Consider the following 55759-nt stretch of genomic DNA (forward strand, 5'->3'; position numbering starts at 1 on the left):
CTCCTTCAGGCTAGGCTGATTGGCGCGCCATAAAAACAATCACGATCATCGAATATGCGTCAGAGCCAATGTTGGGAGCCGATGGAGAACCACGCGTGAGCGATGCGATGCGCAACTACCGGAACTCGGTAGGCCGAGCGCACTGAAGGCGGCGGGACGGCTATGCGAGCTAGAGATTGTCAGCAGAATCTTGGGCGAGACTGATCTTCCAAATCCGGATCTCTCCATCCGTACGTTCAAAGCGATGCGGGTAGCCCCGCGGGATGAACAGCAAATCGCCGGCCGTGCATTCCATCTCTTTGCCGTCCAAGCGCAACATCCCGTAGCCCGAAACGATAATATAGATGGCATCAGCGGAACCGTCGTCGGCTGCTCCGCTTTCAACGCGGTCAAGAGGCAGTATGCTGAGAGAAGACGCTTCGGATCTGTAACAAACGCGCAAGGTTTCGCACGCTTCCCTCCAGCTCATACCAGACGCGATCTCCGTCAGGTTGATCGGAGTGCCTTTAGCGGGAGACGACCGCGCATCCAGAAAAGTAGACATCAGATTAGCCCACGCATTCGCCTGGCGGGTTCGCTGTCAGGCTCCCGTTTTGCCCGATCGAGGTGCAGATAATTGCTTTCGAAACGTGCCGCATTGCGCAGCCCGGCAGGATCACACACCGTCCAGGTATTTCCCTCAATGCTGATCAGATTCTCCTGACGGAGGCGTCCCAGCATTCGGTTGACATACACTGGTGTGAGACCGGTCGCGTCGGCCAGATCCGTCTGAGTCACGGGAAATTCGAACTTTTGGTCGTCCACCACTCCGAAGGCGCGCATCCGAAGGAATATCTCGTAGGTCAGAAACGCGATCCGCGCATATGCGTCGCGACGGCCCACATCGATGATGCGCTCACGCAGGACGCCTTCGTCCTGCAAGGTGTTCCACCAGAACGCCAGCGCGATGCTCGGTCGATTGAGAAGGAGATCCTTCATGATTTCGCCGGAGATGGATGCGACGAGGCTTGGCGTTAATGTCCCGATGCTGTGATCCATTTCATCAAGGATGAAGATTTCCGAATCGCAGGGATCGCCGGGCACCAGGAACGCCATGATCTGACGGGCGCCATTTTCAAGGTGTTTGTAGCGGCATGCCAGGCCGGTGATGACGAGGTGGATATCAGAAGAGTGCTCCCCCTCCCTTATGATGTCCTGTCCCGGACCATACTGTCGCTGCCGCTCACAGCTGATACGGTTCAGCAATTGACGGTCTTCGTCACTGAACGGCGCGAACTGCTCCAGTTTCCTGATTAGCGGGCTGTCCATGGGTTTCCTCCACGGGGAGAACGCCGGACGACACTTTTGGTGCCTCCTGTACCTCAATTGCACGGTCGTGACCTTGATCTAGTTTAGTGTCGTGCTCGCGCCCTGGTCCGATAGTGCGGGTGATGGCGCCAATGAATCCCACCATTCACGGTCAAGGCAGCCTGATTCAGGCAGAGTTCATCCCAGGATCGGATCAAACTTGCCAAAATAGCGCTTTCTACGCGCGCATGGACCGCCTTAAGCGGGAAATTGTGCGCTGCACGACGAGTACATCCGAACGTATTCAACACACGAAGGAGACGCTTTCGACAACGACCGAACTCGTCGCGTATAGCCAGGAAGCAATCGCACGGTCGTTTCAACTCCTTAAAGTGAATAAGAGGGTTTGAGGACCGCTCGGACCCATTACTCGTTCCTCACTCCGGAGAGATTCAGCTTTTCGTCGTAGCGTCCGATTGCACCTGGCCATGCAACTTGGATCACGTGTTCCTGGCATCTGTGAACCGACCCCAACGGATGGTCTTGCCTTCGGCCATCAGGAGAATCATCATGCATCCCACAGAAATCCTGATCCGACGATTGCGTGCGAACACTCGGCTGTCCGACGAGGACGCCGCCGCAATCAAGACGCTGCTCGTCGATGTAAAGCAGCTTACAGCGGACACTTACGTCGTTCGGGAAGGTGATTGCCCCAAACGTAGCTGTTTGGTCCTGAGTGGCTTCCTCTGCCGGTCGAAGATTGCCGAGAACGGAAAGCGTCAGATCCTGTCCTTCCACATCCCGGGAGACATTCCGGACCTACAGAGTCTTTTTCTCAGTGTCATGGATCATGATCTGGCGACAATATCCAACGCGACACTGGGCTTCGTCGACCATTCCGCTCTTTCGGCACTGATCGAGCAGCGGCCCGCAGTCGCGCGCGCTTTCTGGTGCGAGACGCTGATCGACGCCGCAATCTTCCGAGAGTGGATCGTCAACGTGGCAGTGCGCCAAGCACCGGCCCGTATGGCGCATCTTCTCGCCGAAATGCGCGAGCGTTTGGCTGCGGTCGGACTCGTCGGCGATGACGAGTTTGAGTTTCCTGTTACGCAATCTGAATTGGCCGAGGCGCTTGGGCTAAGCGTCGTACACGTCAATCGCGTTCTTCAGGGCTTCCGCGCGGATGGCGTTCTCGATCTGCAGAAGAAGATGGTCAAGTTGATCGACGTCGAGAGAGTCCTCATTGAGGGCGGATTTGATGCAGCGTACCTGCACCAGAATGGCAACGCTTCTCCATACTGACGGCTCTGCGGTCTGCAATCACCGTGGCGTGCATCACGGCTGTTGCGGGGCGGCGGAAGGTACTCTTCATGGCGGACTACACGCGCAACGCCGTCGTGCACAACGAGGTGGTTGACCCCGGGGTGGAACTGATCGACAAACCGTTCACAATGAACGAACTGCCGCTCGGATTCGCTACATACTCGGCAAAAGCGTGTGACATCTCGCAAGCGGGAGCGATGCCAAGAGCATACCTTCCGAAGGATCCGTCGTGAGCCATCTTACAACGAAAAGCCAATTGACCGCAGCCACCAAAGTCAGGAAGCGCTGCACGCCGTTTCTCGCTGGCCCGTAGGGTTCCCGACCCGCAACATCAGGGTCGATCAACTCCCGCCGGCCTCGGGGCCGCAGCTACCGCTCGACGAGGCGGCGGAGAAGCAGCGGGCAACGCGCGTCGAAGAGCAGTTTGGGCAGATCACACCGAGCCTTGTCCAGTACAGGACCGACGTGCTGTTCCGGGATCTCTGGCTCAGGCCGGTGCTGGCTCCGCCCGACCGAAGCCTGGTAACCGTGAGCGCCCTGATCGCCGCCGGTCAAGTTGCGCAGATCACCTATCATCTGAACCGCGCAATGGACAACGGGTTGACGGGGGAGGAAGCCGGCGAGGTGCTCGGCCATGTCGCCTTTTACGCCGGCAGGCCCAACGCATTCTCGGCGGCGCCGGTCGTCAAGGACGTGATCGAGAAGCGACCGTGATCAAGCGCAGGGCCGTCCTCATTGGCGGCAGCGTCGCTGTCGCCGGAATTCACCACCCGCTGGTTCTCGCGGCTTCAACACGGAAGGAGACCAAAATGGACATCGACATCAAGAGGAACGGATCCCGCCCTTCACAGAAGGGGCCCGAAGACTGGTTCACCGGCTCGGTACGAGTAGATCCGCTATTTCAGGCGCCGGAGCCGGCCCGCGCGAGCGGCGCCTATGTCAGGTTCGAGCCTGGGCGCGGACTGGTTGGCACACGCACCCACTTGGCCAGACGCTGATCGTCACTGCCGGCCTCGGTTGGGTGCAGCGCGAAGGCGGTTCGGTCGAGGAAATTCGCGCAGGCGACGTCGTGTGGTTTCCGCCCGGACTGAAGCACTGGCACGGCGCATCGGCGACGACCGCCATGACGCACATCGCGATCCAGGAAACTCTCAACGGCAAGAACGTTGAATGGATGGAGAAGGTCCGGGACGACCAGTACCGGAAGTGACTGAGTGGCAATCAAAACGCTGGGCTTACCGGCCTCCAGTGGTCGATGCTCTGAAGGATCGACTTGGCGCGCTCATTCTGAGCATCCCGCTTGGCGGCCGCAGCGACCCAGACGGAGCTGTCAACGAACGCACTCATGCGTGTCACTCCTGAATCGGGTACTGCCAAATGTCGCGCTTTGGCTCGTTGCCCTCAAGCCATTTTTGCGCGCGCTCTTTCGAGGCAAAGAGCTTGATCCAATCGGGCTCACCGGTGGCTCTCGACGCCGAATCGGGCAAGCAGAGCCACACCCATCCCTCGACTGGTCCGCCTTCCACTTCGTATTCCCAGGCAACGCCTTCGGGGTCATTGTCCTGGAGCCAGGCGTCGGCGGCACCTCCAGATGCAAATACCTTGACCCAGCCGCGATCGCCCATCGTGCGCGACTCGCCGTTCTCGTAGTCATCAAGGTAGAGCCATACGGTCCTGCCCTCGCGGCGAACTTCATCATGGCTGCGTACCACCTCGTTGACCTTCTGCCGGTCGGATCGATCGGCTTCAGGCAGCGACGTCACCGCGGCGTAGAGTTCGGCCGGAATGCTGCGCCTGTCGCCGGGAGGCTTGTAGCGCCATTCCACCCATCGATCGAATGCGTCCGACATAGGGCTCACCTCCTCGGTTTGGCGCGGAACGGACTGTCGATGGTGAAGGCGTCCGGCGCGATCCCGCTCTCGATGCGCTTCCAGGTCACGGGCGCTGCGATCGGAATTCCCTTTCGGGCTCGCGGGGAATAGGTGCCGATCGCGGTGGTCCCACGGCCGTTGCGCAGATAATCGAGGAAGATGCGATCGCGACGCTTTGCCTGAGCGGACAGGAGATAGCGGTCTGGATGGCGCGCTGCGAGAGCGGAGACCAGCTGATGCGCGACCTGATGCGCCTTATCGTGCAGCACCGGTTGATCCAGTGGCGCCATCAGGTGAATGCCTTTGCCGCCGGTGAGCTTGGGCCAGGTCTCGAACCCTCGCGCTTCATCAGCGTGCGCAGATCGAGCGCGGTCTCCACGACTGCATCCCAATCGACGCCGTCTCCGGGATCGAGGTCGATCACGATGAGGTCGGCATGTTCGAAGTCCTCGACGGTCGCATTCCACGGGTGCAGTTCGACGGCCCCAATCCCGACCAGACCAAGGAAGCCATCCAGGCTGTCGACCCACAGGCGCGTTCCCTGGCCGCCCTCGCGCTTCTGAATACGGAGCTGGTGCACGGCGGCCGGGATGTCCTTCGGCAGCGGCCCCTTGTGATAGAAGGTCGTGCCGTGCACGTGGCGCACGAGCTTCAGCGGACGATGCCCGAGGTGCGGCAGCGCCTTCTTCCAGGCCTTGGTCCAATAGTCTGCGAGTTCTTCTTTCGATGGAGCAACGGCTTCGGGCAGAAGTTGCAGGATGTTCTCTCGGGGGACGCCCAGCTTCGGCCGGCCGGCCACGGAGGGCACCAACCGCGGCGCCTTGACCTTGCGCAATGCGAGATCGTCGCGAAAACCCTTGAACACAGCTTCGCGGAGCAGGCCATCATCGGTCAGCGCGCCATATTGGACCTCGACCTCGAGAGTCGGCTCAACCCAGGTCGCCTTCGGCTTTTTGACCGCCATATCGAGTGGAGAAGTCTTGCGGATGAACGGATCCAGCCGCTCGCGTAATTCGCGCGCCGTCGTCTCGCTGTAGCCGGTACGCAGCTTGCCGGCATAGAGCAGCTTGCCGTTCTGGCGCCGGCCGACGTAGAGCGAGGCGACCTTGCGCGGGCGCGCCCCAAGCTTCTCCACGAAGGCGACGATCGGAAAGGTCTCGCTCTTCATGCACTTGAGCTTGACCCAGCTCTCCTGCCGACCCGAGCGGTACGGGTCGCCCAGCCGCTTGGCGACCAGACCTTCGAGACCCAGTTTGCACCCTTTGTCGAAGATCACGTTGCCGTCGGCCGCAAGCGCCTCGACGTAAATGAAGCTTTCCGGTGCGTTCTTCAGAAGCCGCTGCAGCAGGCGCTTGCGATCCTCATACGCGACGCCCCGCAAGTCATAGCCGTCCAGATACAGGAGATCGAACGCGTGGTAGCGCACACGCTCGCTGCGCTTGGGGCCGAGCTCCCGCCTGAGCTGCTGGAAGTCCGGCAGGCCGCCACTGCCGTACACCACGGCCTCACCGTCGATGATTGCACTGTTTGCCTTGAGCTTGTCTGCGCTCGCGGCGATCGAGGAGAATTGTTCGGTCCAGTCCAGGCCGGTGCGTGAATAGACCTTGGCGTCCGCATCTCGCAGGTGCAGCTGCGCGCGGTAGCCGTCGGCCTTGATCTCGTAGACCCAGTCTTCGCCGCGCGGCGGATTCTCGCGCAACGTGGGATCACACGGCTCGATGTAACCAGGAATAGCAGCTTTGACGGCGCCATGGACACGCGATACTCCCGAACGAGACTGACGCAACGCCACAGCACACATGCCGATTCAACGTCGTCACGCTGATTCGTTCCGTCCACGGAGTCCCCTACCGCGGGCGCGAAGTCCAGTTCCGGCCTCGGCGCTGCGCGCCGAAGCGCTTCAGAGGCAGATGACGGGACGCTGGCTACGGCCGCTGCGCCCTTTCAATCGCTGCCTTTGCTTCTGCCAAGGTGCAGCCGTTCGCGGCACGGAAAAGTGAAACTGCGCGGACCTTCTCGCCGGCTTTGAGCGCGTCCTCTATTTCTGTCGAACCACCCAGCGGCTGATAGCTCAGACCGCCATGTTTCAGTAGCAAGTCGAGCTTTGCTTCGACTCTTTCCAGCGAGACCAGTCGCCGCTGCAGGCCTGTTATTTTCAGGCGAGAATAGAACGCCAGCGCCACGAGCATCGCCAGCACAAGGGCGGTAGATGTGGCAATCGTTTCCATGAAGCACTCAATTTAGCGTCGGGCGATCATCCCTCCGCATACGATTCCAGATAGCCGCAGGCCGAGCACCGATAGGTCGTCACGGTAAGCGCCTTCCTGCCGAACATGAACGACTCGCGGTACGTGGCAGGCGGCACTCCCGCAAACCAAGGCAACTGCCCACGCCCCGGGCTAGGAATGAAGCCCTGCTCCATGGTCCTCTCGCATTTCGGGCAAGCTTTTTGCTCTGTCATTTCGGGATCGTAGACGGACCGCCGAACGTTACAAGCCCTCGCAGGAGCGCCCGTTCGGTCCGGGAGCTGGAGCAGATTCGGTCCCTGCCTCGTCTGCTGCCGGGCGGGTGGCACTCCAGCGGCGCCTTGTCCCTCCGGCGCAAAGCGCAGGAACGTCTCCAGTTTCGTGCGGTTGCCACGCGGGTGCGGAGAGCTCGACCATGCTTGAAACGGATACCTTGCTGGTAAAATGCCCGAACTGCGGGGCATGGCCTATGGCCGCAAACCTTCCCAAAAGCATCCCACGGGAGGTGGAGGTCGAGTTCAGATGCTCCCGGTGCACTCACCATGAGGTGGGACGTTTCCTACGCGCGAGGGCAGTGAAAGGGGACGAGCCTCACCGAGTGGCGTAGGCCGCAGGGACTGGAATGGCTCAGCCTGAATTTCTCGCGGAACGGCGATGCTCGCCCCGACTTGATGATCGGTGCGATTTCATTTCGGAGGAGAACGATCATGAAAACCATCGTCGCCACTGCCTGCCTGCTCGCAATTGCGTTGGCCTCGCCAGTGCAGGCCAAAGGATGCATCAAGGGCGCGATCGTGGGTGGTGTTGCCGGCCACATGGCGGGCCATGGGAAGCTCGGGGCGGTAGCCGGCTGCGCAATCGGACATCATGAGGCCAACAAGCAGAATGCCAATAACCCGAGCAACTCGAACGCCCAGGCGCCGTCCGGGCAGAAGTAGCTGTGCAGGGCGCTGCGGCAGCGCGCCCTGCTCGTCGCGAGCGAGCAAATCGGCACAGATGCTCGGACCTGCCTTAGGCCAATCTGGACGGATTATTGCCCGTTCGATTGATCGGTATGACCGAGCGAGTTCTTTACGAAAGCAGCAATGGTGACGTGTGGGCGCTGCGCGTAGCGGCGGGCGGCCCTGACCGCCAGACTGAAGCTGATCGATACCCTGCTGGACGGCCGAGAGAAGGCGCTCAGGCCGACCACTTGTCCTCCTCGCGGCGCGCTTCGTCGTCGTTGATGCGGTAGGCCAAGTCGGCAGCGATTTCTGGATGATCGGTGCTGGCGATGGGCTCGCCGTCTTGCTTCTTGATCTTTTGTCCTTCGGCGGTCACCGGAAAATCATCGGGTTCCAACGGCTTCTTGGAAGTGGACATGTATCTTCCTCCTGGACCGCGATCATAGCACGCGAGCCCTCGATTTGATTCAGGCGGAAGTAGACCTGACGGCCGCACGAAGGGTTCGTCCCACCCCCAGGAAGTTCGCGAACGGCAGCACATCCGATCCCGAAGCGCAGCGTACCGATGAACGACAATGTACGCGAACTGCGACCCCGAAACCCCGATACCGAGAAGATCACGATCAACCTTGGCTATGTCGACCTCGGCCAGGTCGACCTCATGGTGCAGGAAGGGTTTTATTCGAACCGCACCGATTTCATTCGGACGGCGATCCGCAACCAGCTCGAGCGGCACGCGGATGTGGTCAAGCAATCCACCGCCCGTAAAAGTCTGGACCTGGGGCTGCGTAATTATGCTCGCGTCGATCTCGAGAGGGCGCGGTGCGACGGCGAGATGCTGCACATCAACGTTCTCGGCTTGGCGACCATCGACCAGGACGTCACGCCCGAGCTGGCGCGCGCCACAATTGCCTCGGTCTCAGTGCTCGGAGCCCTTCATGCCAGCCCCGCGGTCAAGGCCGCTCTCGCCGACCGAACGAGGTGAAACGATGCTGAATCCAGACATGGTCCGCGAAGCGACCCGCCTCACACGTGCCGGCCAACTGGTCGAAGCCACTGCACTATTGCAGCGAATGCTGCGCGGCGATGGCGGCCCCGCAGCCTCAAGGGGAGATGCTGTGCCTGTTGAGCGTGCGAGGCTCGAGCCCCCGACACTCGAGCTGAAAGCCAATGTCGTCGAGGAGAAGGAGAGCGGACCGTCCACACAAGCCACGCCTGCCAAACGACACAATCGCCTCGCGCCCTTCGGCGGGATGAAAGATCTTTCCGGTTTCGGCATGCCAAGTCCGGTCGGGCGCACTCCAATGTCCAAAGCGGACATTGCGCCGGGCGGCACAAGGTTCGTCTCTGCCACCTTCACTAACGCGGCGGGAAGTCGGACTTACAAGCTGTTCATCCCCAGCCGCGCTGATGGAGGACCGCGTCCCCTCATCGTCATGCTTCACGGCTGCACCCAGTCGCCGGACGATTTCGCCGCCGGCACCCGGATGAATTTTCTGGCGGACGAGCGGAATTGCTTCGTTGTCTATCCGGAGCAGCCACGCGGAGCCAACCATGCGAAGTGCTGGAACTGGTTTCGCACGGGCGACCAGCAGCGGGATAGCGGCGAGCCTTCGCTGATAGCAGGCATTACCCGCAAGATCATGCGGGAGCACCCTATCGATCCCAAGCGCGTCTACGTCGCAGGCCTCTCGGCCGGAGGCGCCGCCGCCGCCATTATGGGTGCGACGTACCCCGACCTGTACGCCGCCGTCGGCGTCCACTCGGGCCTAGCGTGCGGGGCTGCCAGCGACCTTCCATCCGCGTTGACCGCTATGCGGCAAGGCAACGCTGCAGCAGTCCGGAGAGCTGGCGCCTCGATTCCCACCATCGTCTTCCATGGCGATCGCGATACCACCGTGCATCCGAGCAATGCTGAACTGATTCTCCGTGGGCCGGGCGAAGCTGCAGCAAGCCCGAGGACGAAAACTCTTCGCGGGCGAGTACCTGAGGGACATGCGTATACCCGCACCGTCCTCACCGATGAAGGTGGCTTGGGCACGTCCGAGCACTGGAGCGTCCACGGGGCCGGCCATGCCTGGTCTGGAGGCAGTCCTGCCGGGTCCTACACGGATCCACGCGGGCCGGACGCGACCAGGGAGATGCTGCGCTTCTTCCTCGAGCATTCGCTGGCAAGCTTCACGCGGAGATAGGGCGCGGCCTTGAATTCACATCGCCGGATCTCCAGTTTTCCTGAACGCGACGGAGCAGCCGGCTGGCGGGGAAGGCCTGAGGTCAGGCCTCGCCCGGTTCGGAGAAGATGGAAGCCGGCTGCGTGGTGCGCGGGATCGGCAGTGGTCGTTCAGTTGCTCCAGATTGCCCAGGGCCGCTCTTGGCGTCGTACCGCTTAGCGAGATCCAGCAGACGACGTCGGGTGAACGGATCGGCCCTTTCGGCGATGACACGGACCCGCTGCGCGAGACCCTGATAGAATTCCTGCTCCATGACGCACCCACAACATCACTGCCCCGAGTTGAGTAGCCCGCGGTCGTTGAGTCAAGAAGGCACACGACACGCTCTTGCAACTTTCCGCGACCGTCTTGAGATCGGTATGGCGGCGGACGTAGACTGGCCGTCGCAGGGGAAAATCAGATGCAAGTGTCCTATCCGGTTCGGAAGGCGTGCCCGGCGTGCGGCAAGCCGATGAAGGCTGTGCCTGACGAAATCACCAACGGGAAGCTGCGGTACGTCTGCACCAATTGCGGAGACGACCCGCTGCAGGACCCGACGGCCCGTAAGTGGGCGGACAGCCCGCTACGGCCGCCGGCGAAATAGGAGATTTCCCCGCGACCTCGGCGTTCTTGCGCCGATCGACCCCAGCCGGGATTTGCTCCCATGCGAATATTGACAGCGTCTGTTTCGTCGCCTGCCTGTTCTGCCGGCCTCCGCAGCGACGTGCTCAGAAACGATCGCGCATTCGCGGCCCGCGAGGCGCCCGTGTGGTTGAACGCCTCTCATTCGTGAGGGCAGTGCCCCCTGCGGGCCTAACTTCTCAGAAGGCGAAAGGACGGCCGCTCACCACCGAAGTCCGGTCACGACTAGCTCCGGTTGCTGCACCAGCAACGCAGCGACGCCGACCAGCAGCAGCATCGTCGCTCGGCGCGGATGGCTGAAAAGGTGAACACTTCGCCCTTTGCTATGTTGGAGCGGGTGGCACGTTTGCTTGTGGACGGGTGCCCTTTTTTCGATGAGAGATGCGAGATGCACCTGAGCAACTCCCAAGATCCCGCAGAAAGATCGACAATTCTTCTGGTCGAGGATGAAGATCTCCTGCGGGAGATGCTGGAGGAGACCTTGGCGGAGGCAGGATACGGCGTACTCAGCGCCGCATCTGGCGAGGAGGCAACCAACCTTCTCAGCGGGAGGCCTTTGCCGCGTGCTCTCGTCACGACATCAATTTGGGCCGCGCCAGGATGGATGGGTGGGAGCTCGCCCGTCTCGCGCGGGAGAACGATCCAAGTTGCGCGATCCTGTGCGTGTCCGGCGATAGCGCGCATCGCTGGGCGGCGAATGGCGTTCCCCGAAGCGTCCTCCTGGCCAAACCCTTCGCGGGCGCCCAGTTGGCTGAGGCTATATCGAGACTTCTCCTGCGCTGCGGGTCAGCCCGGCAATAGAAGATGGATACGCCGATCACCGTTTGACCTAAGGTACGGGTGTGAGAACAATGGGCCATGCGCAAGGGGGTGGGTCCCGGTGTCAATCGAATTCCGCAACAACGTGCAGATCCGGGGTCACGGCGAGCGGGCCATGATGTTTGCCCACGGGTTCGGGTGCGACCAGAACATGTGGCGCCTCGTGGCGCCTGCGTTCGAGCGCGATTTCAGCACGGTGCTGTTCGACCACGTGGGAGCTGGCCGTTCGGACCTCACCGCCTACGACCGTCAAAAATATTCGACGCTGTCCGGCTATGCCGACGACGTCGTCGAGATCGGGCGCTCGCTGCGCCTGAAGGACGCCGTATTCGTGGGGCATTCCGTGAGCGCGATGATCGGAGTTCTTGCCGCGATCAAGGATCCGACACTGTTCGAGAGCCTGGTGCTGGTCGGGCCTTCGGCGCGCTACATCGACGATAGCGACTACGTCGGCGGGTTCAGCGCTCAGCAGATCGAAGAGCTTCTTTCGTTTCTGGAGGAGAACCACATGGGATGGTCGGCGCAGATGGCGCCTGCCATCATGGGCAACTCCGACCGTCCCGAACTCGGCAAGGAACTGACCAACAGCTTCTGCCGTACCGACCCAGCCATCGCCAAGGAATTTGCCCGGGTCACCTTTCTCTCAGACAACCGGGCCGATTTGGCCAAGGTCAAAGCGCGCACGCTGATTCTCCAGTGCAGCGAAGACATCATCGCCGGGCAACAAGTGGGTGCGTACGTCCACCGCAACATCCCGAACAGCACAATGGTCGTGCTGAAGGCGACCGGCCATTGTCCCAACCTCAGCGCGCCCGACGAAGTCGTCGCCGCAATTCGAGATTTCGTCTGAGTGAACAACAATCATCCCGCCGACAGCGACTTCGAAGATCTCTACGAGAACGCGCCTTGCGGGTACCTCTCCGTTCGTCCGGACGGTCGCATCGATCGGGCCAATCGGACCCTTGCGGGCTGGATGGGCTACCAGCCCGATGACCTTCCCGGGATGCGGCTTAGCGAGCTGCTCAACATGGCGGGGCGCATATTCCTGGAGACCCATGTCGCGCCGCTGCTGCGCATGCAGGGCTTCTTCGACGAGTTCGCGCTCGATCTCCTGACCAAAACCGGAACGCGGCTGCCGGCAATCGCCAACGCGCGTGAGCGGCGGACCGACGCTGATGCGCTCCTGTTCACGCGCCTGACAATCATGCGGGCCGCAGACCGGCGCCGTTACGAGCGCGGGCTGATCGACGCGCGCAACGAGAGCGACGAGCTCAAGACGGCTCTGGAAGAGCGTCTGCGACAGGAGCGCGAAAATGCCGAACTGCGCGAGCAGTTCATCGCCGTCCTCGGCCATGACCTGCGCAATCCACTCGCATCGATCGCGGCTGGCGCGCGGCTGATGCTCAAGGCCAAGACGCCGGAGGACGCGCTGCGGTTAGAGGCCATGATGCAGAGCAGCGTGGGGCGCATGGCCAAGATGATCGAAAGCGTCATGGATTTGGCTCGAGGTCGGCTTGGCGGAGGCATCTCGCTGTCCAAGGCCATCACCGCCATCGAACCCGTTCTCGACCAGGTGGTCGCGGAATTGAAAGCCGCGCATCCGGAGCGTGACATCGAAACCCATTTTCAACTCGAAACCCCCGTGTTTTGCGATCCAGCCCGCGTCGCGCAGTTGTTCTCCAACCTGCTCGGCAACGCGATCAGCCACGGCGCGCCGGACGAGCCGGTGCGCGTCGAAGCGAGCGCCAAGGCAGAAATGTTCGAACTCTCTGTGGCGAACGCAGGCGCTGCCATTCCGGAGGAAGCTCGCAAACGCCTGTTTCAGCCGTTCTACCGGGGAGAGGCTCACGGACCGGCGCAAGGGCTAGGGCTGGGCCTCTACATCGCTGCGGAGATTGCCAAAGCTCACGGGGGTTCGATTGACGTCGCTTCGTCCGAAGCGGAGACCAGGTTCACCTTCCGTATGCCGCTGCAAGGCGAAGGGGCACTTCGGCCCTAGTGGTCTCGCACCGCAAGAGCGGCCCCTGCAGCGGAGGTGTCATCGTAGGCTGAGCGCCCGGAAAGGTTCTGTTCACGACGGGATACGCAACGCGGTCATCCACTACAGGGGGCTCGACAAGGAAGTGCAGCTGATCGTCGAGCCGTTCGGTTTCAGCGATCTAGGAAGGTGCGTGACCTCCTCGACGGCGCTTCGGAAACGGCGCATGGCGACACCTCAGCGGATTGTTGTAGCGCTCGACTCGAACGAGCTGCTCATCGAAAATCCTGCCGCCAAGTCGCCCGACCGCTCGCGCACGCCCGTCGATTCCTCAATGGTACTGGCCGTGGTCGACGGCGAGTACCGTCAAACGCTACCGGCGGCGACCCCGCAAGCGGGTCTGGCTCCAAGCCGAGAACCCGGCACACGGTATGCTTCGCCACATCAGGCGTGAAACGCGGCTGGGAAGCTGCGGCGGATCACGTTTGCGCTTTTGCACGACCTACTGTCTAGATGACTTCTGACTCAGATAGGCCTACGAGCGGACGCGGTTACCGTCTAAGAGCTGCCGCTCACCCCGTCCGCCTAATCTTTTCTTCCAAGGTGCGGAGTTGTCCGCGAAGCTCTGCTTCGAGGTCGCGTATCATCTCTGCTGTTGGACCACTGGGGAACTCCCGCGCAAGCTGCAGGCATCGCGCCAACTTGTCCTGAGTGACTTCCTTTTCTCTTTCGTGATCCATGCTCTTTATACGTCCGTTAAGGCACTACAGTTCACTCCGACGGCTTTTGGGACCCCACTAGGCTGGTTAGGAAAAGCCGCTTGCCGGCGCTGCTTGGCATCCATAAGCAAGAGCCGCGTGGTTTGACGCGTTTGAATGGCGTCGTCGACGGCCCGCTGAGCCCGAGCGAGTAGTTCTTCTGTTTGTCGGCTAAACGGTCGCCACACGAGGCTCTCCCGGCTCAAAAGGCGGGAGTGCGTTGGCGTCTCTCAGTCACCGACGCCCCGGAATCGTGGACAGTGATGGCAAGGTAACGGACCACGCACGACATGGGTCCTATTTGATTGCGGACATGGCTAGATCAGCTCAGGACTAGAGTTGCACAGTCCAGCGTGGTCTATGCGAACTTCAATGTAGGCAAATCCAGTGCACCAGCCGTGGGTTAGGACCTCTTGGTGGATGTCGCCGGTACGGCGTTAGGCGAAAACCCTCAGGATAGATGGAGTAGCGAATGTCGGAACTTCCGAACTTCACCTAAGTTAAGCAATCAGAGGCTTTTTCAATGAGACATACAGTTTTAGTCGTTGATGATGACACCGCCGTGCTCGACGTGATCGCGTGCATGCTCGAAGACATTGGCTGCCAGGTCGTATGCGCAAACAGCGGCGATGAAGCCCTGGAAAAATTGACGCGTCAGCAGAACATTTCGATCTTGATCACCGACATCAACATGCCCGGCATGGACGGCCATGAACTGGCTGAACGCGCCATGCGCATTCGGCCCTCACTCAAAGTTCTCCAGCTATCGGGCCGCGAGCGAAGGCGTGATGGCTTCCCGATGCTCAGGAAGCCGTTCTCGGAAGAAGACCTCGCGCGCGTGATGGAACAGACTACGGGCGTTTGTTAGGGCAGCAGAGTCGCTAAACAGCGTTCAAGCTCTTTCAGAGGGAATGGCTTTTGAAGGTTTGAAGGCCCGGATGACCCGCAAATCCTTCGGGCACCCCGTCCGCGCCATACCCGCTTTCGAAGGCAAAAGGTATGCCCCTGCTTCGCAGGGCTTCTGCGATGGGTTCAGAACGATCTGTTCCAACTGTACGTCGAGAATGGCGGCGTAAACGCATGGGGCAGAAGCGAGCAGAAGCCCCCTCTGCAGATCGTTAGCCTCTCCAGCAACGCTATGATCCAACTCCGCCAGCATGTCCGCAATCATCATGCGAATGAGCGGTCCATCTTCGACCAAAAGTACAGATACCATATGCGCTGCCCCCAGGGCACTTTACCCAATTACATGCACCTTTAACATTGCTCCGACCTCCATGACTGCTCACCACAATTGTCGCATCTATAAATCCGAAAGAAAGCGGCGTGTTGTCGGCTCAAGAATGGATGTCACGAAGCTGGGCTTTTGACCGCAGCGAGGCACTCCTCTGCGGAGCTCTTGAGCTTTTGCACCAGACCCCTAGGCCGGAAGGCGATTACCATCGGTAACCCCGCGTCATTATTGAGCGGTTCTCATGGAGGCTGCGGATGCTGCTTTAGATTCCCGCAGCAGTTCCGTGTTTTGGAACGTAAGTTCCTGTCGCGCGTTAAACGACTGGAGAATGCGCGTTGCACCCTCCAAAGGATGCTCACGCATGACTCAAAGTCGCCGCCGGATAACTCAAGCGAAGTCATTTCACGAGCGGCTACTTGAAGAGGGGGCCAAGTGCCGGGAAGCGGCCAAGCAGTCGCCGCCGGGTACCCAGCGAGAGAATCTGATCAGGCGAAGCCGGCAAGCTGAGGCGGCAGCCCAGATGGACGATTGGCTGGCTGCGCCAAAACAATCGGCCGCGGCACCGCTGCGTCAGCTCACCAGACCGAACGAAAAAGCACGCGTTTCGTGAAACTATTAACTGAATATCTCGAACGAGCACACCAGCTCGAGCAGTTGGCTTTGGACGAGGCCGATACCAGCTTCAAAGACCAGTTGTTGACCCAGGCACAAGCCTACCGAAAGCTCGCGGCCAAGCGGGCAGCGGAATATGGGCTACCACCGCCGAGCCCGGCCGATCCGAGCGCCTCCATATGACGAATGCAGTATCCGATCCCGACGCTCTGTCGTTCGTGTGCACCTAGCGGCAGGTATTCTCATCCACTCAGGAGGCTCACTTGGCAAAGAAAAAGTCGATAGTCGATAGGATTTCGGACACGGTTACAGAAATCGTGGACACCGCTTCGGCAGCAGCCGCGGCAGCGCTCAAGCCGGATCCCGAAGCGGTGGCGGCAACTACAAAGGAACAGGTCTACATTCCGGAAGCGACCGACGCTGCGGCCACGCCAGCTCCGCTGTTCGCTCGGAAGAAGCGCGGGCCTGCCCCTATGAGAGCCAACAAGAGAGTGGCAGCGGCAAGGGCGAAGAAGACAGCGTCCCGTTCTCAACGCGCTGCCAAGCAGCCGAAGAAGGCCGCGGCGCGGGCAGATGCCGCGCGCGTGGCGCTACCAGGCTGTGAGAGCGCCATCGAGGGCGATCTTTCGACACTGGCGGCGATGCAGTCAGTTTGCGAGCCAGGCAAACGCCATGGGCCGGTTCGATGCCGTCATTCACAACGTGGCCACGGGGTACCATGACCGCGAGCGCTTTGTGACCGAAGACGGGCTGGCACGGATATTCGCGGTCAACGTGCTTGCGCCGTATGTGCTGACCGCCCTGATGATCCCACCTGCCCGACTGATCTATCTCAGTTCCGGGATGCATACCGGCGGGCGGCCCGAACTCGACGATGCACAATGGGCCGATCGGCGCTGGAATGCCTCGCAAGCCTATTCGGATACCAAGCTCCACGACACCATCCTAACGATGGCTGTGGCGGCACGCTGGACGCACGTGATGGCCAATGCCGTAGATCCGGGGTGGGTCCCGACCAAGTTGGGAGGGGCAGGCGCTCCCGACAATCTCGACCTCGGCGCGGACACACAGGCCTGGCTCGCGGTGAGCCAGGAGCCGACAGCCAGGGTGACTGGCGAGTATTTTCATCATCGCCAGCGGAGGAAAGCTGCCTCCGCCGCATATGACGGTGCCACTCAGGACCGCCTGATGGCCTATCTTCAGACGATTTCCGGCGTCTCCTTTGCGTGACGCCGTTGAGCCAAGGAATCTCCGGTTATGACAAACACCACTTCCCTTAAGACGGAGACGATCGAAGCCGTCTCTCCCAGACTCGCGCGCTATACGCGTGAAACCGTCGTCGGCGATTTGTGGTCGCGCGAAGTCCTGGCCCCGCGAGATCGCAGCCTCGTGACGGTTGCTGCGATGATCCAGCGCGGGCAAACCGATGAGCTTGCGCACCAAATAGGTCTGGCGCTCGACAACGGCGTCACCGCGACCGAGATCTCGGAGACGATAACCCAGCTCTCCTTCTATTCTGGATGGGGCAATGGCGGCGCCGCCGTCCGCGTGGCGGCCAAGATCTTTGCCGAACGTGGAATCGACCTCAGCCAACTTGCACAAGCGGACGTGGAACTTCTTCCGCTCGATGAGCAGGTCGAGGCGGCACGCGTCGCCATTGTTGATGGACTTCTCGGGCCTGCGTTCAAAACCCTCGCCGACTACACGACCCATGTCCTGTTCCGGGATTTGTGGCTCCGTCCAGCGCTGAGCCCGCGCGATCGCAGCCTTGTAACAATGACTGCGCTGATCACTGCCAATCTTTCGGCCCAGATTCCCTATCACATCAACAAGGCGATCGATAACGGCATGAGCGAAGCGCAAGTCGCTGAAGTCATTACTCACCTTGGGTTCTACGCCGGTTGGCCTATGGCAATGAATGCCGCCAACGTCGCCAAGGATGTATTCGCAAAGCGGCCCGGATAACACTTCGCGCGGCGTGCATTTTAATACCGGGGTATTCAATCGTGCCAAGGAATCCGGCGACCGGCGTGCCAGGAGACATTGATGCCGCCCGTTAAAGACGAAAGAAAGATCATGACAAATAGCGCCCCTCAATTGACCCTCAATAACGGCATCCAAATGCCTGCCATCGGCTTCGGCGTGTTTCAGTCCGCGCCAGAAGAGACTGCCGCTGCGGTCCAGTCGGCACTGGAAGTAGGGTATCGGCACATCGACACCGCCGCCGCATACTTCAACGAGCGCGAGGTCGGCGAGGGCCTTCGTCGTTCCGGAATTCCACGCGACGAGGTGTTCATTGAGACCAAGGTGTGGGTCTCTGATTATGGGTACGAGGAGGCGCTGCATGCGTTCGAGAAGAGCGCCAAGAAGCTCGGCGTCGAGCAGCTGGACCTGCTGCTCCTTCACCAACCGCTGATCGCAAAGTTCGACCGGAACGTCGAGGCTTACAAGGCGCTGGAGAAGCTCCTCGCTGACTGTGCCGTTCGCGCCATCGGCGTAAGCAACCTCGTGCCCGCCCGGCTCGATGCGCTGCTCGCAGAGACTGACATCGTTCCGGCGGTCAACCAGATCGAGCTGCACCCATACAACATCCGCGCCGAGTTGCAGGCGAAGAACGCCGCACACGGCATCCTCACCCAGGCATGGTCTCCAATCGGCGGGATCCGCAGCTACAACGGCGAGACCTCCAACCCGCTGAATGATCCGACGATCCGTTCCATCGGCGAGGAACACGGAAAAACGAACGCTCAGGTGATCCTGCGTTGGCACCTCCAGCAGGGCCGCTCTGCCATCCCGAAGTCCATCAACCCGGGACGTATCGCCGAGAACTTCGACGTGTTCGACTTCGAGTTGACGAATGACGAGCTGGCCCGGATCGACGCACTAAATTCCGGCGACACCATCGACATCGACAGCATCGACTTCGAGTCCTTCGGCTTCGTCATCGACGAAGTCTAGCCACGTGACCGCGTGCCGAGGCACCAGGAATAATGAGCAGACAACGCATGAGTACAACCGAAATTACCCGACGATCCCTCCTCGTTTCCGGTGTCATGGTTGGTGCCGGCGCGCTCGCATCCAACGGTTGCGCTGAACCCTTGCCGCAGAAGTCCACTGCTACCCCACGCCGTCCGAGTCAGCCCGCAAAAGCGTCCAGCCGTAGGGCGACCTCTACGGTGTCGATGTGTACAACACGCAGGAGGTTGCCGACGAACTTGTCTACATCGGCGAGAACGTTCAGCCACTCGATGGCGAGCCGAAGCGCGTGCTCATCACCGGTTCAACCGCCGGAGCCGGCCAGCTTGCCGCCGCTTACCTCTTGAAGCGCGGCCACACGGTCGTCGCCCACGCCCGCAATGCCCAACGCGCCGCCGACGTGCGACGCGACCTACCGGGGCTGGAAGAGGTGGTAATCGGCGATCTCCGGCATCTCGACCAGACGCGGGCACACTCGCTGAGCAGATCAATGCGCTCGGAAAGTTCGACGTGATCATCCACAACGCCGCCGAATACCGTGTGTCAGGCCCCGAGTTCCTGAATGCCAATTCGCTCTCGCCGTACCTCCTCACCGCGCTGGTCACCCCGCCGCAGCAGCTGTCATATCTTTCTTCTAACCAACACCTCGGCGGCAGCCGCGTTGGTGTCTTCTCGCCGAAGATAGCCCTCATATTGAATGCGCTCGGCGGCGGTCAACAAGTTGGGATTTATGGTGGCGGAGCCGACCGCGATCCGGACCTGGCGCATGGATTTGCGAACCGCATCCAGGAAGGCGTGGCTGGCGTTCTCCATGAGGTGCCAACGGTCGGCGACCTGGGTGGCGTGCGGGAGTGCCTTGGCCACAGCAAGGGCATAGCCACCGCCGCGGTCGCGCGCGACCACAGCGATTTGTGGCTGCCCCGCGAGCCAGGCCTGCGCAGTGGCTGGCTCTCTGTCGGGTAAGAGAGTGATCGGTCGTCGCCGCTCGAGGTCACAGATAATCGTTCCGTACCGCTGATTGCGCCGCCAGGCCCAATCGTCGATGCCGATAACGCTCGGCGCAGCAAAGGGCGGACACCCGCGCTTTCTAACCACCCGAAGCAATGTGTCGTTGCTCACGGGCAGCATAAGTCGACGGGCAAAACTCGCCGCCGGGCGGCCACCCAAGGCAAGGCCAAGGTGATGGACGATCAGATCGAGCCGGGTCGTTCGCCGCGCCCACGGTGCCAGAGCGCCGTCGTCGAAGCGCTCAGTGAAAATACGCCGACCGCACAGAACAGTAACGCAGCGGAAGCGGCGCGCCACGACCACCAGGCGAACCTGCCGCCCCGCCAGCGGCAGATCATTTAGGCGCCTCTGATATCGGCTATGGATCCTCCCAGAACTGGTCCCGCAGCTGGGGCAGAGACTCGTCCCCCTCGTGGCGCGTATGGTGATCACGGTCGTAGCGCCATCACAAAAGGCGCTTTCCACGTCAAATCCGCGAGGGACCAAGGCCGACGGACGTAGGGCTCGCTGCATCATATTGATTCCTTTGTGAAACCAACGCGAGCCGACGCTTGAACTTCATCAAAAGTGAGTCAGAGCCAATATTGCAGGCCGAATGACAAACTGGGTGCAGCAGCCGCGGCAGCCTGAGCGTTAGTAGTCCGCCGAGATTCGTTGTTCACAAGTCCTCGCGCAGACCCTTGAAGAAGGGATGGCGAACTTTTCCCTCCGCCGACTTGGCCCGGTACTCGATCTCGGCAAGTAGTTTCGGCTCGACCCAGATACCCTTGTGCGCGATACGCTTTGGCGGGCCCAGCCGACGGTCCGCCCGTGATCCTGCTGCACGGCTGGCCCTACGATATTTACGCTTTCATCGACGTCGCCCCGCTGCTCGCCGCCGCCGGGCATCGCGTGATCGTCCCCTATCTACGCGGCTACGGCACTACCCGCTTCCTGTCGGAGGCGACGATGCGGAACGGACAGCCCTCGGCCATCGCCGCAGACATCGTCGCGCTGATGGACGCGCTGAAAATCGATAAGGCGACCATTGCCGGCTTCGACTGGGGTGCGCGCACCGCTAACATCATCGCCGCGCTGTGGCCGGAGCGGGTCAAGGCGACGGTCTCGGTGAGCGGCTATCTGATCGGCAGCCAGCAGGCCGGCAAGATGCCGTTGCCGCCCAAGGCCGAGCTGCAATGGTGGTACCAGATCTATTTCGCGACCGAGCGCGGCCGCGAGGGGTACGACAAGTATCGCCACGATTTCTCGAAGCTGATCTGGCAACTCGCGTCGCCCCAGTGGCACTTCGACGATGCCACCTTCGATCGCAGCGCTCAGGCCTTCGACAATCCGGATCATGTGGCGATCGTGGTCCACAATTACCGCTGGCGGCTAGGCCTCGCAGATGGCGAGGCGAAATACGACGCGTACGAGGCGCGTCTGGCGCAGGCGCCCGTGATCTCCGTACCCACCATCACCATGGAGGGAGACGGATGCAATGAACGTGTTCGTCCTTGCGGTGGACGAGGGAAGCCTCGCGGCGGCGGGGCGCAAGATCGGCCGCTCCCCGGCGGCCGTCAGCCGCGCCATCGCCTTCCTTGAGGAGCGGGTCGGCGCCGAGCTGCTGCACCGGACGACGCGATCGATCAGGCTCAGCGAAGAGGGCGAGCACTACGTGGCGGTCTGTCGCCGCCGAGTTGGAAGAGGCAGACGACATCGCGGCCGGACCGCGCACGGCGCCTCGTGGCCTGCTGACGATAACCGCACCCGTGGTGTCGGGCGAGATGGTGCTCCGACCGATCCTCGATGCGTTTCTCGACGCCTATCCGACGGTCTCGGCAAAGCTCCTGCTGTTCGACCGTTCGGTCAATCTGATCGACGAGGGTGTCGACGTCGCGCTCCGCATCGGCCATCTCGCCGATTCGACGATGGTCGCGGTGCGGGTCGGCGGGGAGCGCGGCAGCCGCTCGACGTCGTTCATCGGAATCCTTCATCTTCGGTTTTTGGCGGTTCTGATCTTCAACATCGGGAATTCGCTCCCTCTCTGCCGCTCGTTCATCCAGCCTCAGGTAATCTCTCCGCGGGGTAGAGATAGCTTCCCGCTCCCGGCTTGTTAGGCTCCCTGCCCAGTCTCGAAAAATCGCTCGACGTCCCCGTCCGTTTTGGTTTCGATGGTTCGCATCCACCTCATCGGCCCGAATGGCGTTTCGCGCGGCTTACCCGGGAGCTCCACCACAACTGCGATCGAGTTGGAGGAAAAGCGAACTTCGGCAAGCACGGTACGGATCCTTTGTATGATCAAGCGTCTGAGGCGAACGAGCTCGTCGCCTGGACGCGCTTTCGAGCCGGCGGGCGAATGCGCGCGCCTCTGCCCAGGAAGATCTCGCTTCGAGCAGATCCATCCGTGCCAACTCCGCTTTCGCGGCCCGGTCGCGGTCGCGCTCTGCAGCGACTATCCCTGCCCTGAGCTCGTTGATTTTCGCCTTGAAAACCGGATCGTCCACGCGACCCGCCGATGCCCCCATTTGCTTGCTGTGTTCGCGACTGGTTTCATAGCCCTATTCGCGAAACCGCTCGCGGCCCCACACGCACCATTGATAGTGGATCGCCACGGGCACGAAATAGTCTTCCGTTCTCACCGGCGGCAGCCCGTCGTTGAAATGCAGAACCTTGTCCTGGCGCACGATGAGCCGCAATCGATCAGCTTCTGAAGGGTCGCTTTCGAACAGCGCGGAATCTGGTTGATGGCGATGGCCTCGAAGGCGAGGGTCGCGGCTCTGGTCATGCCCTTGCAAGGATGATCGGTCATGTACTTTAAATCGTGGTTTCGATTTTCTGCTGCTCAGAAGTATTTCGCTCTCGCGCGATGCTTCTGTTCGAAGGCGACAACGCCGGGATCGCCCAGGCGCCGCTCCACTTCGGCATGGCGCAACGCCTTGCGGAGGCACTGGAGCACGAGGCCGTCCTCCTGGAGCCTCTCCGCAATCGCCATCGCGCAGTCGCCCTCCGGATAGTGGTCGACATTGCTGCTCTCGGCGACCTCGATGCACTCCAGCAACCATTCGATCAAAAAGCGTCCTGCGCAGTCCAACGCGAAATCAGGTACGGCGCCGCAGCGCGCGACCATCAAACGCTGGATCCGCTCGACGAGCTCCGCGTCGGAAATATTGGTCTCGATCCGTCCGTAGACGCTACCACCGCGTGCGAAGGCGCCTCCGTAGCGCGTCATCTCTATGTCGAGCCCGAGGTCGAGTTGTTCGTTGATGAAATCGCGGATGCGCGCCATGAAGATACGGACAATCTCGGTCCTGACGTCGGGATGGAAGATCGAGGCCGCGACGGCATCCACGAACGTGTCCGGATCGTAGGGATGGACGCACTTCGCCGCCGCCTCGAACGCCAACCGTTCGATCGCCGCATGGTATGCGCGCTCCCAGCCCGTGCCGTCGAACGCCATGTCGTAGAGCTCTTCCGCCTCGAAGTCCGAGTCCGTCACCGCCACCTCCCGAATATCCATTGGCGAATTATGCCGGCGCGCGGGGGCGCGACAACGAAAAACAAATTTAGTCAATTTGACAAAAATCTTTTGCTGTGGAGAACGGCCGCGATCTCGATTTCGCACCGCCTATAACAAGAACACAGAGTCGAGTCCGGGTTCGGGGGCATGGCTTTTCGTTTGGGGCAATGCCTCAAGGAGTTTGCCGACTTCCATGTTAACTACCTGCATCCCAGCAAGCGCCGTCGTGCCGGTCCAGGATGGGTCAATCGCTTGGCGAAGCGGAGACCATCGTCGCGCAGCTGTTTTAGGGTCTTATTCACGTGGACGGTAGACAAAGCCTTCACGCGCCTGCACTCCCGCGAAGGCATTAACCAATTGCTGCCGTGAGGCTTGAAGCCGTTTACAAGAAAACTTAAGTAGGTGGCTTCGGTTGTACGCATCTGCCATGTGTTTTCCGCGTTCCGCGCGGGTAGGTTTTGCTTTTTTCCGCGTTCGCGCGGGTCCGTTATCAACACCATTAGAACTCCGCGTCCAAGCTTTAGCTTGTATGAAACGGAGACTGCTGTGGTCACACAGAGTTCGGCAGTTCTATGGCTTTCGGAGAAGACGAATGAAGCGGAAGGGTTTGAAGCCAGTGGAAGTTGGTGAGTTTGTGCGGGAGTGGGTTGCGCCGGGCGGTGATGTCACCGGGCAAACCACGGGCACAGAGCTCCAAGTCATCTGTGATGCCTATCTGAACCAGGCAAGGGAAGAGGGCTGCGCGGTCGATGGCTCGCTCATGGACGGGCTTGTCGAGCTGCGAGATTGGGTCCGCAGCCGCTGAATGCTTGAACCCGCCGTCACGGCGGGTTCTTTTTAAATTGCATCTGCTTCTTGGATCGACCGGGGTGTACGGTGGCTCGGCTTAAATGAGATGCGATGTAGCGCCCCGGCAACCAAGACGATATTCCCGATGCTTCGCGCCGCTGGTGTTCTCGAACGACACTGTAGATGGCGCACACGGGGTCGCAATAGCGAAGGAAGTTGTGGAAGAATCTCTTCCATCGATTCCCTGCTGGCTTCTTGGTATTAGCCGCGTCAGTGCGAGTTGTTCACCTACACGTTGGCGTTAACGGCGGTCATGGGGTGCTGAGCCCGAGCGGTCATCACGCCAGCCCACCGCTTCCGCAATTCCTCGTCGACGTAGCGCGGCTGCTGCTGGATCCCGTACGCATGCGCCGCCTCAATCCGGGCCTTGTAGTGGATGAGCACGCGGTGAGTGGTGACGACGAAGAGGACCGACTTACTCCACAGCGACGGCTGGTTGGTTAGCCAGCCCACCGCCCGCTGGGCGTGGTGGACGTCGCCGGCGCACACCGCGACGTCAAAGTCCAGGCCCCCCCGGAACGTCGTAGTCGTGCGGCCCGACCTCGCTGTCGATGTCGGCTGCGATGAAGACTTTCATGAGACGAACGATCGTGTGCGCTGCGGCAGAGAGGCAACGCTATTAAGCGGTGCGTCTGATCACGAAAGATAAGCGCCGAACGCTTGCTACGGATTTGCTACGGAGTTTTTTCGCCGAAGGACCCATGGCCATAAGCGATTGACTTTATTGCATTTTTGGTAGCGGGAGAGGGACTCGAACCCCCGACCCCAGGATTATGATTCCCGTGCTCTAACCAGCTGAGCTACCCCGCCACAGGGTCGCGAGGGCCGAAACAAGCCGATCTCGCGAACGCGCGGCATATAAGGAAGGGGGCGGCGGGCTGTCAATCCGAGTTTGGCAAAGCTTCCACCTTCGCCAAGGCTTCCGCCTTCGCTAAAGCTTCGGCGGGACATGTCGGCGGGGGATTTGGGCCTTTTGGCGCTGAATCCGTCATGGCCGGGCTGGTCCCGGCCATCCCGGCCGGCCACAAGAACGTGGATGCCCGGGACGAGCCCGGGCATGACGACGAGATTGGGATGCGGAACAGGCTCCGCCTACGCCAAGGCTTCGGCGCGATAAGCTACTTCGGCCGCACCGTCGGGTCGCCGCCGGGGCTGCCGGGGGGCGGGATGACGGGCATGGCGCCGTTCGTGCTGGGCGCCGGGGCGTGCATCTCGGGATCGACGCCGGAGGGCGGGCAGAGCACGCCGTCCGATTTTGCCAATTTGTCGCCGAGCGGTTCCCGGGACTGGCCGGTGGTGGTGCCGTCGGCCGAGCGGTTCGGGCGATCCTGCGGCGTGCAATTGGTCGCATGCTGCGGGGATGGCGGCGCAGTCGCTTGCGGCGGTGTCGCCGGGGCGGGCGGAGCCTGCGCGATCGCGCTGCCGGAGGCGGCGATCAGGAGGCTGGCCAGAATGATGTTTGATGTCGTGCGCATGGGAGGGAAACGCGCGGGTCAGCCCGCGTGTTCCGCACCCCCGATCACGATTTGAGGTAGCGGATCAGCGAAAAGTGCCCCATCGGGGGCATCGGGCGGCGCTCGGCAAGCGTAACGCCGCCGTGTTTTGCGGCCCAGTCGACCAGGCGCTGCCATGGAAATTCCGGGCGCCAGCCGAGACGGCGGGCCAGGGGCGCAAACGCGAGCTCGGAGAGTTTGCGCAAACCTTTTTCCGCGCCGATGTGGTTGACCAGGATCAGCTCGCCGCCGGGCTTCAAGACGCGCATGAACTCGTCGAGCGTGCCCTCGGGATCGGGCACCGCGGTGATGACGTATTGCGCGACCACCGCGTCGAAGAAGTTTTCGGGGAAGGCGAGGTTCTTCGCATCCATCACCGAGAGGACTTCGACATTGCTCAAGCGCATCGCGCGCACGCGGGATTGCGCTTTGCGCAGCATCGGCTCGGAGATGTCGACGCCGCAGATCTTCGTGGTGCGCGCATAATCCGACAGCGAAAGCCCGGTGCCGACGCCGACGTCGAGGATGCGGCCGCCGATGCGGTCGGCCTCGGCGATGGTCGACTGCCGGCCGGCGTCGAACACCTTGCCGAACACGAGATCATAGACCGGCGCCCAGCGGCCATAGGCCTTCTCGACCCCGGCCCGCGAGATGTCTGCTGCCATGCCCCCTGCCCTGCCTAGATTCTTATATTGCGCATGATCTGTTCGGAAAACCGCTGCACACTTTTCCGGATCATGCGCTTAGCCGCGGACCGCTTCTGCGAGCGGCCTCGTCGTGCTGCTTGCGGCCTTCGCGGCGGCGCTCTGAATGAAGCCGCCGCCGAGCACGCGGGCCTGGCCGCCAGGTGCGTCGTAGAACACGCAGGCCTGTCCCGGCGAAACGCCCTCTTCGCCGGCGACGAGCTCGACCTCGTAATGGCCGTTGGCGCCGCGCAGCCACGCGGGCTGGGGCGCGCGGGTCGAGCGCACGCGCACGAACATTTCGAGGCCATCGCCGATGGCGCGGTCGATGTCGCCATCGCCGATCCAGTTGACGTCGCGCAACACGATGCGGTGCATCTTCAGCGCCTCGCGCGGGCCGACGACGACGCGGCGGTTGGCGGCTTCCAGCCGCACCACGAACAGCGGCGCGGCGGCTGCGATGCCGAGGCCCCGGCGCTGGCCGATGGTGAAATTGGCGATGCCGTTGTGACGGCCGAGCACGCGGCCGTCGAGATCGACGATGTCGCCGGGGTCCATCGCGTTCGGCCGCAGGCGGGTGATGATGTCGGTGTAGCGCCCGGTCGGCACGAAGCAGATGTCCTGGCTGTCGTGCTTGTCGGCGACCGCAAGACCGAAGCGCCGCGCCAGCTCGCGCGTCTCGGGCTTGGTCATGTCGCCGAGCGGAAAGCGCAGATAATCGAGCTGCTCCTGCGTGGTCGCGAACAGGAAATAGCTCTGGTCGCGATCGGCGTCGGCGGCACACACCAGCGCGCGCGAGCCGTCGTCGCGGCGGCGCGAGGCAACGTAATGGCCGGTGGCAAGCGCGGTGGCGCCGAGCTCGCGCGCGGTCTTCAAGAGGTCGCGGAACTTGACCGAGCGGTTGCACTCGATGCACGGCACCGGCGTCTCGCCGAGCGCGTAGCTGTCGGCGAAATTGTCGATGACGGATTCGCGAAAGCGATCCTCGTAGTCGAGCACGTAATGGGGAATGCCGAGCTTGGCGGCGACGTCGCGGGCGTCGTGGATGTCCTGGCCGGCGCAGCAGGCGCCCTTGCGATGGGTCGCCGCACCATGGTCATAGAGCTGCAGCGTGATGCCGACAACGTCGTAGCCTTCCGCCTTCAAAAGCGCAGCCGTCGTCGATGAATCGACGCCGCCTGACATGGCAACGACGACCCTGGTATCCTCAGGACGGCCTTCGAGATCCAGACTGTTGAGCATAGGCCTTAAAGCGTTGTGGACGGCGGCGTTGGGCGATCCGCTGGGTGCTTCCGGCGGGACAAAGGCAATCCCCGGGAACCGAGAGTTCCCGAAGGGCGCGGCCTGCCCGGTCGAAAGCGGTTGAGAGCTGTCTCTTTAATATAGGCGGCCTTCCGGTGAAGCAATCACGGACCCCGCAAGGTTTACGGCAATTCTTGCCGGGGAGGCAGAAATGGCGGGGCTTTGGGAGGCCCCGCAGCGGCGAGGTCAAGTTATCAAGCCATTGATTTAACTACGTAAAATGCTTTTCGCAGAGGTGGCCCGCTCCTTGCTACCTCTCATGGCGAAGATGTTTCCAAGGGGTTGCCTGTGGTCGGTCGTACGTCAGATGTCGTGGCAAGCGTGCAAGTCCCAAGCGCGCAGCAAAAGCCTGCCCGGTCGCAAGCGCCGAAAGACACGTCCAACGACTCCTTTGGCTCGCTGGTGGACAGCAACACCCAGGCGATCAGCGATAGCGCGGCGTCCTCCGTGCAGGACTCCCCGCGCCGACCCGATTCATCGTCCTCCGCCTCGGACAAGAGCCCGCGCGATCGCTCGGCGACCGACAAGTCCTCGCAGAGCAAGGCCAGCGACGACGCCGACAATTCCGCGTCCGCCAAGAACGACGCCAAGAACGACGCAACGGCTGATGCCGCCAAGGCGGACGGCAAGACCAAAGACAAGGCCAAGGACAAGTCAGAGGCGTCCGACGCCAAATCGGCCGACAAATCTGCGGACAAATCCGACCAGACCAATGCGGACAAAGCCGGCGGCATCGATGGCCTCGCCGCCGCCGTCGATACCGCCGCCGCCGCGCAAGTCGACGCGACGCAGGCCGCCGTACCCGATCCGAATGCGCTCGTGGTCGCCGTGCCGGTCGATTCCAACGCGGCTGCAAACCAAGTGGCCGGCGCCGCCGCCTCGCCGCTGACGATTGCCGCCGCCGGCATCGCCGCCAGCGCATCCATCGCAGCGCAGATCGCCGGCACCAAGACCGATACCGCGACGCCGGGCGACAAGACCGCCAAGACCGCAAGCGCCAAGGTCGATGCCGACACCTCGGCGGTGCTGGCCGATGCCGCGACCGGGACGACCGATTCGACCGCGGCCGATGCCAAGACCAATGGCGGCCTGATCGCCGCCGTCGACCAGGGCACGCCAAAAACCTCGTTCAAGGCCGCAGTCACTGCGCAAGGCGCGAGCGACGTTTCCAATATCGGCCAGGACACCGGCAAGGCCAACGCCGCGCAGACCTCGGCGACGGCAGCGTCCGCCACCGCGGCGCATCCGCACGCCGACAAGCCGCCGATCGACGCGAACGCGGGCGACACCAAGGCTGGGACTTCCGACCGCACCGCCGATGCGGCACCGGCGACTGCGACACCGCATCCCCATGCGGGCACGCAGGCCGCTGTCCCCACCACCGACACCGGCGCGCAGGCGGCCTCGGCCGTGCTGGCGTCACTGACCAATACGACTTCGGCCGCGACCGCATCGACCGCGACGCTCACGGCGACCGCAGCCACCAATACGGCCATTCCGATCACCGGCGTGCCGATCGAAATTGCCGCCGCCGCACGCGCGGGCAAGACCCGGTTCGACATCAGCCTCGATCCGCTCGACCTCGGCCGCATCGACGTCCGCATCAATGTCGACCGCAACGGACAGGTCACCTCGCATCTCACCGTCGAGAAGCCGGAGACGCTGCAGATGCTGCGGCAAGACGCTCCCCAATTGCAGCGCGCGCTCGACGATGCCGGCCTGAAGACCGGCAGCAACGGGCTGTCCTTCAGTCTGCGCGACCAGAATTCATCGGGCCAGAACTCCGGCCAGAACAACGACAATGGCGGCAATGCCCGCCGGCTGATCGTCAGCGACGAGGACGCAGTTCCCGCGGCCCCGGTCGGGCGCAGCTACGGCCGCATGCTCGGATCGAGCAGCGGCGTCGACATCAGAGTGTGAGGAGTATTCGATCATGACCACCACGAATGCCGCCACCGCCCCGTCCGTCGTCTCGGGCACGACCGACCTGCCGAAATCCTCGTCGAACCCAAGCCTGGGCTCGACCACCGGCGCGACGCTCGCCGGCAACTTCCAGACCTTCCTGACGCTGCTGACGACGCAGCTGCAGAACCAGAACCCGCTCGATCCGCTCGACACCAACCAGTTCACCCAGCAGCTGGTGCAGTTCGCCGGGGTCGAGCAGCAGCTCAAGACCAACGACTCGCTGTCCCAGCTCGTCACCCTGCAGCAGACCACGCAGGCGACCCAGGCGCTGGGCTTCGTCGGCAAGACCGCCCTGGTCGACGGCACCACCGGGACCATGACGAATTCGTCGGCGACCTGGCATCTCAACGTGCCGAGCGACGCCACCGTCGACATCACCATCGCCAATGCCAGCGGCCAGACCGTGTTCACCGGCAAATACACCGCCGGCGCCGGCACCGACGTTCCGTTCACCTGGAACGGCCAGGGCAATGACGGCACGCAATGGCCCGACGGCAAGTACACGATCTCGGCCACGGGCAAGGATGTCGCCAACAACAATGTCGGCATCGCTGCGCAGGTGCAGGGCACGGTGTCATCCGTCGACCTGACCCAGTCGCCGCCGCTGCTGACCATCGACGGCGCCAGCTACACGCTGAGCCAGGTCAAGAGCATCATCGCGACGGCCAGCAATTAAAGGCGGAATGCCACTGGATAACGGTGTCGTCCTGGCGAAGCCAGGACCCATTGCCACCGAAAGTCGCTCTGGTTCATAACCCCGAGTCGTCGTAGCGACTCCTCCCTGGGGTAATGGGTCCTGGCTTTCGCCAGGACGACAATTGGGGTCTTGCAGCGCCGCGCGCAGGACCTCTTTCGTTAGTAAAGTATTTACGAACACCCCCCTCGGCCCGCCTGGACGTACCGTCCCGCCGGTCGAGACGGCTGCGTTCCAGCCATTTTCAACGAGAATTGTATTGAAGCCTTAGGCTTAGCGGATTTTTAAGCCGGCGCGCGTAGGGTTCCTGAGTGAGTTCAGTGGTTGAGAGTTTGTGAGTACGCCATGACAGAACCCCATCGCCCGAGGGTAAAATACGTCATCGGGCCGGACGGTAGTCCGTTGACGATTGCGGATCTGCCTGCACCCGGCACCAAACGCTGGGTCATCCGCCGCAAGGCCGAGGTCGTCGCCGCAGTTCGTGGCGGTCTTCTCTCCCTCGAGGAGGCCTGCAGCCGTTACACGCTGACGGTTGACGAATTCCTCTCCTGGCAGTTTTCGATCGACCAGCATGGTCTGGCGGGACTTCGCACCACCCGTATCCAACAATATCGCCAGTAGGCAATCCGGAAATCTGCGGCTTTTGACGAAAATCGGCCTCGTCTTGCGAGGCCGATTTTTTTCATGCTTCGTTTTGGCGCGACTTTTGTCGCAGCTCTTAACCTTCGTTAACCATATCGAAACCATCACCTAGGCAATAATTGCCCAGTCGGCCTTTCCTGTGAAAGCAGCCGAATCTGTCGGGGCGGTTGCTTGCAAGGTCTTGCGGACTTTCTGAAGGGTATCGGAGCCGCCCGGTTCGGGGCGATGATCGCGGTCACCGCCGCGCTCGTCGGCTTTTTCGCGTTCGTCATCATGCGCGTCACCACGCCGCAGATGACGACGCTGTTCACCGACCTGAGCGTCGAGGACTCCTCGGGCATCATCAAGGACCTGGAGCGCCAGGGCATCCAGTTCGAGCTGCGCAACGAGGGCACCATCATCATGGTGCCCAAGGACAAGGTCACCCGGCTGCGGATGAAGCTCGCCGAGGGCGGCCTGCCCAAGGGCGGCGGCGTCGGCTACGAGGTGTTCGACAAGTCGGATGCGCTCGGCACCACCTCTTTCGTCCAGAACATCAACCATCTCCGCGCGCTGGAAGGCGAGCTCGCCCGCACCATCCGCGCCATCGACCGCATCCAGGCCGCCCGCGTCCATTTGGTGCTGCCCGAGCGCCCGCTGTTCTCGCGCGAGGCGCCGGAGCCGTCGGCCTCGATCGTGGTGCGGGTCCGCGGCGCGCTGGAAGCCCAGCAGATCCGCGCCATCCGCCACCTCGTCGCCTCGGCCGTGAACGGGCTGAAGCCGCAGCGGGTCTCGATCGTCGACGAGACCGGGCAGCTGCTCGCCGACGGCGCCCAGACCGATCCGGACCAGCAGATCGGCGACGAGCGCCGCACCGCCTTCGAGAAGCGGATGCGCAAGCAGGTCGAGGACATCGTCTCCTCCGTGGTGGGCACGGGACGCGCCCGGGTCCAGCTCTCCGCCGATTTCGACTTCAACAAGGTCACCCAGACCTCGGACAAGTACGATCCCGAAGGCCGCGTGCTGCGCTCGAGCCAGACCCGCGAAGAGCAGAGCATGACCGCCGACAACAACGGCCAGGTCACCGTCAACAACGAGTTGCCGGGCAACCAGCAGAACGGCGGCGTCGCGGCCAAGGACCAGAGCAAGAAGAGCGAAGAGACCAACAATTACGAGATCTCCCGCACCACCAAGACCGAAGTGACCGAGGCCGGCCGGGTCAACCGCATCTCGGTCGCGGTGCTGGTCGACGGCATCTACTCCAAGAACGAGAAGGGCGATCTGGCCTACCAGGACCGCACCAAGGAGCAGCTCGACCGCATCGCCACGCTGGTGCGCTCGGCGATCGGCTTCGATCAGAAGCGCGGCGACCAGGTCGAGGTGGTCAATCTGCGCTTTGCCGATGCCCCCTCCACCCCCCCGATCGCCGAGCCGAGCGGCTTACTCGGCATGCTCCAGTTCACCAAGGACGACGTCATGTACTTCGTCGAGCTCGGCGTGATGATGCTGCTCGGCCTGGTCGTGCTGTTCCTGGTGGTCCGGCCGCTGGTCAAGCGCATCCTGGCATCCGACGAAGTCGCAGCCGCCATCTCCGGCGCCCTCACCGGTCCGGCGAGCGACGAGGCCGCGCCTGCCAGCCAGGCGCTCTTGCCGAGCGGCGCCGCGAGCGCGATCGACGTCGCCACCGTCCAGGGCCAGGTCCATGCCCAATCCGTCCATCGCGTCGGCGAACTCGCCGAGCGCAATCCCAACGAGACCGTCGCCATCATCCGCCAATGGCTGACCGAACCCACGAAATAATCGAGAAGTGATCTGATATGGCCGCCGCCCTGCAAAACGCCAATTCCAACGACATCACCAGCGTGATCTCCACGCTCGGTCAGCGTGCGGGCAGCCGCGGAGGCGCGAAGACCGAAGCGGTGGCGGGGCCGAAGCGCGCCGCGATCCTGATGCTGGCGCTCGGCGAGCAATATGGCGGCAAGATCTGGTCGCTGCTCGACGACGACGAGGTGCGCCAGCTCTCCCTGGAAATGTCGACGCTCGGCACCGTCGAGGTCGACACCGTGGAGGACATGCTGCTCGAATTCGTCTCGCGGATGTCGGCCTCGGGCGCGCTGATGGGCAATTTCGACGCCACCGAGCGGCTGCTCCAGCAATATCTGGCGCCCGAGCGCGTCAACGGCATCATGGACGAAATCCGCGGCCCCGCCGGCCGAAACATGTGGGAGAAGCTCTCCAACGTGCAGGAAGAGGTGCTCGCCAACTACCTCAAGAACGAATATCCGCAGACCATCGCGGTCGTGCTGTCGAAGCTGAAGCCGGAACACGCCGCCCGCGTGCTCGGCATCTTCCCCGAGGATCTGGCGCTCGACGTCGTCAACCGCATGCTGAAGATGGAGGCGGTGCAGAAGGAGGTGATCGAGAGCGTGGAGAAGACGCTGCGGACCGAATTCATGTCCAATTTGTCCCAGACCCGCCGACGCGACGCCCACGAGGTGATGGCGGAAATCTTCAACAATTTCGACCGCCAGACCGAAACCCGCTTCATCACCTCGCTGGAAGAGGACAATCGCGAATCGGCCGAGCGCATCAAGGCGCTGATGTTCACCTTCGACGACCTCGTGAAGCTGGATTCCGGCTCCGCCCAGACCCTGATGCGCAACGTCGACAAGGACAAGCTCGGCGTCGCGCTCAAGAGCGCCAATGAGGACGTCCGCAACTTCTTCTTCGGCAACATGTCCTCGCGTGCGGCCAAAATGCTCCAGGACGACATGGCGGCGATGGGTCCGGTCCGCCTGCGCGACGTCGACGAGGCCCAGGCGTTGCTGGTCAACCTCGCCAAGGACCTCGCCGCCAAGGGCGAGATCATGCTGACCAAGAACCGCGCCGACGACGAGCTGGTGTACTGATGGCCGCCCCGGCAAAATTCCTGTTCGACAACGACTTCGCCGCGCCCGACCGGACGCGCGAGAAGGCCGCAACCGCAGCCGAGATCGCCCAGAAGGTGGCGGAAGCCGAGGCGCGCGCCTATCAGGACGGCTTCGCCGCCGGCCAGCGCGAGGCCAAGGCCGAGAGCGACCGCCGTGTCGCGCTCGCCATGGAAGAGATCAACATCGCGATCCGCGGCATCGCCTCGGGCATCGGCAACATCGAATCCAAGATGGAGACCGAGGCGGTCGACGTCGCGGTCGCGGTGGCGCGCAAGCTGTGCGCCGATCTGGTCGCCGCCGAGCCGCTCGGCGAGATCGTCGCGCTGGTCAAGGACTGCTTCTCGCATCTGGTCGCGACGCCGCATCTCGTCGTCCGCATCAACGACGCGCTCTACGATGCCGCGCGCGAGAACATCGAGCGGCTGGCCAGGCAGAACGGCTTTGAAGGCCGGCTGGTGATTCTGGCCGAGCCCGAGATTGCCACCGGCGACTGCCGGATCGAATGGGCCGATGGCGGCGTCGTGCTGGAGCGCGCCGCCATCGCGGCCAAGATCGACGAAATGGTGGGTCGCTACGTTGCGTCCCGCAGGGGGAGTTAAATCATGAGCGACACTGACGGACAGGTCCCGCTGCCCGATCTCAACGGCCCGATGCCGCCTGCCGGCACCGACGTCGGCTACAACGAGGACGAATACGCGACGCGCGCCGCCGCCGACCTCGAGGCCGTATTCGATGTACCGGTGCAGGTCTCGGCCGTGCTCGGCCGCTCCAAGATGGACGTCAGCGAGCTGTTGAAGCTCGGACCCGGGACCGTGCTCGAGCTCGACCGGCGCGTCGGCGAGGCCATCGACATCTACGTCAACAACAAGCTGGTCGCCCGCGGCGAAGTCGTCCTGGTGGAGGACAAGCTCGGCGTGACCATGACTGAAATCATCAAGACTGAACGCGCCTAAAGCGACGACGCGCGGCAGCGCGACCAGACGGACAGGAGACTGACATGCGGCTTCTCATCGTTGGCACATTGAAGGGCCAGCTCACCACCGCCACCAAGATCGCGATGGCGAACGGCGCCACCGTGACCCACGCCGAGGATAACGAACAGGCGATGCGCGTGCTGCGCGGCGGCAAGGGCGCCGACCTGCTGCTGGTCGACGTCGCCCTCGACATCCGCGACCTCGTGATGCGTCTGGAGGCCGAGCACATCCACGCCCCGATCGTCGCCTGCGGCATCACCAACGACGCCCGCGCCGCGGTTGCCGCGATCCATGCCGGCGCCAAGGAATACATCCCGCTGCCGCCGGACCCGGAACTGATCGCAGCGGTGCTGGCTGCCGTCGCCAACGATTCCCGCGAGCTGGTCTATCGCGACGAGGCGATGGCCAAGGTGATCAAGCTCGCGCAGCAGATCGCGGGCTCGGACGCCTCGGTGATGATCACCGGCGAATCCGGGACAGGCAAGGAAGTGCTGGCTCGCTACGTCCACACCCGCTCGGCCCGCGCCAAGCGCCCGTTCATCTCGATCAACTGCGCCGCGATCCCCGAGCATCTGCTGGAGTCCGAGCTGTTCGGCCACGAGAAGGGCGCCTTCACCGGCGCGATCGCCCGCCGCATCGGCAAGTTCGAGGAGGCAACCGGCGGCACGCTGCTGCTCGACGAAATCTCGGAGATGGACGTCCGCCTGCAATCGAAACTGCTCCGCGCCATCCAGGAGCGCGTGATCGACCGCGTCGGCGGCACCAAGCCCGTCCCGGTGGACATCCGCATCATCGCGACCTCGAACCGCAACCTGGTGGACGCGGTGCGCGAGGGCACGTTCCGCGAGGACCTCTTGTTCCGGCTCAACGTCGTGAATCTGAAGATCCCGCCGCTGCGCGACCGTCCCGCCGACATTCTCGAGCTCGCCCAGCACTTCGTGAAGAAATACGCCGAAGCCAATGGCGTGCCGATGCGCCCGATCTCGGCGGAAGCGCGCCGCGTGCTCTCCACCAACCGCTGGCAGGGCAACGTCCGCGAACTCGAAAACACCATGCACCGTTCGGTGCTGATGGCGCAGGGCGACGAGATCGGCGCCGATGCGATCCTCACGCCCGACGGCGACCGCCTCGACCTCGCCAAAACCGTGCCGGCCGTGGCGCATGCCACCATGGCCGCCGAGCAGGTGACGCGGGCCCTGGTCGGCCGCACCGTCGCCGATGTGGAGCGCGACCTGATCCTGGAGACGCTGAAGCACTGCCTCGGCAACCGGACCCATGCCGCCAATATCCTGGGCATCTCGATCCGTACGCTGCGCAACAAGCTCAACGAATATTCCGACGGCGGCATTCCGATCACGCCAGCCGGCACGCCGGGTGAATATCCGCGCATGCCGATGGTGGGGGCGTAGGCGCTCTTCGGACTGAGAGAAACGAATGCCCGGGCTGGTCCCGGGCATTTTTCTTTGAGAAGAACGCAAAACAGTCACCACAATCCGCGGCTTCCGGCGAAAGTCAGGATCCATTACTCAGTGCGAACGGTAAGCCACGCCGACCCATTCGGAGCTACTCTTCCGCCGCGTGAAGCAATTCACAATCAAACCACAACAAGATGGTTAAAGTCCTCGAGCCGCGCGACGTGATGTCGGGCAGAGCCGCATTGGTCTCGCGAAACGTCCTTTACATCGAAAGGGCATCCCATGAAGAACTCGTCGTGGACCATCTTCCGCCTCTCATTGATTGTATCGCTGCTCGCAGCGTCGGCGCCGCTTGCGCGCGCCGACGTGATCATGGATTGGAATGCAAAGGCCGACGCGATCGCCACTGAAAAGCAAATCCTTCCAGCGCCCCACAGCCGTGTCTTGTCTATGATGCACGTCGCGATGTTCGAGGCGGTCAACGCGATCGATCGCCGGTACGCGCCTTACAAGCTTGCCCTATCCGCGGATCGTTCGACGTCGCGGGAAGCTGCGGACGCAGTTGCGGCTCACGACGTGCTGCTGTCGCTCTATCCGGACCTCAAGCCGGAGCTGGATGCGGCGCTGACGAGTTCTCTGGTGCCGATCGCCGACGGCGAGTCCAAGATCGCGGGCATCGGCCTCGGCAAGGAGGCCGCGATGCAGATCATCGCGCTTCGTGAGAACGATGGCAGCGCCGCCCTTGAAACTTACCGGCCCCTGACAACGGCGGGTGCCTACGTTCCGACGACCGTCCCGCTGTTCTCGATCGCGGGCGCGACGACGCCCTGGGTCATGACGTCCGGATCTCAGTATCGCCCCGGCCCGCCGCCGGCGCTCGGTTCAGAGCTGTGGACCCGGGACGTCAACGAAATCCGCGAGGTCGGCAGCCGAACAAGTGTGATCCGGACGCCCGAGCAAACCACGGTCGGTCGATTTTGGTTCTTTGTCGGTGCCCGCACCTACAATCCGATCGTGAGGCAGGCGGCAACGGCCAAGGGCATGGATCTCGTCGACTGCGCCCGGCTGTACGCGCTGACCTCAATTGCCGGCAACGACGCCTTCGTCGCCGTTTTCGACGCGAAGTACCACTACAATTTCTGGCGGCCGATCACGGCCATACGCAACGCCGACCTGACATCGAACGCAGCGACGCCTCGCGACGCATCCTGGCTGCCGCTGGGGGACACGCCGATGCATCCGGAATATCCCTGTGCTCACTGCATTACGTCGGCAGCGATTTCGACCGTGCTCCAGACCATCGTTGGAGATTTCGGCGAGTTCTCGGTGACCAGCCCCACGGCACCAGGCGTCACCCGCAAATGGACGCGGCTCCAGGACTATAGCGACGAAGTCTCCAACGCCCGTATCTGGGCCGGCTTTCACTATCGGTTCTCGACCGAGATCGGCAAGGAGATGGGCCGGAAGATCGGCGCGCTGACCGTCGCCACGCAGCTTCGCGGCGTGGAAGCGATGGCGGAGCCGAGGCGTTAGCCGGTTGCCACACGCTCAACTTCGTTCTGGCGAAAGCCGGGACGACGTGGAAGGCACGGTGCGTCCAATTCCGTGGACCGGCGACATGGCCGCACCGCGTTCTCCGACTAGGTCACACCGGCGCCAGGCCCTATAAGCCCGCGTGAGAACCACGCGAGGGTCAACATGTCTCAAGCTCAAATCACGGACTGGCTGGCGACGCAACGGCAGGCGATGATCGACCTGCTGCGCGATGTCGTGAACATCGATTCCGGATCCTATGACAAGGAAGGCGTCGATGCGGTCGGGGCGCGGTTCGAGCAGCATTTCGCCGAGCACGGCATTCCGTTCCGGCGCGAAAGCCACGCCACATTCGGCGATGCCATCCACGCCGAAGTGGCAAAGCCCGGCAGCAACGAGAAGCCGGTGCTGTTGATGGGGCATCGTGACACCGTGTTCGGCAAGGGCGAGGCCGGACGGCGTCCGTTCACGATCCAGGGCAGGCGCGCCTATGGTCCCGGTGTTGCCGACATGAAGTCCGGCGTCGTCATGAACATATTCGTGGCAACCGCCTTCCACAAATTCGGCGGCAACCCGCACCCGATCAAGCTGCTGATCACCTCGGACGAGGAGATCGGCTCGCCCTCCTCGCGGCCGGTGATCGAGCGCGAAGGCCGAACCGCGCGCGCCGTGTTCAATTCCGAGCCGGGCCGTCCGACCGGCAATATCGTCACGGGACGCAAGGGCGGCATCTTCATGCATTTCGCCATTATCGGCAAAGCCGCACATTCCGGGGCCAATTTCGCCGCCGGCGTCAGCGCAATCGGCGAGCTCGCGCACAAGATCGTGCAGATCCACGCGCTGACCGATCTCGACAAGGGTATCACGCTCAATGTCGGCCTTGTTTCGGGCGGGCAGTCCGTCAACACCACGGCGCCTTACGCGGAAGGACAGATCGATCTGCGCTATGTCGATCCGGCGGACCGCGCGAGGGTGATGGCTGCGATCGAGACCATCATCGCGACACCTTACGTGCCTGGCACCAGCGCGACGCTGACGGTCAAAGGCGAGTTCGTGCCGGTGGTACAGAGCGCCGATTCAAGGGCGCTGTTCGAGAACTATCAGGCCGCCGCAAGGCAGGCCGGCCTCACCACGCTCCAGGGCGAGTTCTCCGGCGGCTGCGCCGATTCCGGCTTCACCGCCGCGGTCGGGACGCCGACCATCTGCGGGCTCGGCCCGGTCGGCGGGCTCGCGCACACGCCGGAGGAATATCTCGAGCTCGACAGCATCGTGCCGCGCGCACAGGCGCTGGCGCTGGCGATCTTGCGGGGATAGTCGCCCGCACTCCGCCGTCATGCCCGGGCTTGTCCCGGCCATGACGAATTGAGAGAGCCGTCACGAATAGCTCGGCGCATCCGGCCTGCGGAAGATCTGGATGGGGTCGCCCGGCACGATCGGATGGCCGCTGAACATCGCGTAGGCGTAGAGCGCGAGATAGGCGATCGCGAGCGCGCCGACCGCGTAGAAGGCCCAGGTCGCGACGCGTTTCATCATTGCGCTCCATTGCTGTCCCGGCGGGAGGCTCAGGCAGCGCTTCTAGAGCGATGACGGGGAAAAGGCCAGCCTGCACGGCCCGTCGCCGGCGGCGATCAAATGCCGCGGCGGACGTGGCTGGGAAGGCTGACGTCCGCAAGCCTGACGGCGTCTTCGTCCTGATCCACCGTCACATACTGACCGTGCCAATAGGCCAGCGCAGCGTTGCGGATCGAATTCCTGACGTCTCGCACCCGCCCGATGATGATGCCGTGCGAATGGCGCTCGAAGATCTCCTCGACCTCGCAGTCGACGGCGGACAATGCGCCGACCAGCAGCGGAACACCCGAGACCGCGGTCACCCATCTGGCGCCCGCGAAACGATCGGCGCCCTTAAGCCCGCCCTTGCCGGCAAAGCGCTCGGCGATGTCGAGCTGATCGGCCGCGAGGATGTTCACGCCGAAAGCGCCGTGGCGGCGGATCAGCGGGAAGGAGGAGGCGTCGCGGTTGATGCTGACGATCAGCGTCGGCGGATCGACCGAGAACGAGCTGACCGAGGTGACCGTCATGCCGGTGATGTCCTTGCCCCGTCCGGCGGTGATGACGCTGACGCCGCCGGTAAGGTGGCGCATGGCGCCGCGGAAATCGGCGGAGGAGACGGCATTTTCGGTCATGAGATCGCGGGGCACTACATTCATGGCATCGTCCCCAAGTGGGGGTCCCTCTCTATTTAGGTACGATCGTCCGCCGACAAAAGGTGGCTCAGGATCGAGCCTTCGAGACCCGCGAGCTCGGCCGAGCCGCGTTGGCGGGGCCGGGCCGTGTTAACCACGACGTCGTGGGCGATCCGGCCTTCCTCGATCACCAGCACCCGGTCGGCCAGCGCGACCGCCTCAGCGACATCGTGGGTCACCAAGATCGCGGTAAAGCCCTGGTCGCGCCAAACGCGCTCCAGCAACCGCTGCATCGAGATGCGGGTCAACGCGTCCAGCGCGCCAAGTGGCTCGTCGAAGGCGAGCACGCGGGGGCGCGAGACCAGCGCGCGGGCAAGCGCTACGCGCTGCTTCTGGCCGCCCGACAAGACCGAGGGCCACTGGTCGCGCTTGTCGGTCAGTCCGACTTCGGTCAACGCCTTATCGGCGCGTGTATGCGCATCACTGGATGAACGATCGCGGCCGAGGCCGACCTCGACATTGGAGAGAACGCGGGCCCAGGGCAACAGCCGAGGCTCCTGGAACATCACGCGAATATCCTCGGGGTTCACCGCGTCGCCGAGCGAGATGCTGCCGGCGTCGAACTTCTCCAGGCCGGCGATGAGGCGAAGCAGCGTGCTCTTGCCGCAGCCGCTCTTGCCCACGATGGCGACGAACTGGCCGGCGGGGATGTGAAGGTCGATGCCGCGCAGCACCTCGTTGTCGCCGTAGGATTTGCGCAGGCCGCGGATGCTGAGCGGCAGGCCAGAGGTCTGCACCGGGCGCTCCTCGCGCACGACGCGAGCGTGAGGCGCGAAATTGGCGCGGCTGGCGAGCTCGGTTTCGGGAAGGGAGGTACGAAGGGCTGTCTGCATGTGATTCCCAGTATTTTTTCTCAACGTTTCAAATAGGCGGGGTGCCAGGAGAGCGTGAGGCGCTCCAGCACGCGGGAGGCGCTGTCGGCGAGCTTGCCGAGTAGGGCGTAGATTAGGATCGAGAGCACGACGACGTCGATCAGCATGAACTCGCGCGCCTGCATCGCCATGTAGCCAAGGCCCGAAGACGCCGCGATGGTCTCGGCGACGATCAGGGTCAGCCACATGATGCCGAGCGCGAAGCGGATGCCGACGAAGATCGAGGGCAGCGCGCCCGGGAAGATCACCCGGCGAAACAGCTCGCCGTCGGTCATGCCGTAGATCCGGCCCATCTCGATCAGCTGGGGATCGACGGTGCGGATGCCGTGCAGCGTATTGAGGTAGATCGGGAAGAAAACGCCGAGCGCCACCAGGAACAGCTTCGCGCTCTCGTCGATGCCAAACCACAAGATGACCAGCGGGATCAGCGCCAGATGCGGCACGTTGCGCACCATCTGCAGCGTCGTATCGGTGAGCTTGGCCGAGAGCTGCGACAGGCCGTTGGCAAGACCGAAGGCGAAGCCGATGCTGCCGCCGATCAGGAAGCCGATCGAGGCGCGCCAGAACGAGACCCAGATGTTGCGAACGAGCTCGCCGGAGAGCAGCAGCTTCCAGCCGGCAAGCAAGACGTCGCTCGGCGCCGGCAACACCCGCGTCGGCACGAAGCCGGTGACGCTGGCGACCTGCCAGATCGCAATGATGGCGAGCGGCACGATCCACTGGATCAGGCCGTCGACGCGCGGCAGGCGCAAACTGCGGGGAAGTGAAACGCTGTCGATCAGACTCATGACTGCGACACCTTCTGTTGCGGACGGAAGTCGCTGCCGACCGTTTCACCAAAAGGACCACCGTTGAAGTGCAGCCTGGTCACGTTGCTGGGCTGCTCCAGCGAGAGCAGCGGAAACACCAGCTCGGCGAAACGATAGGCTTCTTCCAGATGCGGGTAGCCCGACATGATGAAGGTATCGATGCCGATGTCCTGATACTCCCGAATGCGGGCCGCGACCGTCTGGGCGTCGCCGACCAGCGCCGTGCCAGCGCCGCCGCGCACGAGGCCGACACCGGCCCACAGGTTCGGCGCGATCTCGAGCTTGTCGCGCTTGCCGCCGTGAAGCTGCGCCATGCGCTGCTGGCCAACCGAATCCATCCGCGCAAAGTTCTTCTGCGCGGTCGCAATGGTTTCGTCGCTGATGTGCTTGATCAGCTCATTCGCCGCACGCCAGGCCGCGTCATTGGTCTCGCGGACAATCACGTGGAGCCGGATGCCGAAGGATAGTTTTCGACCGCGAGTTGCTGCGACCTCCCTCACCCTCGCGATCTTCTCGGCGACTAAGGCCGGCGGCTCGCCCCAGGTGAGATATTTGTCGACGGTGTCGACGGCGACGTCGATACCGGCATCCGACGAACCGCCGAAATAGAGCGGCGGACGCGGCGACTGAACCGGCGGAAACAGCAGCTTGCCGCCTTCGACATGGATGTGCTTGCCCTCGACATTGACGGTCTTGCCGGCGAGCAGCTCGCCATAGACGTTGAGGAACTCGCGGGTGACCTCGTAGCGCTCGTCATGGGCGAGGAAGATGCCGTCGCCCTTGTTCTCGACGGGATCGCCGCCGGTGACGACGTTGACCAGGAGCCGGCCGTTGGTGATGCGGTCCAGCGTCGCGGTCATGCGCGCGGCCACGCTCGGCGATTGCAGGCCGGGCTTGACCGCCACGAGATAGCGCAGCCGCTCGGTGAACGGCGCGACCGAGGAGGCGACGATCCAGGAATCCTCGCAAGACCGCCCGGTCGGCAGCAGCACGCCGAAATAGCCGAGCTGGTCGGCGGCCTGCGCGATCTGGCGCAGATAGTTGAAATTGACCTCGCGGCCGCCGATGCCGGTGCCGAGATAGCGGCCGTCGCCATGGGTCGGCAGGAACCAGAGGATGTTGGCGTTCGCTTGCTTGCTCATTTGTTTGCTCATGATCCTGGCTTCCGGGCCACGTCGGAAATCTTGATGGATTTGGGAATCAGGTTGAGCGCGAAGAACGCGTCCGCAACCTGCTGCTGATTGGCGATGACGGCATCGGTCAGCGGCTTGATGCCGTAGGATTGCCGCTTCAGCGCGACCTCGACCACCGGGACTGACAGGCCGATGGACGGCGCCAGCTGCTCGGCAACTGCGTGGATGTCGCCCTTGGCCCAGTCATCGACCGCGCTCAGCTCGGCCAGCACGGCGTCGACGATCCTCGGATTGGTTTCGAGGAATTTCTTCGAGGAGAAATAGAACTGGTAGTTGGCGACGATGCCGGTGCCGTCGGCGAGCGTGCGGGCGCCGGTCGCGGCTTCCGCGGCGGCCTGGAACGGATCCCAGATCACCCACGCATCGACCGCGCCGCGCTCGAAAGCGGCGCGCGCATCGGCTGGTGCGAGAAACACCGGCTCGATCTCGGAATATTTGACGCCGGCTTTCTCCAGCGCCTTGACCAGGAGGTAGTGGACATTGGAGCCCTTGTTGAGCGCGACCTTCTTGCCTTTGAGGTCGGCGACCGATTTCAGCGGGCTGTCTTTTGGCACCAGGATCGCCTCGCCCTTCGGCGCCGGCGGCTCGTAGGCGACATACTGGATCGGCGCGCCGGCGGCTTGCGCGAAGATCGGCGGGGCTTCGCCGGTGTTGCCGAAATCGATCGCGCCGATATTGAGCGCCTCGAGAAGCGGCGGGCCGGAGGGGAATTCGGTCCACACCACCTTGTAGCCGTCGGCAGCTAACTTCGGCTCCAGCGTGCCCTTGCTCTTGAGCAGCACCAGCTTGCCGTATTTCTGGTAGCCGATGCGGACGACCTTGTCCTGTCCGTAGGAGGTGCCGACCGCGGCGGCGACGATGCCGATCGACAGCACGATGGCCGCGATCAGACGCTGGATGATACGCCTCATGTTCAAACCCTTTGAGATGGGGAGATTGGTTGGCACTATCAGGCTGCCGGGTTGCGCCAGACGATGTCGCGGATCACGATCGGCTTCGGGATCAGGCCGAGCTTGTGGAAGCGGTCGGCGACGCCCTGCTGGGTCGTGACGATGTCGTCGGTGACCGGGCCGACCACGAAATTCGCGCGATTGGCGGCGACGGTCTGGATGTCCAGTGGAACGCCGGTGACCGCGGCGAGCGATTTGGCGACCTCGTCGCGGTGCTGTTCGGCCCATTGACCAGCCGCGGTCGTCACATCGATGATCTGCTGCAGGATGGCGCCGTGATTCCTAGCGAATTCGCGGTTGGCGATGAAGAAGGAATTGGTCTTGGTGACTTCGCGCGCATTGATCAGGATGCGGCCGCCCTGCTTGGTCTCGCCGATCGCGAAATACGGATCCCAGATCGCCCACGCCTCGATGCTGCCATTGGCAAAGGCAGGCCCGGCATCCGGCGGCGTCAGATAGACCGGCGTGATATCGGCATAGGTCAGGCCGGCTTTCTCGAGCGTCTGCACCACGATGTTGTGGGCGCTGGAGCCCTTGGTGAAGCCGACGCGCTTGCCTTTCAAGTCGGCGATGCCGCGGATCGGCGAATCCTTCGGCACCAGGATGCCCTGCCCGTTGGTGATGGGCTGGCCGGCGGCATAGACGATCGCCGCGCCCGCGGCCTGGGCGAACACCGGCGGGGAGTCGCCGACCGCGCCGAAATCGATGCTACCGACATTCATTGCCTCCATCATCGGAGGCCCCGACGAGAACTCGACCCATTTCACGTCGATGCCCAGGGGCGCGAAATGCTTTTCCAGGGCGGCCTGCTGACGCGTGATAACCAGCACGCCGGTCTTCTGGTAGCCGACACGAATGTCCTTCACCGCGCCTTGTGACGTTGCTTGCGCGTTGGCGTGCGAAACGAATGCGGCGGCTGCCGCAGTTCCAACGGATAGTTTGAGAAAATCCCGACGTTGCATCCGACACTCCCGGCCGCGTGCGGCCGTCCTTTATTCGTGCTCGGGAATGATGGGGCGGCTTATCGGAGGTGTCGAGACGCGCGGAAAAATAGCGATGCATGCACTGCGCACGTGGCGGAGCGCATGATTAATCTTTCGATCCACGGAGCGAACGCAGGGTATATTTTTCCGCACGCGAATGTGAAAAACGCACGCAACCGAGCCGAGAAATTAAAAATCGCGAAAACAACCCCATGCACAGTAGCCGGGGCGCGCGAAAACAATGACTTACGCTTATCCGAAATTCACCTTGACTCGTCGGGCAAAACAGGAGCAGGATGGCATCGTGGCGGCGTTGCGGATGGACCGGTCCCTGCCGGCCTAATGCAGCCATCTCACCGGTAGATTCTGCAGCCCGCGAAAGGCCCATCCGCCGATCCGTACCGGCTCGTCGTCGGCGATCTCGAGCCGGCCGGCACGGGCGAACAAGGTCGGCAGTGCGACGTCGGCAATCATGGCGCGGGAGGCCCAGGCGCCGGCACAGAAATGCGGACCGGCGCCGAACGCGACGCTCTTGGCCGTATCACGCCGCACGTCGAACTGGTCGGCGCGTTCAAAGTGCTTCTCGTCGCGATTGGCGGAGCCGAACATGAGGAATACGCGTTCATCGGTTTCGAAGGCGACGTCGCGGATCGACCACGGCTTTGCGATGCGCCGCGGCGACATGCCGATCGGCGAGATCCAGCGGGCATATTCCTCGAAGGCCTGGAGCCACGTCACCTCGCCCTTGCGCACGAGATCGAGCTGGTCGGGATGGGTCAGCAGCGCCCACACCGTGCCGGCGATCGCCTTGCGCGGCTCGTTCTGGCCGCCGGAGATCGCGAGCTTGACGTTGGCGCGCACGCTCTCCATCGCCATGCCGGACGCGAGGAGCACGCCGAGGATACTCTGGTCGGGATGCTTGCGCATCACCGGCAGGATGTCGTCGATCGCGGCATCGATGCCCGACGTCGCCGCATGGCAACGCGCCTCGACGGCCGCGTCGCCGCTGTAATTAGCGATGCCCTCGATCATGCCCTGTGACCAGGCGTCCATGTCGGCAAAGCCGATATTGGTGAGGCCGGTGATCGACTTCAGGCATTCGCCTGAGAACGGCAACGCGAAGTCGCGCATGAAATCGATTCGCCCGGGCGCGATCGCGTCGATGATGCGATCCGCATGGGCCTGGAACAGCGCGGTCCAGTGCGCCTTCACCGTCTTCGGCGACACCGTTGGAAACATCGCGCGGCGCTCGACCTGATGCGCCTCGCCGTCCTTGCGCATCATGTTGTGGCCCATCAGCCGGTTCATCAGGCCCGCGGGCTGGTGCGAGGAGAACACGTCGATCTGCTTCTCGGAGATCGAGATATCGTCGCGGCTCGTCAGCAGTGTCGAGCCGAGCTGCGGCACGAAGGCGATCGGCGCCTCCTTGCGCATCGTTGCCAGCATCGGATATGGATCGGCCCAGAATGCGGCCGGGTCGATGTCGATGCGCGGCGCGGTGCTCAAGGCAGCCTCCTGGATTCTTGTTGCCTCGGGCTAGACTAGCGAACTCCGGCGCCAGCGTCTGTCCCTAGCGATGGGGACGGACCGCATCAGCGCGGGTCATCACAAGCCGGATCCTCGCAAAGAAACGGCTAACCACGTTCTCACGGCTGCATGCCTGGGGGCATGGGAAGGTCGATCAACCAATGATAGCATGTGCGCCGCGAGATCAACCTGGGAAACTGCCGTGACTGGAATGACGAAGCTTCGTTCTCGATTCATGCTCGCTGCTATGTGGATCAGTCTCGTCGGTGCTCTCGTCGTCTTGTTTTCGCTGCTCAACCGGCCAGGCGGTGATCCGCAGCCCTGGGTGATTAGCCTGATCGGATCCTGGTTGCCGTTCCTTGTGCTGGTGGGCATCTGGCTGTGGTACTCGCGTGCGAGTCGACGCCCATCATCCGGCACGAGCTGGGTCGACCTCTACGAGCAGCAGGTCGCCGAGAACAGGCGCACCAACGCGTTGCTGGAGAGGATCGCGGCTGCGCTGGAAAAGCCGTCGCCGGGTTAGCTCGTACCCCGGTTATCACGGAAACAAAGGGTATGCGCTCGAGGATTTTTGCGCAGATCTGGCTGGTGCTCGCAGCAAGCGCTGCCGTCAGCGGGCCAGCGACAGCCGACGACCATCAGGCGTGCTTGAAAGCATCGACCGAACCCGCGGCCGCGACCATCGCCGCCTGCACGCGCGCGATCGAAAGCGGCGACTACAGGGATCAAGACCTGTCCGCCTTGTATCATACGCGCGGCTGCTCCTGGTCGCGGACAAACCTGGCCGATCACGTCGACCGCTCCTTGAAAGACTTTACCGAGGCGATCCGGATTGACCCGAAAGCTGCCGGCTCGCGGCTCAATCGAGCGCATATCTACAACCAACGGCGCCAGTACGACCAGGCGATCGCGGACGCCAACGACGCATTCGAAAGCGGCCTGTCGGATTATGGAAAGCGGGCCGGATACGGCGAGCGCGGCTACGCCTATCAGGCCAAAGGCGACAACGACCGCGCCATCGCGGATTATACCGAGAGTCTCCGGCTCGATGCGAACAACAGTTTCGCCCTCACCGCCCGTGGCAACGCCTACTTCGCCAAGGGCAATTTTGATCGTGCCATCGCCGACTACGACCGGGTGATCGCACTTGATCCGGACTATGCGCACGACTACTCCGCCTACAGCAGTCGCGCCATTGCCTACCTATCCAGGGGCGATTTCCGTGGCGCCATCGCGGACTTTGACCGGGGGCAGGCGTTATCATGGCTCGCTGCTGCGGCCTTTTTTGCAGTGGTGATCTGGCTGTGTTGCCGGAGAGACGCCCAGGCGCCCGGACGGTGGTCCGGGCCGACGATCGTTCAGATGTGCGAGAATGAACTTGTCGAAAGCAAGCGCAGGAACGCTGCCTTGGAGAGTATCGCGGCGGCTCTGGAGAAACGATCGTCGGGTTAGTGAGGATTTCCCGCCAGACCCGCCCCACTTCATTTCGTCCCCGAGTTCATTACCCCAAAGCGCCCGCGATACGTCGCGTGAACCGGCGGAATCCAACGCGTAGATCTCTCACCCTGAACATGAGGGTTATGAGCCATTCTGGCGTTCCCAGATGACGAAGTGTCTGCGCAATACCCTGATCCATGCTCTGGCTCATATTCTGGTCGGTATAATGCGTGCTCCCCTCACGGCACCAATCAAGCCTCCAAGCGATCTCTTCTCGCAACGCGTCGACGTCCGACAGACGCCCAGCAAAATCCAACTCTCTTCTGGCGCAGATCCGCTCGATCCGGGGGCGCACGGCTTCATAGTAGTGGATGCCCCAGTTCTCGAGCCTTGCATGGGTCGCCTCGTGTACGATGGCGGACGCGATCCATTCGACTGTCGTGCTTTCAGAATCGACGACACGCACGTCGAGCAGGCAGGCGCTTATTGAATGCTGATAGCATCCGGCGCCGTGCGGAATCAATTGCACCCAGATACGAGAAAGGCTGGTCTTGATGCGCCGGTAGTGAAGTGGAGCAAACCGTTCGATCAGCCGCAGCGCGGCTTCGACGCGTTGCAGGGCTCCCTCGGGATCATCCGATGAAAAGCATCCGATCCAGAGGCCGTCGACCACGCGGCTTTTCGACATCCACAGCTCGATTCTTTCGATGAGCGAAGGTCCGGTCACTGGGGAACCGCGAGACATAGTAATCGACATCTCTTCCGATCAAGCTAGCAGATCTCCAAGCTAATACAGGGGCTCCGCTTCGGTGGGTTTTACGATTTGGTTTCAACTTTATCGATCGCGGGGGCTAGGTCCGCATCGGTTTAGCACCGGGCCGTATCCCGGCAGCATCCGTGCAGGACGAAGTTTCGATCTTCACTTATGGGCCAGACCCCGTCTCTCTCCCGTATAGTAGAGGCTGCTGAAGCGGAGAGAACATGAGCGTGGCGGAAATCATTCGACGTGCCATCGAAATCGGTGAACGGAACGGCAAGATTACCTTCGATGATCTGAATCAGCTGTGTGACAGCAGCGCACTTGATCCCAAAGACGTTGAACGCGTTCTCAGCGCCCTAAGTGAAGCGGGGGTTTGGATTGAAGGAGACTGAAACCTGACTCTGGTTATATCGCCTACAATAGTTCACAGAGCGACAGTCGCGGAGGGCGGGCAGCGTGTCCGCCTTGCTCTCGGAAGCAGGGACTCGCGGGACTGGAGTACTCTTAGTTCAGGCTGCGGGGGCCGGCGAGCAGGCGCAGCACGATCGCAAACAGCTCGCTTTGTGACGAGATGCCGAGCCGCTCATAGGCGCGCTTGCGGTACGTCAGCGTCGAATGCAGGCTGATGCCGAGTGCCTGCGAGATCGCCTCGGAGCTGAAGCCGGAGAGGATGCGCCGGCAAACGTCCTGCTCGCGCGGGGTGAGGCTGGCGAGGGGCGCGCGCGTCGCGAATAGCGCGGCGACAGACTGCTCGGTCGTCGCTGCCGAGCCGTGCTGGAAATGGCGTGCCACGCTCGCACTGATGGCCGGTGCGATGGCCTCAAGCCGCGCACGCTGGGCATCGCTGAAGCGGCCCTGGACAGCGATGCGATAGAAATTGACGTAGAAACAGGTGTCATCGACCCAGATCGCGGTCGCGCATTTGTCGACGATGCCGGAATCCACAAAGAACATTTTGCGGTAGCGGGCGCCGTACATGCGCGGCGCGAAGGCGGGCAGCACGAGCGGCGCGCGGCCCTCGCCTTCGAACAGCGCATCGCGGTTGGGATCGGATTGGTGGAACTGGCCGGCATAGGCAGCGCCGAGATCGCCGCCGATCGGGATGTTGCCGGCATCGAGCAGGCAGTGTGCGGCGCCCGCGCGGCTCAGCGCGAACACCATGCAATGCCCGACCCCGGCCTGCCGACGCAGTGTATCGATCAGGACATCAGGAAAATCCGGACGACCGATGGCAAGCACCGCGGGTGTGACATCGCCAGCCGCCGGCTTTGCGGGCGTCCCGTGAGGGCGCATCGTTTTCTCCCCATCGCCTTTTGACGAAATTTATCAGCAATGGCCGCGCAGCGGAAGGCGGGTGTCGCCCGATATCTCCTGCGACGTCGCCGGGGGCTCAGGAAGCACTTTTGCGCAGAATCTTGTCCATTGCTTTTCCCTTCGCCAGCTCATCGATCAGCTTGTCCAGGTAGCGGATCTCTCGCAACGTGGGTTCTTTGACGTCCTCGACCCGGACGCCGCAAACCACGCCTGTGATCAGGGTTCGCGAAGGATTGATCTTGGGGGCCTTCGCAAAGAAGGTTTCAAAGTCCGTCCCCTGCTCCAGTTGAGCTTCCAGCTCGTTCTGACCATAGCCTGTCAACCAGGAGATGACCTGATCAACCTCCGTTTTGGTGCGCCCTTTCTTCTCCGCCTTCGCAACGTAAAGCGGGTAAACGCTTGCGAAGCTGGTGGTATAGATCCTGTGTTTCGCCATGACCACTCCATGGATCACTCGCTACGGCCGAAGGCCGATACGATATCATCGATGGAGTTGCCTGTAGAGGTTCTGACTGAGATGCCCCGCGAAGCAATATACGGCGGCAAATGCGCTCCCAAACGCCGATCAAAGCGCCCGTGATATCGGTCACTGAGCGTTCAAGGCAGTTGCGGCACTCTGCATCGTGCCAGCGCAACCACCTTCCGGGCGGCCGCTGAGGTGACTGTCTCGACAGTGTTTTGCCGGCACCCCCTGCTAGGTTAGCAGAATTCGCACCCAGCAGGGTATGCTCGGATGTGAAGCTTACTCCAAGGCAAAGGCGCAGCTATGTTCAAGGTCGAACCCACGCTTGAAAATCTCGCATCGCATATCCAGCGGCAGGACCGGTCGCTGAAGGCTATGAGTTGGAGCGTTTGGGGGCTACGATCCTGGCGGCTGCGGCGATCATTTCATCGCAATGGCATGCGACCGCTAATGCCGATACAGTCAAGGCCAAGACCCTGTCTGTGGAAACAATTGCCTTGCGAAATGGCACCGGCAAAATCGTCGCCTTGATCTCATCCACTTCCGACGGAACGCCGCACATCTCGCTCTTGGATAGCCGCGAGAAGGTGCGTCTCAGCATCGGGCTTCGCCAGGATGGCGTACCTTCGGTGTCGCTCCTCGATACGGAGCAGGGTCAGCGGGCAGTGCTGTCCCTGAACGATCATCAGGATGCGTCCTTGACGATGTACAATGCTGCAAAACTTCCCCGTGCGACGCTCGCTGTGGACTCCGTCAGCTCGGGTCACATGGTTCTCTTCGGGACCGGCGGTGGTCTAAACTTCTCCGCTTTGGATGGCCGCGTGCAGTGGACTCCGGTGGGCGGAGCCGTTCAGAACATCCAGACGAAAACCGAATCCAAATAAACTCAGCCGGCCGCAGCGGCGAAAGACCCTACCCCGCCGCCGCCTTCGCCGGCGGAACGTTGATCGCGAGCTTGCCATAGCGGTCGGTGAACGCCTGCGTGTCGATCTCCTCGAGCTTGATCTCGCCGCTCATGACGCCCTGCTTCCAGGCCGCCTGCGCGGGATCGTTCTGGAATTCCGGCATCACCTCGCGGCCGAACAGCTCCAGCGATTCGCAGATGTGCTCGTGGCTGTTCTTGCCCGCCTGGTTCAGCAGGATGACCTGGTCGATATGCGAGCCCTGGAAGCGCTTTAGCTTCCTGCGGATCGTCTCGGGCGAGCCGATCAGTCCGCCGCGCAGCGCAGCCTCCTGCGCCTCGGGATTGTCGCGTTTCCACTTGTTGTACTCGTCCCACATGTTGACGGTATAGGGCGCCGGACGCTGGCGATTCTGCGACGCGCCGTAGAAGCGTAGCGCGAACTGGAAGAAGGTGGCGCCGTCGGCGCGCGCACGCGCCTCCTCGTCCGTCTTTGCGCACATGAAGAACGACACCAGCGCCATGTTCGGGTTGATCTCGTAGTCGGCGAGCTTGGCGAGACGCTTGGTCATGGCGTTGTAATAGGCGTGCACCCAGGCGTGCGCGGCGTCTGCGCTGACGAACTGGAAGCCGAGCGCACCAAAGCCCTGGCGGCCGGCGCGCTCGATGGTCGGCAGCTGCGAGCAGGCCATCCACAATGGCGGATGCGGCTTCTGCACCGGTTTTGGCACGACGTTGCGCAACGGGATGTCGAAATATTTGCCGTGGTGCTCGCTTCCTGCGTCCTTGAACATCGGGAAGATCGCGGCGACGGCCTCCTCGAACACCTCTTTCTTGGTCTCCATGTCGCGGCCGAACGGCGTGAGCTCGGTGATGGAGGCGCTCTCGCCCATGCCGAATTCGCAGCGGCCGTTGGAGAGCAGATCGAGCACCGCGACGCGCTCGGCGACACGTGCGGGGTGGTTGGTCGTGAGCTGGAGGATGCCGTGGCCGAGCCGGATGTTCTTGGTGCGCTGGCTCGCGGCTGCGAGAAACGATTCCGGCGAGGGCGAATGCGAGTATTCTTCGAGGAAGTGATGCTCGACAACCCAGGCGTGGTCGTAGCCGAGGCTGTCTGCGAGTTCCATCTGCGACAGCGCGTTCTGATAGAGGCTGAGCTCGTCGCCGGCCACCCACGGCCGTGGCAGTTGCAGCTCATAGAAGATGCCGAACTTCATGACGCCGTCTCTCCCAGGTTTTGTTGCAAGTTTTCTTGCAAATTTTCTTGCCGCTTATGTTTTTGTTGCGGGCATCTTAATGGGCGGGGCGGCGCTGTCTACGCAGTCGCAATTCCGCCTTGCGGGAGAAGGTGCTTTTCGGCGCGGCGGCCATTCAGGACCACGCCGATGAAGGTGAAGCGCACCAGCAGATGATAGCTCGCCAGCATCGGAGGAAGCGCGACGACGAGAAGAACACCGAACTTGATCAGACCGGGCCAGTCGAGCTGCGACAGCGCGACCTGCAGCGCCATCACGATCGGCAGGTGGATCAGATAGACCCAGTAGGATGCATCGGCGAGATAGCGCCAGGTCGGGCTGAAGCCGGACATGAAGCGGAGCGCGAGGCCGATGACCGCAAAGGTCGAAATCCATATCGCCGGCGCATACAGGATCACGGAGACAAGCCGGAGCGTGGCGAAGCCGAAAGGCAGTTTCAGTGCCCCCGGCGCGGACGTCATCGCCCCAACCAGCACGAAACTGATCAGGATCAGAGTGATTGCGAGCAGAAGATGCGGGAGCCAGCGCCGCTCAATCAGTCGCAGCAGATCGATCTGCCGATGCAGCAGCCAGCCGATCGCGAAGGCGGTGCCGAAGCCAATCCAGGCCTGCGCGTTGGTGACGAGCGATTGATCCGGCGTCCTCACGCCCGTCACGTTGATCCAGCGTTGGTCGAGGCAGAAGGCGGCGCCGATCGGGATTGCCAGAACAAGGGGGGCCAGCGGACTTTTCATGATCCCGGCGAAGACGCGGTCAATCACCGCTCGCCACCTGCCTGACGCATCTAGCCAGACAAATGCGCCGCGCAGCAGCAGCACGACGACATAAAGCTCCAGCAGCACATAGATGAACCAGAGATGGGTCAGGGGGAAATTCGGCAGCACCGGTGGCCAGCTGCGGGACCAGCCGCCGTTCGGGAAATGAGACGCCCAGATCGCGATGAAGTACATGGGCGTGAACAGGATCGGCCAACCCGTGCGCAACTATCCGGAGCAGCCGCCGGTGATCCCGCACACGATCGACGGCTATCAGATCGACCTCAACGGCAACAAGTGCCTGTCCTGCCATGCGCGGGCGCGCATCGCGGAATCGCAGGCGCCGATGGTCTCGATCACCCACTTCATGGACCGCGACGGCCAGTTTCTGGCTTCGATCTCGCCGCGCCGCTTCTTCTGCACGGAATGCCACGTGCCGCAGAACACCGCCAATCCGCCCGTCAGCAACGACTTCACCGACATCGACACGCTGCTGTCGCGCGCAAGCCCCGGTGGCCGCCGATGACGACGACCGCTGATGAACCCGGCGAGGGACTGAAGGCCAGACGCGGCTTCGTCGCGCGAAGCTGGGACTTCGCGCGCGAGCTCTGGCAGGTGCTGATCCGTCCGAGCTCGGTGTTCGGGCTCGGCGTGCTGGTGCTGGCGGGCTTCATGGCCGGCGTGATCTTCTGGGGCGGCTTCAACACCGCGCTGGAATTGACCAACACCGAAAAATTTTGCACCGGCTGCCACGAGATGAAGGACAACGTCTTCGCCGAGCTGAAGTCGACCATCCATTTCGCCAACCGCTCCGGCGTGCGCGCGACCTGTCCGGATTGCCACGTGCCGCACAACTGGACCGACAAGATCGCCCGCAAGATGCAGGCCTCCAAGGAGGTCTGGGGCAAGATCTTCGGCACGATCGACACCCGCGAGAAATTCCAGGATCACCGGCTCGAACTGGCGGCGCATGAATGGGCGCGCTTCAAGTCCAACGATTCGCTGGAATGCCGGAACTGCCACAGCGCCGATTCCATGGACATCACCAAGCAGTCGCCGCGCGCCTCGGTCGCGCACCAGCGCTTCCTGTTCACCAAGGAAAAGACCTGCATCGACTGCCACAAGGGCATCGCCCACCATCTGCCCGACATGCGCGGCGTTCCCGGCTGGCAATAGGGCGCCCCGCCCGGCTTGAACCAGCGGTGCGAATGGTTAGTTTTGGGGCTGGCGAATCGCTCCGTTTTCGCCCCCTCCTCAAGACAGACATGGCCACATTCACCCCGCATCAGGATGCCGCGCTCAAGGCCGTTGGCGACTGGCTCAAGGCCAAACCCGGCCGCAACGGCACGCCGCCGGTGTTCCGCCTGTTCGGCTATGCCGGCACCGGCAAGACCACGCTGGCGCGGCACATCGCCGACGGCGTCGACGGCGAGGTGAAGTTCGCCGCCTTCACCGGCAAGGCGGCGCTGGTCATGCGCAACAAGGGGTGCGACGAAGCCTCCACCATCCATTCGCTGATCTACCGCACCCGCGAATCCGGTGAGGAGCAGCCCAGCTTCGAGCTGTGGGACGACGCCCCGGCCTCCAAGGCCAAGCTGATCGTGATCGACGAATGCTCGATGGTCGATGCCGAACTGGGCCGCGACCTGATGTCGTTCGACTGCCCGCTGCTGGTGCTGGGCGATCCCGCGCAGCTGCCGCCGATCCAGGGCGGCGGCTTCTTCACCAATACCGAGCCCGACGCGATGCTGACCGAGGTGCACCGCCAGGCCCAGGACGATCCGATCGTGCGGATGTCGATGGACGTCCGCGAGGGCCGCGAGCTCGACATCGGCCGCTACGGCGAGAGCGAGGTGGTGTCGCGCAAGGAGCTCGACCCTGATCGCGTCATGGCCGCCGACCAGGTGCTGGTCGGCCGCAACAACACGCGACGCGCGTACAACATGCGGGTGCGCCAGCGCCAGAACATCGAGGACATCTTCCCCGTCGCCGGCGACAAGCTGGTCTGCCTGCGCAACAACCGCAAGAAGGGCCTGTTCAACGGCGGGCTGTGGCGCGTGAAGTCGCGCAACACCTCGCGCTCGAAATCCCGCATTCTCAGCATGAGACTGTCGCCGGACGAGGATCTCGGCCACAAGGTGACCAAGGTCTCGGTGCGCGCCGATTGCTTCGAGGGCGGCGTCGAGGCGATCGCCTGGGAGCAGCGCAAGCCCTATGACGAGTTCGACTACGGCTACGTGCTGACCGTGCACAAGTCGCAGGGCTCGCAATGGGACGACGTCGTGCTGTTCGACGAGAGCTTTGCGTTTCAGGAGAGCCGGGCGAGGTGGCTGTACACGGGCATCACGCGGGCGGCGAAGCGGCTGAGCATCGTGGTTTGAAACTGCGGTAGTCCGGATGGAGCGCAGCGTAATCCGGGGTTAGCTCCGC

Annotated in this window: 56 protein-coding genes, 1 tRNA gene and 8 pseudogenes; 35 read left to right on the plus strand and 30 right to left on the minus strand. The window is 62.7% G+C overall.

The features are described 5' to 3' along the window. Positions 1 to 169: 169 nt before the first annotated feature. Positions 170 to 544 (minus strand): cupin domain-containing protein, encoded by a 375-nt coding sequence (locus IVB13_RS27465; RefSeq protein ID WP_247454054.1) that lies wholly within the window; start codon positions 542 to 544, stop codon positions 170 to 172. After that, the gene (locus tag IVB13_RS27470; protein ID WP_247490956.1) at positions 544 to 1308 is read right to left on the minus strand and encodes a Crp/Fnr family transcriptional regulator; all 765 of its coding nucleotides are present in this window, start codon (positions 1306 to 1308) and stop codon (positions 544 to 546) included. Before IVB13_RS27470 ends, IVB13_RS27465 begins: the two co-directional genes overlap by 1 nt. A gap of 549 nt (positions 1309 to 1857) precedes the next feature. Here IVB13_RS27470 and IVB13_RS27475 point away from each other — a divergent pair. The 3 genes and pseudogenes from IVB13_RS27475 (at position 1858) to IVB13_RS27485 (ending at position 3820) form a co-directional block, all read left to right on the plus strand. Continuing rightward, complete coding sequence (locus tag IVB13_RS27475) at positions 1858 to 2589, plus strand: Crp/Fnr family transcriptional regulator (RefSeq protein ID WP_247490957.1); 732 nt, start codon at positions 1858 to 1860, stop codon at positions 2587 to 2589. Positions 2590 to 2949: 360 nt separating this feature from the next. After that, positions 2950 to 3324 (plus strand): annotated as a pseudogene (locus tag IVB13_RS27480) (carboxymuconolactone decarboxylase family protein); the annotation flags it as partial. A gap of 101 nt (positions 3325 to 3425) precedes the next feature. After that, positions 3426 to 3820: pseudogene (locus IVB13_RS27485) on the plus strand (cupin domain-containing protein). A 142-nt stretch (positions 3821 to 3962) separates the two neighbouring features. Here IVB13_RS27485 and IVB13_RS27490 read toward each other — a convergent pair. The 3 genes and pseudogenes from IVB13_RS27490 to IVB13_RS27500 all read right to left on the minus strand — a co-directional run bounded on the left by IVB13_RS27490 (position 3963) and on the right by IVB13_RS27500 (position 6709). Beyond that, positions 3963 to 4436 carry a hypothetical protein gene (locus IVB13_RS27490; protein ID WP_247490959.1) on the minus strand — a complete coding sequence of 158 codons (474 nt, stop codon included), beginning with the start codon at positions 4434 to 4436 and terminating at the stop codon, positions 3963 to 3965. Between the two features lie 29 nt (positions 4437 to 4465). After that, positions 4466 to 6282, minus strand: a pseudogene (gene ligD, locus IVB13_RS27495) (DNA ligase D). Between the two features lie 124 nt (positions 6283 to 6406). Continuing rightward, entirely contained in the window at positions 6407 to 6709 is a 303-nt protein-coding gene (locus IVB13_RS27500; protein ID WP_247368087.1) for a hypothetical protein, read from the minus strand. A gap of 725 nt (positions 6710 to 7434) precedes the next feature. Between IVB13_RS27500 and IVB13_RS27505 the strand changes: the two genes are divergently transcribed. Continuing rightward, entirely contained in the window at positions 7435 to 7665 is a 231-nt protein-coding gene (locus IVB13_RS27505; protein ID WP_247368085.1) for a hypothetical protein, read from the plus strand. 241 nt (positions 7666 to 7906) lie between these two features. Here the strand turns inward: IVB13_RS27505 and IVB13_RS27510 are convergent, their stop codons facing one another. After that, positions 7907 to 8089 carry a hypothetical protein gene (locus IVB13_RS27510; RefSeq protein WP_247368084.1) on the minus strand — a complete coding sequence of 61 codons (183 nt, stop codon included), beginning with the start codon at positions 8087 to 8089 and terminating at the stop codon, positions 7907 to 7909. A 147-nt stretch (positions 8090 to 8236) separates the two neighbouring features. Here IVB13_RS27510 and IVB13_RS27515 point away from each other — a divergent pair, with 147 nt between their 5' ends. Then, positions 8237 to 8656, plus strand: coding sequence for a CopG family transcriptional regulator (locus IVB13_RS27515; RefSeq protein ID WP_247490962.1), 420 nt, complete (start codon positions 8237 to 8239; stop codon positions 8654 to 8656). 4 nt (positions 8657 to 8660) lie between these two features. Beyond that, complete coding sequence (locus IVB13_RS27520) at positions 8661 to 9863, plus strand: PHB depolymerase family esterase (RefSeq protein WP_247490964.1); 1203 nt, start codon at positions 8661 to 8663, stop codon at positions 9861 to 9863. Between the two features lie 82 nt (positions 9864 to 9945). Here IVB13_RS27520 and IVB13_RS27525 read toward each other — a convergent pair whose 3' ends face one another. After that, positions 9946 to 10155: a hypothetical protein gene (locus IVB13_RS27525; protein ID WP_247454037.1), complete on the minus strand. Its 210-nt coding sequence runs from the start codon at positions 10153 to 10155 to the stop codon at positions 9946 to 9948. A gap of 1248 nt (positions 10156 to 11403) precedes the next feature. On the opposite strand from IVB13_RS27525, the gene IVB13_RS27530 reads away from it, so the two are divergent. The 4 genes from IVB13_RS27530 to IVB13_RS27545 all read left to right on the plus strand — a co-directional run bounded on the left by IVB13_RS27530 (position 11404) and on the right by IVB13_RS27545 (position 14946). Beyond that, positions 11404 to 12192, plus strand: coding sequence for an alpha/beta hydrolase (locus IVB13_RS27530; protein ID WP_247490965.1), 789 nt, complete (start codon positions 11404 to 11406; stop codon positions 12190 to 12192). Beyond that, positions 12193 to 13341 (plus strand): PAS domain-containing sensor histidine kinase, encoded by a 1149-nt coding sequence (locus IVB13_RS27535; protein ID WP_247454033.1) that lies wholly within the window; start codon positions 12193 to 12195, stop codon positions 13339 to 13341. Positions 13342 to 13465: 124 nt separating this feature from the next. Then, positions 13466 to 13774 (plus strand): hypothetical protein, encoded by a 309-nt coding sequence (locus tag IVB13_RS27540; RefSeq protein WP_247454031.1) that lies wholly within the window; start codon positions 13466 to 13468, stop codon positions 13772 to 13774. Positions 13775 to 14601: 827 nt separating this feature from the next. Next, positions 14602 to 14946 carry a response regulator gene (locus IVB13_RS27545; RefSeq protein ID WP_249802597.1) on the plus strand — a complete coding sequence of 115 codons (345 nt, stop codon included), beginning with the start codon at positions 14602 to 14604 and terminating at the stop codon, positions 14944 to 14946. Between the two features lie 24 nt (positions 14947 to 14970). Here the strand turns inward: IVB13_RS27545 and IVB13_RS27550 are convergent, their stop codons facing one another. Continuing rightward, positions 14971 to 15294, minus strand: a complete 324-nt coding sequence (locus tag IVB13_RS27550) for a response regulator (protein ID WP_247490967.1) — start codon at positions 15292 to 15294, stop codon at positions 14971 to 14973. A 546-nt stretch (positions 15295 to 15840) separates the two neighbouring features. Here IVB13_RS27550 and IVB13_RS27555 point away from each other — a divergent pair. From IVB13_RS27555 to IVB13_RS27575, 5 genes are all read left to right on the plus strand, one after another. Next, positions 15841 to 16107, plus strand: a complete 267-nt coding sequence (locus IVB13_RS27555; RefSeq protein WP_247454027.1) for a hypothetical protein — start codon at positions 15841 to 15843, stop codon at positions 16105 to 16107. Between the two features lie 489 nt (positions 16108 to 16596). Further along, the gene (locus IVB13_RS27560) at positions 16597 to 17154 is read left to right on the plus strand and encodes a hypothetical protein (protein ID WP_247490970.1); all 558 of its coding nucleotides are present in this window, start codon (positions 16597 to 16599) and stop codon (positions 17152 to 17154) included. Positions 17155 to 17181: 27 nt separating this feature from the next. Further along, on the plus strand, positions 17182 to 17889 hold the full coding sequence (locus IVB13_RS27565) for a carboxymuconolactone decarboxylase family protein (protein ID WP_247454024.1): 708 nt from the start codon (positions 17182 to 17184) through the stop codon (positions 17887 to 17889). An 81-nt stretch (positions 17890 to 17970) separates the two neighbouring features. Beyond that, positions 17971 to 18882, plus strand: coding sequence for an aldo/keto reductase (locus IVB13_RS27570; protein ID WP_247454022.1), 912 nt, complete (start codon positions 17971 to 17973; stop codon positions 18880 to 18882). A 226-nt stretch (positions 18883 to 19108) separates the two neighbouring features. Further along, positions 19109 to 19414 carry a hypothetical protein gene (locus IVB13_RS27575; protein ID WP_247454021.1) on the plus strand — a complete coding sequence of 102 codons (306 nt, stop codon included), beginning with the start codon at positions 19109 to 19111 and terminating at the stop codon, positions 19412 to 19414. Between the two features lie 158 nt (positions 19415 to 19572). Here IVB13_RS27575 and IVB13_RS27580 read toward each other — a convergent pair. Together IVB13_RS27580 and IVB13_RS27585 are read right to left on the minus strand one after the other, a co-directional pair. Beyond that, a pseudogene (locus tag IVB13_RS27580) lies at positions 19573 to 20421 on the minus strand (ISL3 family transposase); the annotation flags it as partial. 145 nt (positions 20422 to 20566) lie between these two features. Further along, positions 20567 to 20692 (minus strand): annotated as a pseudogene (locus IVB13_RS27585) (DNA ligase); the annotation flags it as partial. Between IVB13_RS27585 and IVB13_RS27590 the strand changes: the two are divergent. Together IVB13_RS27590 and IVB13_RS27595 are read left to right on the plus strand one after the other, a co-directional pair. Continuing rightward, positions 20686 to 21378 (plus strand): annotated as a pseudogene (locus IVB13_RS27590) (alpha/beta hydrolase); the annotation flags it as partial. The pseudogenes IVB13_RS27585 and IVB13_RS27590 sit on opposite strands and share 7 nt — an antisense overlap. A gap of 7 nt (positions 21379 to 21385) precedes the next feature. Then, positions 21386 to 21836 (plus strand): annotated as a pseudogene (locus tag IVB13_RS27595) (LysR family transcriptional regulator); the annotation flags it as partial. 609 nt (positions 21837 to 22445) lie between these two features. On the opposite strand, the gene IVB13_RS27600 reads toward IVB13_RS27595, so the two are convergent. Beyond that, positions 22446 to 22583, minus strand: a complete 138-nt coding sequence (locus IVB13_RS27600; RefSeq protein ID WP_247490972.1) for a hypothetical protein — start codon at positions 22581 to 22583, stop codon at positions 22446 to 22448. Between the two features lie 146 nt (positions 22584 to 22729). After that, positions 22730 to 23383: a hypothetical protein gene (locus IVB13_RS27605; protein ID WP_247490974.1), complete on the minus strand. Its 654-nt coding sequence runs from the start codon at positions 23381 to 23383 to the stop codon at positions 22730 to 22732. A 613-nt stretch (positions 23384 to 23996) separates the two neighbouring features. On the opposite strand from IVB13_RS27605, the gene IVB13_RS27610 reads away from it, so the two are divergent. Then, positions 23997 to 24209 carry a hypothetical protein gene (locus IVB13_RS27610; RefSeq protein ID WP_247490977.1) on the plus strand — a complete coding sequence of 71 codons (213 nt, stop codon included), beginning with the start codon at positions 23997 to 23999 and terminating at the stop codon, positions 24207 to 24209. Positions 24210 to 24481: 272 nt separating this feature from the next. On the opposite strand, the gene IVB13_RS27615 is transcribed toward IVB13_RS27610, so the two are convergent. The 5 genes from IVB13_RS27615 to mnmA form a co-directional block, all read right to left on the minus strand. Beyond that, positions 24482 to 24742: a hypothetical protein gene (locus IVB13_RS27615; RefSeq protein WP_247393200.1), complete on the minus strand. Its 261-nt coding sequence runs from the start codon at positions 24740 to 24742 to the stop codon at positions 24482 to 24484. Positions 24743 to 24986: 244 nt separating this feature from the next. After that, positions 24987 to 25063: transfer RNA gene (locus IVB13_RS27620), tRNA-Met, on the minus strand. A gap of 308 nt (positions 25064 to 25371) precedes the next feature. Next, positions 25372 to 25728, minus strand: a complete 357-nt coding sequence (locus IVB13_RS27625; protein WP_063994841.1) for a hypothetical protein — start codon at positions 25726 to 25728, stop codon at positions 25372 to 25374. Between the two features lie 44 nt (positions 25729 to 25772). Then, positions 25773 to 26411, minus strand: coding sequence for a class I SAM-dependent methyltransferase (locus tag IVB13_RS27630; protein WP_018453892.1), 639 nt, complete (start codon positions 26409 to 26411; stop codon positions 25773 to 25775). A gap of 78 nt (positions 26412 to 26489) precedes the next feature. After that, positions 26490 to 27671, minus strand: coding sequence for a tRNA 2-thiouridine(34) synthase MnmA (mnmA, locus tag IVB13_RS27635; RefSeq protein WP_063994840.1), 1182 nt, complete (start codon positions 27669 to 27671; stop codon positions 26490 to 26492). A gap of 348 nt (positions 27672 to 28019) precedes the next feature. Here mnmA and IVB13_RS27640 point away from each other — a divergent pair, with 348 nt between their 5' ends. The 10 genes from IVB13_RS27640 (at position 28020) to IVB13_RS27685 (ending at position 39177) form a co-directional block, all read left to right on the plus strand. Next, positions 28020 to 29651 carry a flagellar hook-length control protein FliK gene (locus IVB13_RS27640; protein ID WP_247490979.1) on the plus strand — a complete coding sequence of 544 codons (1632 nt, stop codon included), beginning with the start codon at positions 28020 to 28022 and terminating at the stop codon, positions 29649 to 29651. A gap of 13 nt (positions 29652 to 29664) precedes the next feature. Next, positions 29665 to 30372, plus strand: a complete 708-nt coding sequence (locus IVB13_RS27645) for a flagellar hook capping FlgD N-terminal domain-containing protein (protein ID WP_018453889.1) — start codon at positions 29665 to 29667, stop codon at positions 30370 to 30372. A gap of 363 nt (positions 30373 to 30735) precedes the next feature. Further along, a complete protein-coding gene (locus IVB13_RS27650) occupies positions 30736 to 31011 on the plus strand; it encodes a DUF1153 domain-containing protein (protein ID WP_002714638.1) in 276 nt (91 codons plus the stop codon). A 192-nt stretch (positions 31012 to 31203) separates the two neighbouring features. Next, positions 31204 to 32811, plus strand: a complete 1608-nt coding sequence (fliF, locus tag IVB13_RS27655) for a flagellar basal-body MS-ring/collar protein FliF (RefSeq protein WP_085349194.1) — start codon at positions 31204 to 31206, stop codon at positions 32809 to 32811. Positions 32812 to 32828: 17 nt separating this feature from the next. After that, positions 32829 to 33920, plus strand: a complete 1092-nt coding sequence (gene fliG / locus IVB13_RS27660; protein WP_018453886.1) for a flagellar motor switch protein FliG — start codon at positions 32829 to 32831, stop codon at positions 33918 to 33920. After that, entirely contained in the window at positions 33920 to 34540 is a 621-nt protein-coding gene (locus IVB13_RS27665) for a FliH/SctL family protein (RefSeq protein WP_007614077.1), read from the plus strand. The genes fliG and IVB13_RS27665 overlap by 1 nt, the downstream gene beginning before the upstream one ends. A 3-nt stretch (positions 34541 to 34543) precedes the next feature. Next, on the plus strand, positions 34544 to 34894 hold the full coding sequence (fliN, locus tag IVB13_RS27670) for a flagellar motor switch protein FliN (protein WP_007614079.1): 351 nt from the start codon (positions 34544 to 34546) through the stop codon (positions 34892 to 34894). Between the two features lie 44 nt (positions 34895 to 34938). Continuing rightward, positions 34939 to 36324, plus strand: a complete 1386-nt coding sequence (locus IVB13_RS27675; protein WP_027519914.1) for a sigma-54 dependent transcriptional regulator — start codon at positions 34939 to 34941, stop codon at positions 36322 to 36324. Positions 36325 to 36612: 288 nt separating this feature from the next. After that, positions 36613 to 37863, plus strand: coding sequence for a vanadium-dependent haloperoxidase (locus tag IVB13_RS27680; protein WP_247490981.1), 1251 nt, complete (start codon positions 36613 to 36615; stop codon positions 37861 to 37863). A 165-nt stretch (positions 37864 to 38028) separates the two neighbouring features. After that, positions 38029 to 39177 (plus strand): M20 family metallopeptidase, encoded by a 1149-nt coding sequence (locus IVB13_RS27685; protein WP_247454010.1) that lies wholly within the window; start codon positions 38029 to 38031, stop codon positions 39175 to 39177. 60 nt (positions 39178 to 39237) lie between these two features. On the opposite strand, the gene IVB13_RS27690 is transcribed toward IVB13_RS27685, so the two are convergent. The 8 genes from IVB13_RS27690 to IVB13_RS27725 form a co-directional block, all read right to left on the minus strand. Further along, positions 39238 to 39396, minus strand: coding sequence for a hypothetical protein (locus IVB13_RS27690; RefSeq protein WP_018453881.1), 159 nt, complete (start codon positions 39394 to 39396; stop codon positions 39238 to 39240). 95 nt (positions 39397 to 39491) lie between these two features. Further along, positions 39492 to 40073: a flavin reductase family protein gene (locus IVB13_RS27695; RefSeq protein WP_085395132.1), complete on the minus strand. Its 582-nt coding sequence runs from the start codon at positions 40071 to 40073 to the stop codon at positions 39492 to 39494. A 32-nt stretch (positions 40074 to 40105) separates the two neighbouring features. Beyond that, positions 40106 to 40942, minus strand: a complete 837-nt coding sequence (locus IVB13_RS27700; protein ID WP_247454008.1) for an ATP-binding cassette domain-containing protein — start codon at positions 40940 to 40942, stop codon at positions 40106 to 40108. Between the two features lie 20 nt (positions 40943 to 40962). Beyond that, positions 40963 to 41769: an aliphatic sulfonate ABC transporter permease SsuC gene (gene ssuC, locus IVB13_RS27705; RefSeq protein WP_247454006.1), complete on the minus strand. Its 807-nt coding sequence runs from the start codon at positions 41767 to 41769 to the stop codon at positions 40963 to 40965. After that, positions 41766 to 42932 carry an FMNH2-dependent alkanesulfonate monooxygenase gene (gene ssuD, locus IVB13_RS27710; protein WP_247490983.1) on the minus strand — a complete coding sequence of 389 codons (1167 nt, stop codon included), beginning with the start codon at positions 42930 to 42932 and terminating at the stop codon, positions 41766 to 41768. The genes ssuC and ssuD overlap by 4 nt, the downstream gene beginning before the upstream one ends. Positions 42933 to 42940: 8 nt before the next feature. Then, positions 42941 to 43894, minus strand: a complete 954-nt coding sequence (locus IVB13_RS27715; protein WP_018453876.1) for a sulfonate ABC transporter substrate-binding protein — start codon at positions 43892 to 43894, stop codon at positions 42941 to 42943. Positions 43895 to 43932: 38 nt separating this feature from the next. Continuing rightward, positions 43933 to 44895, minus strand: a complete 963-nt coding sequence (locus IVB13_RS27720; RefSeq protein ID WP_026232614.1) for a sulfonate ABC transporter substrate-binding protein — start codon at positions 44893 to 44895, stop codon at positions 43933 to 43935. A 360-nt stretch (positions 44896 to 45255) separates the two neighbouring features. Further along, positions 45256 to 46422: a cytochrome P450 gene (locus IVB13_RS27725; RefSeq protein WP_247490985.1), complete on the minus strand. Its 1167-nt coding sequence runs from the start codon at positions 46420 to 46422 to the stop codon at positions 45256 to 45258. 232 nt (positions 46423 to 46654) lie between these two features. On the opposite strand from IVB13_RS27725, the gene IVB13_RS27730 reads away from it, so the two are divergent. Together IVB13_RS27730 and IVB13_RS27735 are read left to right on the plus strand one after the other, a co-directional pair. Next, entirely contained in the window at positions 46655 to 46966 is a 312-nt protein-coding gene (locus IVB13_RS27730) for a hypothetical protein (RefSeq protein ID WP_247454003.1), read from the plus strand. A 32-nt stretch (positions 46967 to 46998) separates the two neighbouring features. Then, positions 46999 to 47895, plus strand: coding sequence for a tetratricopeptide repeat protein (locus IVB13_RS27735; protein ID WP_247454001.1), 897 nt, complete (start codon positions 46999 to 47001; stop codon positions 47893 to 47895). Between the two features lie 49 nt (positions 47896 to 47944). Here the strand turns inward: IVB13_RS27735 and IVB13_RS27740 are convergent, their stop codons facing one another. After that, a complete protein-coding gene (locus IVB13_RS27740; protein ID WP_247453999.1) occupies positions 47945 to 48568 on the minus strand; it encodes a hypothetical protein in 624 nt (207 codons plus the stop codon). A 293-nt stretch (positions 48569 to 48861) separates the two neighbouring features. Here IVB13_RS27740 and IVB13_RS27745 point away from each other — a divergent pair, with 293 nt between their 5' ends. Next, the gene (locus IVB13_RS27745) at positions 48862 to 49032 is read left to right on the plus strand and encodes an RNA polymerase sigma factor region1.1 domain-containing protein (protein WP_247453998.1); all 171 of its coding nucleotides are present in this window, start codon (positions 48862 to 48864) and stop codon (positions 49030 to 49032) included. A gap of 112 nt (positions 49033 to 49144) precedes the next feature. Here IVB13_RS27745 and IVB13_RS27750 read toward each other — a convergent pair whose 3' ends face one another. Then, complete coding sequence (locus IVB13_RS27750; RefSeq protein WP_247490987.1) at positions 49145 to 49933, minus strand: helix-turn-helix transcriptional regulator; 789 nt, start codon at positions 49931 to 49933, stop codon at positions 49145 to 49147. 97 nt (positions 49934 to 50030) lie between these two features. Further along, a complete protein-coding gene (locus tag IVB13_RS27755) occupies positions 50031 to 50390 on the minus strand; it encodes a DUF2200 domain-containing protein (RefSeq protein ID WP_204512191.1) in 360 nt (119 codons plus the stop codon). Between the two features lie 416 nt (positions 50391 to 50806). Here IVB13_RS27755 and IVB13_RS27760 point away from each other — a divergent pair, with 416 nt between their 5' ends. Further along, positions 50807 to 51301, plus strand: coding sequence for a hypothetical protein (locus IVB13_RS27760; RefSeq protein ID WP_247490989.1), 495 nt, complete (start codon positions 50807 to 50809; stop codon positions 51299 to 51301). Between the two features lie 28 nt (positions 51302 to 51329). Here the strand turns inward: IVB13_RS27760 and IVB13_RS27765 are convergent, their stop codons facing one another. Together IVB13_RS27765 and IVB13_RS27770 are read right to left on the minus strand one after the other, a co-directional pair. Continuing rightward, a complete protein-coding gene (locus IVB13_RS27765) occupies positions 51330 to 52535 on the minus strand; it encodes an LLM class flavin-dependent oxidoreductase (RefSeq protein WP_018453870.1) in 1206 nt (401 codons plus the stop codon). A gap of 98 nt (positions 52536 to 52633) precedes the next feature. Beyond that, positions 52634 to 53524 carry an acyltransferase family protein gene (locus IVB13_RS27770; RefSeq protein ID WP_018453869.1) on the minus strand — a complete coding sequence of 297 codons (891 nt, stop codon included), beginning with the start codon at positions 53522 to 53524 and terminating at the stop codon, positions 52634 to 52636. Positions 53525 to 53549: 25 nt separating this feature from the next. Between IVB13_RS27770 and IVB13_RS27775 the strand changes: the two are divergent. From IVB13_RS27775 to IVB13_RS27785, 3 genes and pseudogenes are all read left to right on the plus strand, one after another. After that, a pseudogene (locus IVB13_RS27775) lies at positions 53550 to 53855 on the plus strand (nitrate reductase cytochrome c-type subunit); the annotation flags it as partial. Continuing rightward, the gene (locus IVB13_RS27780) at positions 53852 to 54505 is read left to right on the plus strand and encodes a NapC/NirT family cytochrome c (protein WP_018453867.1); all 654 of its coding nucleotides are present in this window, start codon (positions 53852 to 53854) and stop codon (positions 54503 to 54505) included. The pseudogene IVB13_RS27775 and the gene IVB13_RS27780, both read left to right, overlap by 4 nt. A gap of 89 nt (positions 54506 to 54594) precedes the next feature. Next, on the plus strand, positions 54595 to 55710 hold the full coding sequence (locus tag IVB13_RS27785) for an ATP-dependent RecD-like DNA helicase (protein WP_018453866.1): 1116 nt from the start codon (positions 54595 to 54597) through the stop codon (positions 55708 to 55710). The last annotated feature ends 49 nt before the right edge of the window (positions 55711 to 55759 follow it).

Source organism: Bradyrhizobium sp. 17 (assembly GCF_023073515.1).
Classification (GTDB): domain Bacteria; phylum Pseudomonadota; class Alphaproteobacteria; order Rhizobiales; family Xanthobacteraceae; genus Bradyrhizobium; species Bradyrhizobium canariense_D.

Excerpts from the sequence above, each read along its gene's own strand:
- IVB13_RS27465 (WP_247454054.1), bottom strand. The coding sequence starts at position 544 with ATGTCTACTTTTCTGGATGCGCGGTCGTCTCCCGCTAAAGGCACTCCG.
- IVB13_RS27470 (WP_247490956.1), bottom strand. The coding sequence starts at position 1,308 with ATGGACAGCCCGCTAATCAGGAAACTGGAGCAGTTCGCGCCGTTCAGT.
- IVB13_RS27475 (WP_247490957.1), top strand. The coding sequence starts at position 1,858 with ATGCATCCCACAGAAATCCTGATCCGACGATTGCGTGCGAACACTCGG.
- IVB13_RS27500 (WP_247368087.1), bottom strand. The coding sequence starts at position 6,709 with ATGGAAACGATTGCCACATCTACCGCCCTTGTGCTGGCGATGCTCGTG.
- IVB13_RS27505 (WP_247368085.1), top strand. The coding sequence starts at position 7,435 with ATGAAAACCATCGTCGCCACTGCCTGCCTGCTCGCAATTGCGTTGGCC.
- IVB13_RS27510 (WP_247368084.1), bottom strand. The coding sequence starts at position 8,089 with ATGTCCACTTCCAAGAAGCCGTTGGAACCCGATGATTTTCCGGTGACC.
- IVB13_RS27515 (WP_247490962.1), top strand. The coding sequence starts at position 8,237 with ATGAACGACAATGTACGCGAACTGCGACCCCGAAACCCCGATACCGAG.
- IVB13_RS27520 (WP_247490964.1), top strand. The coding sequence starts at position 8,661 with ATGCTGAATCCAGACATGGTCCGCGAAGCGACCCGCCTCACACGTGCC.
- IVB13_RS27525 (WP_247454037.1), bottom strand. The coding sequence starts at position 10,155 with ATGGAGCAGGAATTCTATCAGGGTCTCGCGCAGCGGGTCCGTGTCATC.
- IVB13_RS27545 (WP_249802597.1), top strand. The coding sequence starts at position 14,602 with ATGAGACATACAGTTTTAGTCGTTGATGATGACACCGCCGTGCTCGAC.
- IVB13_RS27550 (WP_247490967.1), bottom strand. The coding sequence starts at position 15,294 with ATGGTATCTGTACTTTTGGTCGAAGATGGACCGCTCATTCGCATGATG.
- IVB13_RS27560 (WP_247490970.1), top strand. The coding sequence starts at position 16,597 with ATGGGCCGGTTCGATGCCGTCATTCACAACGTGGCCACGGGGTACCAT.
- IVB13_RS27565 (WP_247454024.1), top strand. The coding sequence starts at position 17,182 with ATGACAAACACCACTTCCCTTAAGACGGAGACGATCGAAGCCGTCTCT.
- IVB13_RS27570 (WP_247454022.1), top strand. The coding sequence starts at position 17,971 with ATGCCGCCCGTTAAAGACGAAAGAAAGATCATGACAAATAGCGCCCCT.
- IVB13_RS27610 (WP_247490977.1), top strand. The coding sequence starts at position 23,997 with ATGAAGCGGAAGGGTTTGAAGCCAGTGGAAGTTGGTGAGTTTGTGCGG.
- IVB13_RS27625 (WP_063994841.1), bottom strand. The coding sequence starts at position 25,728 with ATGCGCACGACATCAAACATCATTCTGGCCAGCCTCCTGATCGCCGCC.
- IVB13_RS27630 (WP_018453892.1), bottom strand. The coding sequence starts at position 26,411 with ATGGCAGCAGACATCTCGCGGGCCGGGGTCGAGAAGGCCTATGGCCGC.
- mnmA (WP_063994840.1), bottom strand. The coding sequence starts at position 27,671 with ATGCTCAACAGTCTGGATCTCGAAGGCCGTCCTGAGGATACCAGGGTC.
- IVB13_RS27645 (WP_018453889.1), top strand. The coding sequence starts at position 29,665 with ATGACCACCACGAATGCCGCCACCGCCCCGTCCGTCGTCTCGGGCACG.
- IVB13_RS27650 (WP_002714638.1), top strand. The coding sequence starts at position 30,736 with ATGACAGAACCCCATCGCCCGAGGGTAAAATACGTCATCGGGCCGGAC.
- fliG (WP_018453886.1), top strand. The coding sequence starts at position 32,829 with ATGGCCGCCGCCCTGCAAAACGCCAATTCCAACGACATCACCAGCGTG.
- IVB13_RS27665 (WP_007614077.1), top strand. The coding sequence starts at position 33,920 with ATGGCCGCCCCGGCAAAATTCCTGTTCGACAACGACTTCGCCGCGCCC.
- fliN (WP_007614079.1), top strand. The coding sequence starts at position 34,544 with ATGAGCGACACTGACGGACAGGTCCCGCTGCCCGATCTCAACGGCCCG.
- IVB13_RS27675 (WP_027519914.1), top strand. The coding sequence starts at position 34,939 with ATGCGGCTTCTCATCGTTGGCACATTGAAGGGCCAGCTCACCACCGCC.
- IVB13_RS27680 (WP_247490981.1), top strand. The coding sequence starts at position 36,613 with ATGAAGAACTCGTCGTGGACCATCTTCCGCCTCTCATTGATTGTATCG.
- IVB13_RS27685 (WP_247454010.1), top strand. The coding sequence starts at position 38,029 with ATGTCTCAAGCTCAAATCACGGACTGGCTGGCGACGCAACGGCAGGCG.
- IVB13_RS27690 (WP_018453881.1), bottom strand. The coding sequence starts at position 39,396 with ATGATGAAACGCGTCGCGACCTGGGCCTTCTACGCGGTCGGCGCGCTC.
- IVB13_RS27695 (WP_085395132.1), bottom strand. The coding sequence starts at position 40,073 with ATGAATGTAGTGCCCCGCGATCTCATGACCGAAAATGCCGTCTCCTCC.
- IVB13_RS27700 (WP_247454008.1), bottom strand. The coding sequence starts at position 40,942 with ATGCAGACAGCCCTTCGTACCTCCCTTCCCGAAACCGAGCTCGCCAGC.
- ssuC (WP_247454006.1), bottom strand. The coding sequence starts at position 41,769 with ATGAGTCTGATCGACAGCGTTTCACTTCCCCGCAGTTTGCGCCTGCCG.
- ssuD (WP_247490983.1), bottom strand. The coding sequence starts at position 42,932 with ATGAGCAAGCAAGCGAACGCCAACATCCTCTGGTTCCTGCCGACCCAT.
- IVB13_RS27715 (WP_018453876.1), bottom strand. The coding sequence starts at position 43,894 with ATGAGGCGTATCATCCAGCGTCTGATCGCGGCCATCGTGCTGTCGATC.
- IVB13_RS27720 (WP_026232614.1), bottom strand. The coding sequence starts at position 44,895 with ATGCAACGTCGGGATTTTCTCAAACTATCCGTTGGAACTGCGGCAGCC.
- IVB13_RS27730 (WP_247454003.1), top strand. The coding sequence starts at position 46,655 with ATGACGAAGCTTCGTTCTCGATTCATGCTCGCTGCTATGTGGATCAGT.
- IVB13_RS27735 (WP_247454001.1), top strand. The coding sequence starts at position 46,999 with ATGCGCTCGAGGATTTTTGCGCAGATCTGGCTGGTGCTCGCAGCAAGC.
- IVB13_RS27740 (WP_247453999.1), bottom strand. The coding sequence starts at position 48,568 with ATGTCGAAAAGCCGCGTGGTCGACGGCCTCTGGATCGGATGCTTTTCA.
- IVB13_RS27745 (WP_247453998.1), top strand. The coding sequence starts at position 48,862 with ATGAGCGTGGCGGAAATCATTCGACGTGCCATCGAAATCGGTGAACGG.
- IVB13_RS27750 (WP_247490987.1), bottom strand. The coding sequence starts at position 49,933 with ATGCGCCCTCACGGGACGCCCGCAAAGCCGGCGGCTGGCGATGTCACA.
- IVB13_RS27755 (WP_204512191.1), bottom strand. The coding sequence starts at position 50,390 with ATGGCGAAACACAGGATCTATACCACCAGCTTCGCAAGCGTTTACCCG.
- IVB13_RS27765 (WP_018453870.1), bottom strand. The coding sequence starts at position 52,535 with ATGAAGTTCGGCATCTTCTATGAGCTGCAACTGCCACGGCCGTGGGTG.
- IVB13_RS27770 (WP_018453869.1), bottom strand. The coding sequence starts at position 53,524 with ATGTACTTCATCGCGATCTGGGCGTCTCATTTCCCGAACGGCGGCTGG.
- IVB13_RS27780 (WP_018453867.1), top strand. The coding sequence starts at position 53,852 with ATGACGACGACCGCTGATGAACCCGGCGAGGGACTGAAGGCCAGACGC.
- IVB13_RS27785 (WP_018453866.1), top strand. The coding sequence starts at position 54,595 with ATGGCCACATTCACCCCGCATCAGGATGCCGCGCTCAAGGCCGTTGGC.